This window comes from Chryseobacterium sp. FH2 (assembly GCF_001045455.1).
GTDB lineage: Bacteria > Bacteroidota > Bacteroidia > Flavobacteriales > Weeksellaceae > Chryseobacterium.
On record NZ_LFNE01000001.1, the window covers coordinates 1 to 57,671 of the forward strand.

General features: G+C 33.1%; 53 protein-coding genes, 2 tRNA genes and 1 riboswitch (1 of these 56 running past the window's edge). Of the genes, 22 read left to right on the forward strand and 33 right to left on the reverse strand.

Translation table 11 applies throughout. The annotated features are described in order from the left end of the window. Positions 1 to 136: 136 nt before the first annotated feature. A complete protein-coding gene (locus tag ACM39_RS00005; RefSeq protein WP_048508972.1) occupies positions 137 to 883 on the reverse strand; it encodes a PAAR-like protein in 747 nt (248 codons plus the stop codon). 4 nt (positions 884 to 887) lie between these two features. Next, positions 888 to 1,787, reverse strand: a complete 900-nt coding sequence (locus ACM39_RS00010) for a hypothetical protein (RefSeq protein ID WP_131701378.1) — start codon at positions 1,785 to 1,787, stop codon at positions 888 to 890. Positions 1,788 to 2,465: 678 nt separating this feature from the next. Here ACM39_RS00010 and ACM39_RS00015 point away from each other — a divergent pair. Further along, positions 2,466 to 4,178: a tetratricopeptide repeat protein gene (locus ACM39_RS00015; protein WP_048508974.1), complete on the forward strand. Its 1,713-nt coding sequence runs from the start codon at positions 2,466 to 2,468 to the stop codon at positions 4,176 to 4,178. Positions 4,179 to 4,471: 293 nt separating this feature from the next. On the opposite strand, the gene ACM39_RS00020 is transcribed toward ACM39_RS00015, so the two are convergent. The 3 genes from ACM39_RS00020 to ACM39_RS00030 all read right to left on the reverse strand — a co-directional run bounded on the left by ACM39_RS00020 (position 4,472) and on the right by ACM39_RS00030 (position 8,318). Further along, positions 4,472 to 4,963 (reverse strand): hypothetical protein, encoded by a 492-nt coding sequence (locus ACM39_RS00020; RefSeq protein WP_082140505.1) that lies wholly within the window; start codon positions 4,961 to 4,963, stop codon positions 4,472 to 4,474. Between the two features lies 1 nt (position 4,964). Further along, a complete protein-coding gene (locus ACM39_RS00025) occupies positions 4,965 to 7,337 on the reverse strand; it encodes a DUF4347 domain-containing protein (protein ID WP_082140495.1) in 2,373 nt (790 codons plus the stop codon). A gap of 804 nt (positions 7,338 to 8,141) precedes the next feature. Continuing rightward, the gene (locus ACM39_RS00030; protein WP_048508977.1) at positions 8,142 to 8,318 is read right to left on the reverse strand and encodes a histone H1; all 177 of its coding nucleotides are present in this window, start codon (positions 8,316 to 8,318) and stop codon (positions 8,142 to 8,144) included. Between the two features lie 623 nt (positions 8,319 to 8,941). Between ACM39_RS00030 and ACM39_RS00035 the strand changes: the two genes are divergently transcribed. Then, on the forward strand, positions 8,942 to 9,970 hold the full coding sequence (locus ACM39_RS00035) for a hypothetical protein (RefSeq protein ID WP_048508978.1): 1,029 nt from the start codon (positions 8,942 to 8,944) through the stop codon (positions 9,968 to 9,970). A 466-nt stretch (positions 9,971 to 10,436) separates the two neighbouring features. Here the strand turns inward: ACM39_RS00035 and ACM39_RS00040 are convergent. The 4 genes from ACM39_RS00040 to ACM39_RS00055 all read right to left on the reverse strand — a co-directional run bounded on the left by ACM39_RS00040 (position 10,437) and on the right by ACM39_RS00055 (position 13,898). Beyond that, positions 10,437 to 10,509: transfer RNA gene (locus ACM39_RS00040), tRNA-Phe, on the reverse strand. A gap of 116 nt (positions 10,510 to 10,625) precedes the next feature. Then, positions 10,626 to 10,698: transfer RNA gene (locus tag ACM39_RS00045), tRNA-Phe, on the reverse strand. A 97-nt stretch (positions 10,699 to 10,795) separates the two neighbouring features. Further along, a complete protein-coding gene (locus ACM39_RS00050; protein WP_048508979.1) occupies positions 10,796 to 12,637 on the reverse strand; it encodes a lysophospholipid acyltransferase family protein in 1,842 nt (613 codons plus the stop codon). Between the two features lie 22 nt (positions 12,638 to 12,659). Continuing rightward, on the reverse strand, positions 12,660 to 13,898 hold the full coding sequence (locus ACM39_RS00055) for an aspartate kinase (RefSeq protein WP_048508980.1): 1,239 nt from the start codon (positions 13,896 to 13,898) through the stop codon (positions 12,660 to 12,662). Positions 13,899 to 14,222: 324 nt separating this feature from the next. On the opposite strand from ACM39_RS00055, the gene fbp reads away from it, so the two are divergent. Then, a complete protein-coding gene (gene fbp / locus ACM39_RS00060; protein WP_048508981.1) occupies positions 14,223 to 15,239 on the forward strand; it encodes a class 1 fructose-bisphosphatase in 1,017 nt (338 codons plus the stop codon). Beyond that, positions 15,240 to 16,247: an o-succinylbenzoate synthase gene (locus ACM39_RS00065; RefSeq protein ID WP_048508982.1), complete on the forward strand. Its 1,008-nt coding sequence runs from the start codon at positions 15,240 to 15,242 to the stop codon at positions 16,245 to 16,247. A 239-nt stretch (positions 16,248 to 16,486) separates the two neighbouring features. On the opposite strand, the gene ACM39_RS00070 is transcribed toward ACM39_RS00065, so the two are convergent. Beyond that, entirely contained in the window at positions 16,487 to 17,614 is a 1,128-nt protein-coding gene (locus ACM39_RS00070; protein ID WP_048508983.1) for an alpha/beta hydrolase, read from the reverse strand. A 158-nt stretch (positions 17,615 to 17,772) separates the two neighbouring features. On the opposite strand from ACM39_RS00070, the gene ACM39_RS00075 reads away from it, so the two are divergent. Continuing rightward, positions 17,773 to 19,446, forward strand: a complete 1,674-nt coding sequence (locus ACM39_RS00075) for a glutamine--tRNA ligase/YqeY domain fusion protein (protein WP_048509487.1) — start codon at positions 17,773 to 17,775, stop codon at positions 19,444 to 19,446. 254 nt (positions 19,447 to 19,700) lie between these two features. Next, positions 19,701 to 20,882, forward strand: coding sequence for an MFS transporter (locus tag ACM39_RS00080; RefSeq protein ID WP_082140496.1), 1,182 nt, complete (start codon positions 19,701 to 19,703; stop codon positions 20,880 to 20,882). 26 nt (positions 20,883 to 20,908) lie between these two features. Here the strand turns inward: ACM39_RS00080 and ACM39_RS00085 are convergent, their stop codons facing one another. After that, complete coding sequence (locus tag ACM39_RS00085; protein WP_048508985.1) at positions 20,909 to 21,871, reverse strand: YpdA family putative bacillithiol disulfide reductase; 963 nt, start codon at positions 21,869 to 21,871, stop codon at positions 20,909 to 20,911. A 164-nt stretch (positions 21,872 to 22,035) separates the two neighbouring features. Here ACM39_RS00085 and ACM39_RS00090 point away from each other — a divergent pair, with 164 nt between their 5' ends. Then, entirely contained in the window at positions 22,036 to 22,680 is a 645-nt protein-coding gene (locus tag ACM39_RS00090) for a hypothetical protein (RefSeq protein ID WP_048508986.1), read from the forward strand. Here the strand turns inward: ACM39_RS00090 and ACM39_RS00095 are convergent. The 6 genes from ACM39_RS00095 to ACM39_RS00120 all read right to left on the reverse strand — a co-directional run bounded on the left by ACM39_RS00095 (position 22,677) and on the right by ACM39_RS00120 (position 29,205). Further along, positions 22,677 to 23,981 carry a glycosyl transferase family 1 gene (locus ACM39_RS00095; protein ID WP_048508987.1) on the reverse strand — a complete coding sequence of 435 codons (1,305 nt, stop codon included), beginning with the start codon at positions 23,979 to 23,981 and terminating at the stop codon, positions 22,677 to 22,679. The two genes, ACM39_RS00090 and ACM39_RS00095, sit on opposite strands and share 4 nt — an antisense overlap. A 19-nt stretch (positions 23,982 to 24,000) precedes the next feature. Beyond that, on the reverse strand, positions 24,001 to 26,535 hold the full coding sequence (locus ACM39_RS00100; protein WP_048508988.1) for a YfhO family protein: 2,535 nt from the start codon (positions 26,533 to 26,535) through the stop codon (positions 24,001 to 24,003). A 30-nt stretch (positions 26,536 to 26,565) separates the two neighbouring features. Further along, on the reverse strand, positions 26,566 to 26,799 hold the full coding sequence (locus ACM39_RS00105) for a hypothetical protein (RefSeq protein WP_048508989.1): 234 nt from the start codon (positions 26,797 to 26,799) through the stop codon (positions 26,566 to 26,568). 27 nt (positions 26,800 to 26,826) lie between these two features. Further along, the gene (locus tag ACM39_RS00110) at positions 26,827 to 27,876 is read right to left on the reverse strand and encodes a DUF6263 family protein (RefSeq protein ID WP_048508990.1); all 1,050 of its coding nucleotides are present in this window, start codon (positions 27,874 to 27,876) and stop codon (positions 26,827 to 26,829) included. Positions 27,877 to 27,980: 104 nt separating this feature from the next. After that, a complete protein-coding gene (gene rlmB / locus ACM39_RS00115) occupies positions 27,981 to 28,733 on the reverse strand; it encodes a 23S rRNA (guanosine(2251)-2'-O)-methyltransferase RlmB (protein ID WP_048508991.1) in 753 nt (250 codons plus the stop codon). A gap of 1 nt (position 28,734) precedes the next feature. After that, positions 28,735 to 29,205, reverse strand: coding sequence for a DinB family protein (locus tag ACM39_RS00120; protein WP_048508992.1), 471 nt, complete (start codon positions 29,203 to 29,205; stop codon positions 28,735 to 28,737). A 251-nt stretch (positions 29,206 to 29,456) separates the two neighbouring features. Here ACM39_RS00120 and ACM39_RS00125 point away from each other — a divergent pair, with 251 nt between their 5' ends. The 10 genes from ACM39_RS00125 (at position 29,457) to ACM39_RS00170 (ending at position 38,304) form a co-directional block, all read left to right on the forward strand. Then, positions 29,457 to 30,461 carry an AAA family ATPase gene (locus ACM39_RS00125; protein WP_048508993.1) on the forward strand — a complete coding sequence of 335 codons (1,005 nt, stop codon included), beginning with the start codon at positions 29,457 to 29,459 and terminating at the stop codon, positions 30,459 to 30,461. Further along, positions 30,461 to 30,916, forward strand: coding sequence for a GNAT family N-acetyltransferase (locus ACM39_RS00130; RefSeq protein WP_048508994.1), 456 nt, complete (start codon positions 30,461 to 30,463; stop codon positions 30,914 to 30,916). Before ACM39_RS00125 ends, ACM39_RS00130 begins: the two co-directional genes overlap by 1 nt. 75 nt (positions 30,917 to 30,991) lie before the next feature. Further along, complete coding sequence (locus ACM39_RS00135; RefSeq protein ID WP_048508995.1) at positions 30,992 to 31,855, forward strand: DUF58 domain-containing protein; 864 nt, start codon at positions 30,992 to 30,994, stop codon at positions 31,853 to 31,855. A gap of 133 nt (positions 31,856 to 31,988) precedes the next feature. Further along, entirely contained in the window at positions 31,989 to 32,885 is an 897-nt protein-coding gene (locus tag ACM39_RS00140; protein ID WP_410470235.1) for a BatD family protein, read from the forward strand. Beyond that, a complete protein-coding gene (locus tag ACM39_RS00145) occupies positions 32,878 to 33,870 on the forward strand; it encodes a VWA domain-containing protein (RefSeq protein ID WP_048508997.1) in 993 nt (330 codons plus the stop codon). The genes ACM39_RS00140 and ACM39_RS00145 overlap by 8 nt, the downstream gene beginning before the upstream one ends. Beyond that, entirely contained in the window at positions 33,870 to 34,877 is a 1,008-nt protein-coding gene (locus ACM39_RS00150; protein ID WP_048508998.1) for a vWA domain-containing protein, read from the forward strand. Before ACM39_RS00145 ends, ACM39_RS00150 begins: the two co-directional genes overlap by 1 nt. Before the next feature lie 100 nt (positions 34,878 to 34,977). Further along, positions 34,978 to 35,724: a tetratricopeptide repeat protein gene (locus ACM39_RS00155; RefSeq protein WP_048508999.1), complete on the forward strand. Its 747-nt coding sequence runs from the start codon at positions 34,978 to 34,980 to the stop codon at positions 35,722 to 35,724. Next, a complete protein-coding gene (locus ACM39_RS00160) occupies positions 35,724 to 37,457 on the forward strand; it encodes a BatD family protein (RefSeq protein WP_048509000.1) in 1,734 nt (577 codons plus the stop codon). Before ACM39_RS00155 ends, ACM39_RS00160 begins: the two co-directional genes overlap by 1 nt. Before the next feature lie 44 nt (positions 37,458 to 37,501). After that, complete coding sequence (locus ACM39_RS00165; RefSeq protein WP_048509001.1) at positions 37,502 to 38,104, forward strand: MarC family protein; 603 nt, start codon at positions 37,502 to 37,504, stop codon at positions 38,102 to 38,104. A gap of 5 nt (positions 38,105 to 38,109) precedes the next feature. After that, positions 38,110 to 38,304, forward strand: coding sequence for a hypothetical protein (locus tag ACM39_RS00170; protein ID WP_048509002.1), 195 nt, complete (start codon positions 38,110 to 38,112; stop codon positions 38,302 to 38,304). Between the two features lie 83 nt (positions 38,305 to 38,387). On the opposite strand, the gene ACM39_RS00175 is transcribed toward ACM39_RS00170, so the two are convergent. The 10 genes from ACM39_RS00175 to ACM39_RS00220 all read right to left on the reverse strand — a co-directional run bounded on the left by ACM39_RS00175 (position 38,388) and on the right by ACM39_RS00220 (position 48,307). Then, positions 38,388 to 38,966 carry a helix-turn-helix domain-containing protein gene (locus ACM39_RS00175; RefSeq protein ID WP_048509003.1) on the reverse strand — a complete coding sequence of 193 codons (579 nt, stop codon included), beginning with the start codon at positions 38,964 to 38,966 and terminating at the stop codon, positions 38,388 to 38,390. A 160-nt stretch (positions 38,967 to 39,126) separates the two neighbouring features. Further along, complete coding sequence (locus tag ACM39_RS00180) at positions 39,127 to 40,095, reverse strand: chorismate-binding protein (protein WP_048509004.1); 969 nt, start codon at positions 40,093 to 40,095, stop codon at positions 39,127 to 39,129. A 22-nt stretch (positions 40,096 to 40,117) separates the two neighbouring features. Next, positions 40,118 to 41,011, reverse strand: coding sequence for an outer membrane beta-barrel protein (locus ACM39_RS00185; protein WP_048509005.1), 894 nt, complete (start codon positions 41,009 to 41,011; stop codon positions 40,118 to 40,120). Positions 41,012 to 41,025: 14 nt separating this feature from the next. Continuing rightward, a complete protein-coding gene (locus tag ACM39_RS00190) occupies positions 41,026 to 42,144 on the reverse strand; it encodes an RNA polymerase sigma factor (protein ID WP_048509006.1) in 1,119 nt (372 codons plus the stop codon). A 4-nt stretch (positions 42,145 to 42,148) separates the two neighbouring features. After that, the gene (locus ACM39_RS00195) at positions 42,149 to 43,201 is read right to left on the reverse strand and encodes a hypothetical protein (protein WP_048509007.1); all 1,053 of its coding nucleotides are present in this window, start codon (positions 43,199 to 43,201) and stop codon (positions 42,149 to 42,151) included. A 113-nt stretch (positions 43,202 to 43,314) separates the two neighbouring features. After that, positions 43,315 to 43,752: a PaaI family thioesterase gene (locus ACM39_RS00200; RefSeq protein ID WP_048509008.1), complete on the reverse strand. Its 438-nt coding sequence runs from the start codon at positions 43,750 to 43,752 to the stop codon at positions 43,315 to 43,317. A gap of 26 nt (positions 43,753 to 43,778) precedes the next feature. After that, a complete protein-coding gene (locus tag ACM39_RS00205) occupies positions 43,779 to 44,378 on the reverse strand; it encodes a 1-acyl-sn-glycerol-3-phosphate acyltransferase (RefSeq protein ID WP_048509009.1) in 600 nt (199 codons plus the stop codon). A 313-nt stretch (positions 44,379 to 44,691) separates the two neighbouring features. Then, positions 44,692 to 46,413: a PspC domain-containing protein gene (locus ACM39_RS00210; RefSeq protein WP_048509010.1), complete on the reverse strand. Its 1,722-nt coding sequence runs from the start codon at positions 46,411 to 46,413 to the stop codon at positions 44,692 to 44,694. An 11-nt stretch (positions 46,414 to 46,424) separates the two neighbouring features. Beyond that, positions 46,425 to 46,754 carry a PadR family transcriptional regulator gene (locus tag ACM39_RS00215; RefSeq protein ID WP_048509011.1) on the reverse strand — a complete coding sequence of 110 codons (330 nt, stop codon included), beginning with the start codon at positions 46,752 to 46,754 and terminating at the stop codon, positions 46,425 to 46,427. A 212-nt stretch (positions 46,755 to 46,966) separates the two neighbouring features. Further along, positions 46,967 to 48,307, reverse strand: a complete 1,341-nt coding sequence (locus ACM39_RS00220; RefSeq protein ID WP_048509012.1) for a cytochrome P450 — start codon at positions 48,305 to 48,307, stop codon at positions 46,967 to 46,969. A gap of 126 nt (positions 48,308 to 48,433) precedes the next feature. Between ACM39_RS00220 and ACM39_RS00225 the strand changes: the two genes are divergently transcribed. Then, the gene (locus tag ACM39_RS00225; protein ID WP_048509013.1) at positions 48,434 to 49,120 is read left to right on the forward strand and encodes an XAC2610-related protein; all 687 of its coding nucleotides are present in this window, start codon (positions 48,434 to 48,436) and stop codon (positions 49,118 to 49,120) included. A gap of 5 nt (positions 49,121 to 49,125) precedes the next feature. Then, on the forward strand, positions 49,126 to 49,716 hold the full coding sequence (locus ACM39_RS00230) for an HD domain-containing protein (RefSeq protein ID WP_048509014.1): 591 nt from the start codon (positions 49,126 to 49,128) through the stop codon (positions 49,714 to 49,716). A gap of 98 nt (positions 49,717 to 49,814) precedes the next feature. Here ACM39_RS00230 and ACM39_RS00235 read toward each other — a convergent pair whose 3' ends face one another. The 4 genes from ACM39_RS00235 to ACM39_RS00250 form a co-directional block, all read right to left on the reverse strand. Beyond that, positions 49,815 to 50,198: an acyl-CoA thioesterase gene (locus ACM39_RS00235; RefSeq protein WP_048509015.1), complete on the reverse strand. Its 384-nt coding sequence runs from the start codon at positions 50,196 to 50,198 to the stop codon at positions 49,815 to 49,817. A gap of 115 nt (positions 50,199 to 50,313) precedes the next feature. Continuing rightward, positions 50,314 to 50,495: riboswitch (cobalamin riboswitch) on the reverse strand. 48 nt (positions 50,496 to 50,543) lie between these two features. Beyond that, positions 50,544 to 51,344, reverse strand: a complete 801-nt coding sequence (locus tag ACM39_RS00240) for a hypothetical protein (protein WP_048509016.1) — start codon at positions 51,342 to 51,344, stop codon at positions 50,544 to 50,546. 149 nt (positions 51,345 to 51,493) lie between these two features. Continuing rightward, positions 51,494 to 51,769 carry a YcxB family protein gene (locus ACM39_RS00245; protein WP_048509017.1) on the reverse strand — a complete coding sequence of 92 codons (276 nt, stop codon included), beginning with the start codon at positions 51,767 to 51,769 and terminating at the stop codon, positions 51,494 to 51,496. A 216-nt stretch (positions 51,770 to 51,985) separates the two neighbouring features. Continuing rightward, a complete protein-coding gene (locus ACM39_RS00250; protein ID WP_048509018.1) occupies positions 51,986 to 54,133 on the reverse strand; it encodes an endonuclease MutS2 in 2,148 nt (715 codons plus the stop codon). Between the two features lie 75 nt (positions 54,134 to 54,208). Between ACM39_RS00250 and ACM39_RS00255 the strand changes: the two genes are divergently transcribed. Both ACM39_RS00255 and ACM39_RS00260 read left to right on the forward strand, forming a co-directional pair. Further along, positions 54,209 to 54,712, forward strand: coding sequence for a GNAT family N-acetyltransferase (locus ACM39_RS00255; protein WP_048509019.1), 504 nt, complete (start codon positions 54,209 to 54,211; stop codon positions 54,710 to 54,712). A gap of 144 nt (positions 54,713 to 54,856) precedes the next feature. Continuing rightward, entirely contained in the window at positions 54,857 to 55,498 is a 642-nt protein-coding gene (locus ACM39_RS00260; protein ID WP_048509020.1) for a uracil-DNA glycosylase, read from the forward strand. Here the strand turns inward: ACM39_RS00260 and ACM39_RS00265 are convergent. Further along, positions 55,485 to 55,982, reverse strand: a complete 498-nt coding sequence (locus ACM39_RS00265) for a hypothetical protein (RefSeq protein WP_048509488.1) — start codon at positions 55,980 to 55,982, stop codon at positions 55,485 to 55,487. The two genes, ACM39_RS00260 and ACM39_RS00265, sit on opposite strands and share 14 nt — an antisense overlap. A gap of 10 nt (positions 55,983 to 55,992) precedes the next feature. Beyond that, positions 55,993 to 56,484 carry a DUF456 domain-containing protein gene (locus ACM39_RS00270; protein WP_048509021.1) on the reverse strand — a complete coding sequence of 164 codons (492 nt, stop codon included), beginning with the start codon at positions 56,482 to 56,484 and terminating at the stop codon, positions 55,993 to 55,995. A 132-nt stretch (positions 56,485 to 56,616) separates the two neighbouring features. Here ACM39_RS00270 and ACM39_RS00275 point away from each other — a divergent pair, with 132 nt between their 5' ends. Further along, positions 56,617 to 57,671, forward strand: the 5' portion of a protein-coding gene (locus ACM39_RS00275; RefSeq protein ID WP_048509022.1) for a mechanosensitive ion channel family protein. 208 nt of this gene lie beyond the right edge of the window; 1,055 of the gene's 1,263 nt are visible here — the first part of the coding sequence; the start codon lies at positions 56,617 to 56,619; its stop codon lies off the right edge, out of view.

Here is a 57,671-nt window from a genome sequence, read left to right on the forward strand (position 1 = left end):
TTGCCAAAGAATCTCATCTTCCTTTACAGATGCAACATCTGCATTTTCATTAAATATAACACCATATTTTTCTGGCTCATTATTGATAATCGGAAAACGTTCTCCTTTTATTCCACTTAAAATTTTCTCCATAACTTTAAGAGTAATATTGGTTTTCGTCAGACTCAGCCTGAAATTCCTGCAAATCCAACCCGGGAAGAATTTGGTTCATCAGTTCTGCATCAGCTCTTTGCAGGTTGCTGTTTCCGATTTTTACGCTTTGCCCGTGATGCTTTATGGTGATTTTTCCGCCAACGGAGCACATCAGATAAGAGGTTTCGAGAAGAACACTTTTCTCCATTACTTTTACTTTTTCGTATGGTTTTATCCACTTTCCGATAGGTGCAAAACTGCAGGGATTATTGTTTTTTACTTTGCAGCTTCCAAAACACGAAGCACCTTCTTTAAATTTCAAATCTTCCACAGTTGCTGCCCATTTGTCGGTATCTTTGCTGTTGAAAACAGTTTTGGTGTGCGAAGTTACTTTTAAGGTAGCAGGAATTGCTCCTTTGTCACACAAACATTTTGCACCATCTACCACAAAATATTTATTGTCCTGCTCGGTGCGTTTTGCTTCTTCTTCCTTTTGTTTTTGTTCTTCTCTCTGCTTTTTTTCTTCTTGATATTCTTCCTGTTTCTTTTGCCGTACTTCTTCTGGGGAAAGTTTTTCTTTTTCAACGGTTAATTTTTTACCTTCCCGAATATCATAGCCAATTTGGTCCCGGATGTCTTCGCACCAGTTATTATGGAAACGTCTTAATGTATCTACGGAAACCCCGAAATCTTTGGCAAGGCTTTCCAGCGTCTCACCCTTTTTTACAATGTATATAAATCCTTTTTTCATTATTTTATCTGTGTTTTGGGAGTTTATTGTCTTCAATTTCTTCTATAAAAAAACTTTTATTTTTTCTCAGTTTTTCCTGCTCTTCTTTTTCATCATATACAACATGTATGTTTATTTCTCTTTCTTTGATCTCTTTCTTCTCAAAGATGTGTATTTCAACTTTTTCCTTATAGGTTGAGAAATAAAAGTTGATTATAATTGCATGAATACTTCGGTCCTTATTCAATAGGAAATAGCCTGAAACAATATCACTTTCTAATAATCCGGATTTTCCGCTAACTAAGATTTTTATTTTTCCATTTTCTGTATACTCATTCAAAATTTCTAAATCCAATGAATATTTTATTTTCTGCCCCGAGATAAAAGAAAATTCATAATCGATAGTCAAAGCCCTACCTATTCCATAATCCCCGTAAACAGGAAAGAAAAACAGAGAAAGAAATAAATCATTTCTTATACTGGTAAATAAATTGTCAGGATTTTTATATATTCTTCCAATGCGGTTAAGAAGAACTATTGTTTTTCCTGCTTCATAATATGCTTTAAAACCGGGAATAAAACTTTTCCATCTTTCCAGAATTTCTGAATGATTACAAATACTTTTAGGATAGCCATAAGAGTTTACAGCTAATCTTAAAGGAAAAATTGCCTGTGAAGCATAATAGATCAAATTGCCAACAAGTGTTTCGTCTGGCTTTTCATCATTAATAAGCAAATTACTCCGATTAATTTTTACAATAGTCTTTTTAGGCTCTTCATCAGTTTGCCCGTTATGGATAAAAGTAAAATCAAAAGACAATGTCTTTTCCGCAATTATACTTTTTTTAAGATAATTATAATGATACTCCCTTTCTTGTGTTTGCATTGCAGGAAGATACAAGTGTGTAGGAACAATTGTTTTCATCAAATACATGTGCTTTTGTGTCAATACAAATTTAAAATATTTATTGAAACATCAAATAAAAATATTTTCGAGTTAATTTTTAAAAATTTATTGTATGGCGAAGATCAGTGAGAGCCTGAAAATAAGATCCACTTAATCCGTCTCATTGAGATGGATTTAAGTGGATCTTCCATAAAATATATTTTTTATTTCTTGTCGGCCTGCGGCTAAGTTTTTTTAATATTATGTAATCTGGGTTAAAAAAATATTTTTTTAATTTAATGAATTAAGCTAATTAATGCACTATTATTTAGTGTGCTGGTGATTTGTTAATTATAATTAAGTTTTGTAAGAAATAACAAAAAGTTCTATATATGTTTTAAGTAGAGATGCAGTATTGTGTATTTTACCTATAATTTTCCTTATACAGAGCTAAATTGCTTAATCCAGCTATATTATTTATCATATTAGCTCGAAATTATTGCTTATTTGACTTCACGTATGTGTTTTGGGTGTTAATTATTGTTAGTGTAAACTTTTTTTTATAATTAAAATATTAATAGAAATAAGGTAAGTACCTAAAAATGAACAGCTATATTTTGAAAAACATTAATATTGTATGTTTTAAATTACTGTTATTAAATTTGATTCTAATGATAATTATAATGTAATTTGTGAAAAGAAGATAAATAAAGCATTATGGAGAGAATTTTACTATTTTTAGTTATGGCATATATGTGCGTATGCTTCTCATGTACTCCTTCAAAAAGTGAACTTAATCAATATTTTTTTGATATTAATCGTGAAGTTTCGGTAGCTGTAGCCGGGCACGATATTGAAAAAATTAAAGACATATACAATCGGGAACTTAAAAAATATAAAGAATTTAATACAAAACAATACCTTATTAGCAGCAAATTTGTTGAGCTTTCTCTTTATCAGAATAGATATGATAAGGACAAACAATTATTGTTATATGAGCTTATCAAGATAAATGACGATCAGTATGATTATATTTCCATAGCCTGTAATTATTACCTCTCAATTCAGCTTGAAAATACTTCTCCTGAGCTTTCTTTAGAATTTCTGAAAAAAGCAATTGTTCTGGATGAAAAATCAGGTAAGAATTATTTTTTACCTCATTTGTATCATCAGCAAGGTAGATATTATTATCAACTAAAAAATTACAATAAAGCATTATTCTATTTTAATAAATGTTTAAAAACTCTTGATAAAAGCAGTATTATTTTTATAGCTTCTATGCATAATAATTTTGCATTATGTTATCACAAACTGGGCAAAACAAATCTCGCTATTGAAGAGACTAATAAAGCAATAAAATTACTGGAGGAAAAGAAAAATAAAGTAGTTGAAGATGAACTTTTTTTACATTACATACAGGGAAATCTGGGAGATTATTACGTAAAACTAAAAAACTATTCTAAAGCAAAAGAGCTCTATAAAAATGAATTTGATTTTGAAAAGAAGGGGGGCTTTATGAGGGAAATAACATCCTCAAGTAAAAGGCTGTTTTCATTATACAGCCTGACAAATGACCAAGAAGGGTTTGAAGAGCTCATTGAGTTTCTTTCCGGTAAACAGGATGCTCCTACAACACTTTCAGACAAAATACAGATAAACAGGATGCTCCAGAGTTATTATGGGGCTAATAATGATTTACAAAAATTAAAAATATTTTCTGCAAATGGCATAAAGCTAAATGAAGAGTACAATTCTCAATTGGTAAAAAATCAAATAGAAACATCTGATTTACTCAATTCTTATATTGTTAAGAATGCAAACCAAAAATATATTTACGAAAAAAAAAGGAATATTTCACTTATACTGATTATTACACTTTCAGTTATTCTTTCTATTGTTATCATTAATAATATTATTTCTCGTAATAAAAAAGAGCGTGAGTTGATAAAAAAGCAGAAAATAATTTTGGAAGACAGTAAAAAACTTCTTGAGCAGGATATTGAGATCCAGGAGCAAAAACTGAAGAATCTGTACTTGGGGTTTAATCTCAAAATAGAAATGGAAAAAGCTTTTCTAGATAGCCTAAAAAGTACAAAAAGAAATAAAGAACAAGATATTGAACAAGTTTTAAAAGATCTCTTGTTAAAATTAACCAATCTGATCCAGATTGATAAAAGAAATTATGATTTGAAAGCAGAAAGTTCTTTACAGAATGAACTATTTATTAAAAGGCTTTCAAAAAGATATTCCAATCTCACCAATCATGAATTAAAACTTTGTGTTTACTTTAGATTAGGCCTGTCATCTAAAGAGATTTCTTCATTCGAAAATACTACTCCCAATACCATAAGGGTTTACAAAACAAAAATAAAAACAAAAATAGGATTAGAGAGAGAATATGGATTAGATGATTTTTTGAAAAATATCTAATAGAATAAAAATAGAAGTCAGAGAATTTTATTATTAAAATTATTTTGGTCTCTTTTCGCAAGTGTTCAGATATAAACCGTGATTGAAGATTGGCAATATATACATTGATAAATGGTTAAATATTATTTGTTGAGTTTTCTTTTTTATTTTCCATGTTTATACCAGTTGTAGAGCACAGCTAATCTCATAGATAAATATCTCAGGCATTAATTGGCAGGTTTGGCTTAAATCAGATTCTTTTAATATTAAATAATCCTTAGGTGTGAATAAGGAGATTGGGGAATCTGTCTGATTTATTTCCAGAAAAACCATTCTGTACCATTGTAAACACAAATAAGTTTAGTAGTGGGGTCGTAGCAGATCATTCCGGCGGCAGGGGATTTTACATTGGTGACAGGGTCTGTTATTTTAGGAAGAATGAGTGCTTTGTCGGCAGATTCTAAAACCAATACTCCGCTTGCTGTGGAAGATGACGCTCCAATAATAACTCCACTGGTGGTAATATCGTTACCTGCAATAAGAGTTGGGCTGTTTCCTGTTTTGTCTGACAGATCCGTCCATGCCCCGTTGAAATATTTTACTCTGGATGTGGTTAGGTCAAAAACCATTGTTCCCGGCTCTGCAGTGGTCATAGTCTCACTATCCAGCACCCGTGGTAAGATAATACCGTTAGTAGTGCCTACAGGAAAATCTAAAATGCCACTGCCATCTACTTGTTCTTTTCCTATTGCTACTTGTGCGCTTGCTATAGAAGATAGAAATAATAAAAAAATTAGCTTTTTCATATTAATTACAGGTTTGTTGTATACAGTTCCAGGATGTTCCATTATAAAGCTTGATACAGTTTTCGTCTGTATCATAAACAATCATTCCTTCCACAGGTTGTGGAATTGCGGTTTCGGGATTACTGATTCTTGTAATGACAAAGCCTTTGCTGTTGCCTTCAAGAGCGATAAATCCATTATTTACATCATAAGGCCAGTTGTTTGAACTTCTTACATCTCTGATTGATATACCTACCTTGGTTCCGGAATTAGGAGTTCCTGTTGCCCCGGGTTTAGAGCATGGACATGTATCGCTTTTAATAAAATTAGAATTGATTGTACACCCGCCGGGCGTGGTTACGATGATGCTGTATTCAGCGGGAGATATATCTGTAACCGGGAGAGTATAGGTATTGCTGGTAGCTCCTGAAATCAGGACCCCGTCTTTGTACCACTGGTAAGTTCCTAATCCTGTTGCTACAGATAATGTAGACTGTCCGATGCAAGCTTGCGGATAAGGGGTATTTAATGAAATGGTTACGATCGGGCTGGTTCCAAAACCTGAAAAGTACCCTCCAAAACCGGCATTAGTGTCAGCTCCCAATAAATCAGCCTGAATTGTTCCTGTAGATGTTACTTTCACGTTTTTCACATTATTAACAGCATCTCCGATAAGATATTTATAGCTTACCCAATTGCTGTTTCCGTCTACAGCTCCGGCACTTTGAGTTGGAACTGCTGTATTTCCATTTATGGTTACGGTAGGAGTATTTCCTGCTGTGGTAAGAACAGACAAGGTTGTATTGGGATAACCGGTACTGCCTATTTTATGGGCATCGGGAATTAGATCAATATCATTTTGACCAAAACATGATAAAGGGGCTACAAGAACAATATTATTGGTAGCTCCTCCTGCGCTTCCATATATTTTGTGAAATACATATGAGGGTTTACTGGCTTTAAGATAGAGATTTCCGTTAGCATTAAAGTTTCCTGCTGCATTGATTACTGCGTAATCTCCGGCATTCACTAATGTTACTAGAGGAGTAGAAGAACCGTTTACAGTAACCTCTGTATTGTCTGCGGTTGCTACGACAATCAACCTTTCATTATTACCGCCTGCACCCTGCATGATAATGTATTCATTACCTATCTGATTTACAGGGATAAGCTGATCCATACCAAAATCTCTTGCAGTACCAGAAGCTCCCAGCATCATGAGTCCTCCCACTATGACACTTATGTTCTTATTTGAAATAATTTTTGATCCCAACCAACCTGTATCCTGTATTGTTGTTGCTCCTGTTTTTACGGGTGCATAAAGGATAAAGGTTTCCCCTTTCTGTAAGGTTCTATGAAATGATGTGCCGATAAGTGGCGTGGGATTACTGCCATTTAGGAACTCCATTCCGGGTTTAATGTTTGAGATTTCTATGTTTGTATTATCTTCCGTAGCCATGATTGATAATATATTACCTACATCTTCTGTTGTGGTGGAATTCTGTGTCGGGGCTCCTCCCCATCGGAATTCTTTTCCTAAAGCTGCTTCTCCTTTGGTGAGAACCGTGCCCGCATGATTGGTTTGCCGTCCTCGATAATTAACATAAAAATTACCTGTGGATGTAAATACAAGTCCCGCAGAATTACCGGAAATAATAGTTCCTGCACTTGTGGAAGGCAATGTTATAGGAGACTGCCCCGGAGTAATCACTGTATTTGATGGATTCACAAAGCTTATTCTTTTAGGTTGGGCATTATTTATTGTGATTAACCCATCAGTGATAATAGTAGATGTATTGTTATTAATATCTAAAACTGACATCCTTGGATTGCCGTTTCCGGAAGCATAATTCACAGATATGGTAATATCAGATACAGAAGGTGTGGAAAGGTAAATAAATTCCTGAGTGATATCGAGTGGGTAATTGGTGAAAATAATAGGATTAAGATAATGGATATTGTCCAGTTGCAGGTTTCCGTTGTAGGAAATCTTTAAGGTATTTGGGCTTTTGCCATATTCCAATATCCAATTGCCGTTTTTTCCGGTTATATCTTCAGACGCAGAAATTTTAACATGAAGATTCTTCTCAAGATATGTTACTGCTTCTTTCCCTTTTTCCCCTTTTGCAAATTCGCAACCATAGATAAGCAGTTCTTTTCTGTTTTTTATTTTATCTTTAAAAAAATCTAGTATCTCTTTTTTTTCCAGCCACTGTCCGTTAATAAAAAGTTCACCAGGTTTTCCGTGAGAGAAAATGTGAAAAGTTTTTTTCTCATCCTTAATTTTTAAGACAGGGAAATTTGATAATGCATGATCTATAAAAACAGAAGGAGAATTTTTGCCCATATAGAGTAGTGATACGAACAAAGAAATAAGAAATAAAAAATTTTTCATAGCTTAAATATTTAAATGATGCATGAGAATGGGAAAGATGTAATGTGGTGTAAGCTGTCATTATATTGTAAATTATCCGTTCTTGTCTTGGCGGATAATTGTTTTTAAGGTGATTGCAGTTTATGAGCTGTTATTCTAAATTCAAATTTTATTTAAGGATAAAGAAGGCTTTGATTTTGATAAAATTCTTGCACTTAATCATCATTTTTCATTGCATAGGTAAGCTAGCCGTCGGTAGCTGTTTTTTTATAGCTAATTTAATTTTTCTCCTAATAACCCGACACTCATTCCCTTCAATCTGGATTTCGAAATAAATAAAATGAATTGCATCAAATCACTAAATCAGTGGTAAAACCCGTAATATATAATGTTGTTTGAGGAACTGCGTTGTTTCTACCAATTTGGGCTGATAAGTATGAATATGTTAATGCAAAAATAACCGGGATGTAAAATTTTCTTTTCATATTAAGTTTTTTAGGAAAAATTAAATTATTTGATTATAAAAGGTCTAGAATTTTTTTAATGAGCTAGTAAGTAAACTGATCACCGGCTCAAGTAATTTGATTTGACTGTGTTTTTAGAATCGTTTAGTTCTAGTATTCAAAATATTTTCAAATAAAAGCCTCTTCTTAATTTTAGGTTTAGGGAATTTTCTCTCATCATCTGTTTGTTACATCTTTAAGAGGAAACTAAGAAGAGGAATTTAATAATATACTTAAGAAATGAGCGATAAAAATAATTTACATATTAAAAACGAGGAAATGTTAAATTCTTCCAAGCTTTTTATTTAAAATAACTTTTATATCATTTTTTCGAATGTTCAATTGAAGATTTTCTAAATTCTTTAAATAGTTTACCAAGTTCCAAAGCTGATTTGCGGGCTCTCATTCCTGCTGTCTTATTTCCTTTGTCTGATTGTAGATTTGAATTAATACTAAATGTTTCGAATTCAATGTTGATTTTTTCAATTAAGTTTTTCATGTTATTATTTAAATTTTTAAAGGTTTTTTTATTCTAAATCTTTTATTCTCAGGTCTAGAGTAAATTTAGTAATTAAGTAGTAATATGGTAATTGAAGATTATGGATAACTAATGATTTGAAGACGTAAGAATCATTTAAATGTTTATAAATCAGTATTTTGTATAGTTTGTTTGTTAATGTTTTATTTAAATAATATTAATTTTTTTATGTAAAAAAATATGCTTTTGTTCCTTTTTTTAGTGTAAATTTTAAATATTTTATTAGTCAGTAATGGAAAATGAAGAAAAAAGCCTCCTTTTTTATATTCATTACGGTTTGCTTTGTGGCTTTTCTTTGTTTAACCGGTTCAAGTGTAAAATCTATTAAAAATGGTATAGTAAAAATTTAATTTTTATTTTTTACCAGGTTAAATTTATTAATTACACACCACTTTTTTTTCTTTTTTCTTTTTAATAAGTATTTCTTTTTCAGTTGATTAATGTAATTGTAAAATGCCAAATTTTTAATAAATAGTATTAGCCTTGATACAGCAATATGAAAAATTAGAGCTATTTGTTCTAATTTTATTACGGAAGTGATTTAATCATATCTATGCAATAATATAAATATAAAATTTATTACAATGAGAAAGAAAATTATTCTTTTAGGTCTTTTGGTGATTGCGCCATTGGCATATTCTCAAGTTGGGATTAATACTTCTAATCCCCAAGGTATGTTACACATTGACGGGGCAAAAGATAATCCTGAAACAGGAGCCCCAAATGCCATACAGCAGGCCAACGATTTTACTGTGACTTCGGCAGGAAAAGTTGGAATCGGAACTATTATTCCTTCATCAAACCTTCACATAATAAATAGCGGAACAGCTACAGGTATTGGAAATGGTGAAGCTACAAATACCGGGCTGTTGGTAGAAAACCTTACAGCTAATAGTTCCATTCTATCTATTTTAAGGACAAGCGGAACTACAGGAATAAAACAAGTTGTAATGGGTATAAATCCAAATTTCAATGGAAATAACGGTGTATTTGCTATTTCTCGTGTTCCTGGTGGGGGCGATTTGTCAGTGGATTTAACTTTGGGAAATATAGGTGTTGCTACAAATACTCCTACAAATACTTTAGATGTTGCTGGTAGCACCAGAGTAAGAACTTTAGAGGTAGCGGCAGGAGCGACAATTATTACACCTGTTTATTCTAATACTGATGGTGTTTTAAATAAAGCAGTAAATAATACTTATGGAACTGTTTTGAATAATAGTATCACTAATATCGCACCTGGTGCAACAGCAGATTTAATTACAAATATTCCTAATGGTGGCAGCTACAAAGCTATTGTAATGACTGGTAATGGTTGTGGCCGGCGTGTTATTGCCGAGTATTATGTAACAAATACGGCCCTTAATAATGCTTTCTCCATTAAAGGTATTGATGGACTTCTTAATACTGATACAACCTCTAAAGGTCCTACATTTACAGAAGTGAATAGAAATACGACAACAGTTAATTGGCCTGGGACTATACCAACTTGTGCAGGAACACCTACACCTTTTAACTATACGCTGACCATGCCTGTAGCAGGGACAATAAGCATTACTAATAATGGAACTGCCAGCTTAGATTATACTATAATCCTAACAAGATTAATCTAATTAGTTAGCCATCATTCATAAGAAAATAGTATTGAAGTAAAAAGTGAACTGTTTAGCAGGGTAAAACCTCTCCATGTTTACCTGGTATTGAATTTTAACTTTAATGTTATGAAAAAAGTTAGGAAAATTACAATTTAGAAATCGAAGATTCGACGTACTCAACTTAACATCCAAACAGTTTTATTAAGTGAGCACAGTGTCTTGAATATTTTTAGTAGAAACATCGAAAGCGGGTGTAGAATACTGGTAAGTGCTATGGGGAATGGAAATCAATAGTCATAAGCATCTAAAAGCTTCAATATTTTTTTGAACATTTTTTGGTACAACTGAAAATCTTTTTAAACTGTCTTCAGGGACAAAAAAGGACTAAATTTGACGGACACTATTAACTAAAACAAAAATCCCTTCTAAACATTGTTTAAAAGGGATTTCTTGATTGATTAAGTTAAATTGTATTTAACTTCTGTGGTTTCTCCAGGAATCGAACCAGGGACACATGGATTTTCAATCCATTGCTCTACCAACTGAGCTAAGAAACCATTAGTTTGTACTTCGTTTTTGAAGTGGTGCAAAAATAATAATAAATATTAAATCTCGCAAATTTTATTTAAAACAAATTTGAAGAAAAAACCACCTTTTTACAGGTGGTTTTTTGTGGTTTCTCCAGGAATCGAACCAGGGACACATGGATTTTCAATCCATTGCTCTACCAACTGAGCTAAGAAACCATTCTTTTACTTCGTTGTTTTAAAGTGATGCAAAAGTAGTGAGTTTTACGATATGAAGCAAGTATTAACAATATTTTTTTAGATAAAAACTAAAAACCTACTGATTCTCAGCTGTATTATTTTCCTGTTCCTTTCTTATCTGCTCGCTCATTTCCTCTAATACAGGCTTTATCGTGCTTTCCGGAAGATCACTTATTCTAATATACATCAGTCCGTCAATCGCATCATTGAAGTTTGGATCTACATTAAAGGCAATTACTTTTGCATTTTGCTTGATATATTTTTTAATCAAAACAGGTAATCTCAATTCCGGCTCAAGGTCATCAATGATTTTATCTAATTTATTTAAATCAGATTCCATTTCCTCAAAGAAAATATTTTTATCTCTTTCACGAAGTTTTACCTTATATTCATTTCTTGGTGTAATGTATTGAGCTACAGCTGAATCATAATAATTAGAACGCATAAACTCAATCATCAGGGATTTTGAAAACTCGGAGAATTTGTTTGAAATACTTACACCTCCCATCAAAAATTTGTGATCAGGGTTCCTTAAGCAAACATGCACGATTCCTCTCCATAAAAGGAAAAGCGGAAGCGGTTTCTGCTGATATTCCTGACAAATATATGCCCGTCCCATTTCGATCACCTTTTTAAAGAAAGGGTGGATATCTTGCTCAAATTCAAACAATGAACTTGTATAAAAGCCTTTAATGCCTGATTTTTTCATGACTTCTTTACCCAAAGCCATTCTGTAAGCGCCCACCAATTTTTCTTCAGCATTATCCCAAAGAAAAAGATGATGATAATGTTTGTCATATTCATCCAAATCAAAAGGAAGGTTGCTTCCTTCACCCACCGCACGGAATGTAAGTTCCCTCTGACGCCCGATTTCCCTCATTATCGAAGGTATTTCTTCATACGCCGTAAAATAAACTTCATAATTCCCGTTACTGAAAAACATTTTATCAGTACCTCTCAGTTTGCTGATGTCTTTTAGAATATCTTCTTTTGGTGTTTCATCGATGATATTCTGAACGATATTTTCTTCTTTTAGCAAAGGGAACTTTAACGATAGATTCTGGAGATTAATAACCTGAGCAAGGGATTTTCTCTTTTCATAATAAGATTTCATCATATAAACCTTACGTTTCAAAAACTCACCCAGTTCTTCAATGTTTTCCATTTCATCCATCGCCTTTACCATGATAGGTTTTCCGATCCTTATTCTGATAGGTTTTTCCCTGTCATTCATCATTTCTGCCGGAAGCATCAATGTCTGTAAATTCGGATGAAGTTTTGCCACCTGATAAAAAAGGCGGCTGTTTTTCGCATGGAAATACATAGGAACTACCGGTACTTTTGCCATTTTTATCAGCTTAAGAGCGGGTTTTTCCCATTCTTTATCTAAAATTTCTCCGTAAGGATTGTTTTTGTTTGACACTTCTCCTGCAGGAAAAATACCTACACAGCCTCCGTTTTGTAAATGCTTCAGTGTTTCGCGCATTCCGGAAGAGCTGCTGTAAGCACCTTTTCTGTTTTCAAAAGGGTTTACAGAAATCACATACGGTTCCATAGGTTTTATTTTTTCCAAAAGAAAATTACCCATCACTTTGAAATCCGGACGTACTTCTGATAAGATTTTACACATCAAAATTCCGTCAATTGCCCCCAGTGGATGATTAGAAACCAAAATAAATGGTCCCGTTTTAGGAATTTTTGCCAAATCTTCCTCAAAAGCTATATAGCTTAAGTTTCTCTCTCTCACAAATGAGTCGAAAAAGTCTTTACCTTCCTTGTCTTTTAGTGTATCATACAGTCTGTTAACTTCATTTATTTTAGCAATGCTCATCACAGCAGATGCTACAGGATTCTTTAGAAACCCTATTTTACTTAAGCCGGAAGCTTGAATTAAATCGCTTTTCGAAATTAAACTCATATGTGTTTAGTCGCTATTAGTTTTATTGTGTTACCATTTGAAGTGTGTTTTTGGAAATTTGCTCCATTAATACACTTTTTTCCTGGTAAAATTTATCAATGTTCTCCATTTTTGCATTTCTTACAGTAAATAAAGATACATTTTTCACCACTTCCGTTTTAAATACTTTTTGAAGCTCGTCATTAAGCTCGTCAATGGTATTAAATTTATCTTCCAAACATAAAGCTAATGAAATTGCAGAATTCTGCATCAAAGAAACTTTGATTTTATATTTAGACAAATACCCGAAGATTAAGCTCATATGATCTTCTGCGATGAAAGAAAAGTCTCTTGTAGAGATTTTCAATAATGTTTGATTTTCTTTCAAAATATATGATTCTTCACTTTGATTTTTACCTGAAGCCCCTACTTTTGTTCCTTCTTTTGTAGGATCCACGAAAGATTTTACGTAGAAAGGAATATTTTTTTGTTGAAGTGGCTGCAAAGTTTTCGGATGAATGACACTTGCTCCGTAATATGCCATTTCGATTGCTTCTTCATAAGAGATATTTGAAAGAAGGGTGACATCTTTAAATTTTCTCGGATCACCTGTCATTACTCCCGGAACATCTTTCCAGATGGTCATCGCTTCAGCATTTAAACAATAGGCAAAAATGGCAGCAGAGTAATCAGAGCCTTCTCTTCCTAAAGTTACTGTGAAATTATTATCATCAGAACCGATGAAACCTTGTGTTACGTAGCAGATTTCAGGATTTAAATTGGAAATAAATTCCTCAGTTCTCGTCCAGTCTACTACACCTTCTCTGTAAGAATTATCCGTTTTTATATAATCTCTTGCATCAAGCCATTGATTGGTAAACTGAATTTCATTTAAATATTCACTTAAAATTTTAGTAGAAATCATTTCCCCACAGCTTACAACCTGATCATAAACAAAACTGTAGTTTGGAGATTTGTTTCTTCTTAAAAAAGAATCAATATCATCAAAAAAAAGATTAATTTCTGCAAAAACAGCATGGTTTTCAGGGAATAAGCCTTCTGCTATTTCTATGTGTTTTCGTTTTATTTTTTCAATTTCCGTTTGGTAATTATCTTTTTTGAAATAAAGCTCTACAACTTTTTCCAGCTCATTAGTGGTCTTGCCCATTGCTGAAATTACCAGCAAACATTTGGCAAATCCCTGGCTTTTTAAAACCATTGATACATTTTTTACACTTTCAGCATCCTTCACTGACGCTCCACCAAACTTGAAAATTTTCATTAAATTGTTAAAAATAAAATTGTTAGATAAAAATTACATGAGTTTTTTACGGGTGTCAAAATTATAAATTTACAACGAGATATGAAATAGCCTAGTGATACGATAGATTAAGATTTTATTAAAATCTGAAGTAAATAGGGATTTGTTGAAAATTAACTCACTTTGTAAGAGTAATTGGTGATTATTTTGAATGTTGAAATTTAGCGATAAGTGTTAAAATTGTCCTCTATTACTCTGAAAAACAATAGTTAATGTCTTTTGTCAGAAAAATTTACTTATTGTGATAAATTTTACGAAATTTGGAGAAAACGTAAAAAGAAAAATATGTCAGATCAACCATTACAGACTTTAGGAGAATTTCTTATTGATAAGCAGGATGATTTTCAGTATTCTACGGGTGAATTTTCACGTCTTCTAAGCGCAATAAGATTAGCTTCAAAAGTTGTAAACAGAGAAGTCAATAAAGCAGGAATTGCAGATATCATAGGAAAGGCAGGGAATGAAAATATTCAGGGAGAAGAGCAGCAAAAGCTTGATGTAATTGCCAATGAAATTTTTATCACGGCTTTATCACAAAGAGAGGTGGTTTGCGGTATTGCTTCTGAGGAAAATGATGATTTTATTGACATTAAATGTGGGGAAAACGGCCATTTAAGCAAATATGTAGTATTGATAGATCCTCTTGACGGCTCTTCAAATATTGATGTAAATGTCTCCGTAGGAACGATTTTCTCAATTTACAGGAGAGTTACCGAGCCAGGGACTCCTGTTCAGTTAGAAGACTTTTTACAAAAAGGTATCAATCAGATTGCAGCAGGATATGTTATTTACGGTTCGTCAACGATGATTGTTTATACTACCGGAAATGGGGTAAACGGATTTACATTAGACCCGTCTTTAGGGACATATTATCTTTCTCATCCGAATATGAAGTTTCCAAAAACGGGTAAAATTTATTCTATCAACGAAGGAAATTATATCAAATTTCCTCAAGGCGTTAAAAACTACCTTAAATATTGCCAGATGGAAGAGGGAGACAGGCCTTATACTTCAAGGTATATAGGTTCGTTAGTTGCTGATTTTCATAGAAATATGTTGAAAGGTGGAATTTACATTTATCCTTCCTATTCACAAGCTCCAAACGGGAAGTTGAGATTATTATATGAATGTAATCCTATGGCATTTTTAGCCGAACAAGCTGGCGGAAAGGCAACAGACGGCTTCAGAAGAATTTTGGAAGTCGAACCCACAGAGCTTCATCAAAGAATTCCGTTTTTCTGCGGAAGTATCGATATGGTGGAAAAAGCAGAAGAATTTATGCGAATCGATAGTGTAAAATAAATGAAAGCAGAATATTTTAGATACTTATTACAATTTAAACGCCCGAGTGGAACATCTCGCGGCGTTTTGCTTGATAAAGAAACTTTTATCCTTGAAATTTCAGAAAATGGAAAGAAAGGGATAGGAGAGTGTGCTGTTTTCAGAGGCTTAAGTGTTGATGACCGACCAGATTATGAAGAAAAACTGGAATGGCTTTGTGAAAATATTCAACATAGTCCTGAATTTTTAAAGGAAAGATTAAAAGAATTCCCATCGATTTGGTTTGGTTATGAGCAGGCTGTTCTGAATTTAAAATATGGTAAAAATCTATATTTCCCGAGTGAATTTACGGAAGGTAAAGCTCCGATTATTATCAATGGGTTAATTTGGATGGGCGGCATCAATTATATGGAAGAACAGATTCAGGAGAAACTGGAAAAAGGATTCCATTGTATTAAATTAAAAATAGGTGTCAACTGGAAATCTGAGCATGAAGTTCTTCAGAAATTAAGAGAGAAATATTCAAAGGATAAATTAGAACTTCGGGTTGATGCAAACGGAGGTTTTACCAAGGAAGAAGCTAAGATTGTTTTACAACAATTAGCAGACTTACATATTCACTCTATTGAGCAACCAATTAAAGCTGGAAATGGGAAGGATATGGCCGGTTTGTGTGCTGAAACCTCTACTCCGATTGCATTAGACGAGGAATTAATCGGGATTATTGATTTTAATGAAAAGAAAAACCTGCTGAATGCAATAAAACCGCAATATATTATATTGAAACCAGCTTTAATAGGAGGTTTTGCAGGTTCTGATGAATGGATTTCCCTTGCTGAAGAACGAAATATCGGTTGGTGGATTACTTCTGCTTTAGAAAGTAATATTGGATTGAATGCTATTGCTCAGTATACATTTACAAAGCATAGTAAAATGCCTCAAGGTCTTGGAACAGGAGGGCTTTTTACTAATAACTTTGAAGGCCAATTAGATCTTCGGGGAGAAAGGTTATTTTTTAATAGAGAATAATTTTAGGCTCAAATATTATGGTGTATTTTTTGTTAATACACAATTTAAATCACATCTTTTATAAAAATTGTTTTCTTAATATATTCTAATATGTAAGAAAATCTTTTTTTTAACTTTTTCATAATAAGGATTTGTTAGTATTTCTCTGATTAATGAAAAATTGCAATCATTATGCCATTGTTTGGTGAATTTTCAACTTTAACATATTACATTTTTAATGCCAAATTTTTAAATTAATGTTAAGAAATAATTGTGAAAATATTTTCGTTATTCTTTATTCTGTCAGTAATAAGATTTCTATCTACACCATACAAATTCTGGAAAATGTCATTCTGTGCCTGCGAACTGGAAAGATATCCCCAATGGTTTCCGATTTCAAATTTGAAAGAATCCAGAATATCATTTTCAATAAATGTACAGTCGATAATGGAAACAATGTCTTTAAATTGGTTAATATTACTTGGTCCATTTTTTCCTAACCTTGGGGTGAGGATATTTTTTGTGAATTGTGAAATTCCAAGAATGGTATCTTTTCTGTTCAGATAAATAGAAATCCTGTTTGCGAGCATGGGAAGTTTATTAAAGGAATCTTCAGATTCTTCAAAAATTTTATACGTTACGTCTGCATTTAATAATAATACCTGGTCGATTACTCTCAGAATATTTTCTCTTTTCAGGCTGTATAACATACTTTGGAGAACACGATTTCCCATTGAATGAGCGATAATATGAATTCTTTGGTTACACGGAGAAAGATCTCGGTTTGAAAATATGTCCTTTAAAAATTGAGTGTAAAAATAAAAAAGTCTCATCAGCGAAGCTCCGGAATTGATACTTGAGGCTTTATCATCAAAATAAGTCAACGGAATGATGCTGCTCGAAGCCGGCCAACTCACAAATAATATATGTTCGATGGGTGATGCTGCATTATCAATGAATATTTTTTTCAGGTCAATAATTGCTTTTAACTCATCATCAAAATCATAAGCATACCCATGAATAAATATCAAAACATCGCTTCTGTCTTTTGTAGAAGACATATTTTTATACAATTCATAAAACATTCTTTGGGTTCCTCCGAGATTATTGGCTGTTAAAGCTGATTTCTTTATGCCTTTTTCGTTTAATAAGACATCCAAGACATTCTGATATCCTTGTTTTTCAGGTTCGGAAAAAAGTTTATAGTTTAAAATATTTCGATTCGTATAGTCTTTTTTCTTTTTGGCTGCTGTCGGATCTTTATAATTATCAAAATCACATTTTGCTATTCTGAAATTAGGAATTGAGTATTCATCATTAGAAAATGAATCTGCTTTTTCGCCTTTATGACGAATAATTTTACGATTGCTTAGGATATAAACAGCCATATTCTGATTATTTTGAGAAACGGTTTTTAGTTCTTTCTAAATTAAACAAAAAATATTGAATTATTAAGAATTATACTTTAAATTATAATTTTCATAGACTCCTAAAATTTCCTAAATTTGCAAATTGTCGTATAATGCGGCATTTAAAGCGAAATTTAATGGAAGAAGAAAAAAAATCACTCAATTTTATTGAGCAAATTATCGAAGATGATTTGGCAAACGGTTTGAAAAAAGATCAAATTCGTTTCCGTTTTCCGCCTGAACCAAACGGTTATCTGCATGTAGGTCATACAAAAGCGATCTGCATCAACTTCGGTTTGGGTGAAAAATACAATGCTCCCGTAAACCTTCGTTTCGACGATACGAACCCTGAAAAAGAAGAGCAGGAATTCGTAGATTCTATCATGAAAGACGTTGAATGGCTAGGTTTTAAATGGGATAAAGTTTTGTACGCATCCGATTACTTCCAGCAGCTTTACGATTGGGCAGTTCAGTTGATCAAAGAAGGAAAAGCTTATGTAGATGAGCAACCTTCTGAGGTGATTACAGAGCAGAGAAAAAATCCTACAGAACCCGGAGTAGAATCTCCATTCAGAAACCGTCCTGTTGAAGAGTCTTTAGATTTATTTGAAAGGATGAAAAACGGAGAATTTGAGGAGGGCTCAATGTCTCTTCGCGCAAAAATTGACATGGCTTCACCAAACATGAATATGCGTGACCCTGTTATGTACAGAATTTTGAGAAGACCTCACCACAGAACAGGTACGGTATGGAAAATTTATCCAATGTATGACTGGGCTCATGGTGAATCTGATTATATTGAACAAATTTCGCATTCACTTTGTTCTTTAGAGTTTGAAAATCACAGACCACTTTACAACTGGTATCTAGATCAAGTCTATGAAGAAGGAAAGGTTAAAAATAAGCAAAGAGAATTTGCAAGGATGAACGTTTCTTATATGATCACCTCTAAACGAAAGCTACAAAGGCTTATTGCCGAAAATGTGGTGAACGGATGGGATGATCCTAGAATGCCTACGATTTCCGGAATGAGGAGAAAAGGATATACACCTGCTGCGATTAGGAATTTTATTGATAAAGTGGGAGTTGCGAAAAGAGAAAACTTAATTGAAATTCAGCTATTAGATTTCTGTGTTCGAGAAGATCTTAACAAGGTTGCTAAACGTGTGATGGCAGTGGTAGATCCTGTAAAATTGGTGATTGAAAACTATCCTGAAGATAAAGAAGAGTGGTTAGAAACTGAAAACAACCCTGAACAGGAGAATGCAGGAACAAGAGAAGTACCGTTCTCGAGAGAGTTATATATTGAGCGTGAAGACTTTAAAGAAGAAGCCAATAATAAATTCTTCAGACTAAAATTAGGTGGTGAAGTTCGTTTAAAATCTGCTTACATTATCAAAGCTGAAAGAGTGGAGAAGGATGAAAACGGAGAAATCACTACGATTTATGCTACTTATGATGAAAAATCTAAGTCAGGAAGCGGAACGGAAGAAAGCTTAAGAAAAGTAAAAGGTACATTACACTGGGTTTCTGCAAAACATGCAATTCCTGTGGAAGTAAGAATTTACGATAAATTATTCACTGTGGAACAGCCGGATGCTGAGAAAGATGTGGATTTCCTGAACTTTATTAATCCTAATTCTGTTTCTACGATTCAGGGATTTGCTGAACCCAGCTTAAAGGATGTAGTAGTAGGAGAACCTCTTCAGTTCCAGAGAATTGGGTATTTTACAAAAGATCAGGATTCTACAGATTCTCGTTTTGTGTTTAATCGTACGATGACACTAAAAGACTCTTATAAGCCGGAGTAAAAATTTATTGATATCAATATAAAATATAATATGAAACAGGGCTTAATTTTTAAGCTCTGTTTTTTATTTAAAACCTTATGTTGTGACTTCGTTAAATGTATGGCTGAGCTTTACAAAGTTAAAAACATAAAGAAAGAAAATATTTATTAAAACCCTAAATAGCAAATTACAAATTATTAAATTAAACTTGAGAAATTGTGAAATTAATAAATCTATATACAAATTCATTTAAAGGGCTGTCACAGGAAAGCTGGATGTTAGCACTTGTAATGCTCATCAATCGTGCCGGTTCTATGGTACTTCCATTTTTAGGAGTTTATATGACAGATCATTTGCATTTTAGTATTGAAAATACAGGAATCGTTCTGAGCTTTTTTGGAATTGGATCAGTCCTTGGTTCTTGGCTTGGAGGAATGATTACCGATAAAATAGGGGAATATAAAGTGCAGTATCTCAGTTTATTATTGAGTGTACCCCTATTTTGTTTGATTTCGGTTTTTAAAACCGAAGTTGGAGTAGCAGGTATCATTTTAACCCAAAGTATTGTAAGTGAGACATTTCGCCCTGCAAACTCGGTAGCAATTACAAAATATGCAAAGCCTGAAAATATCACCAGGGCATTTTCATTAAACCGTATGGCAGTCAATCTGGGATTTTCAATTGGTCCTGCTTTAGGTGGAGTCTTATCTGCTATTTCTTATGAATTTTTATTTTTCAGTAATGCTTTTGCAGCTTTATTGGCTGGTTTAATGTATATCGGATTTTTTTCGAAACGAAATAAACTGGCAAAAATTAAAGCTAAAAAAGTAAAAGAGGCCATCGTAATTAGGAAAGAAGATTCGCCGTATAGAGATAGTAAGTTCCTGGTGTATTGTGCCTTTTGTATGCTGTTTTCAATTTGTTTTTTCCAGTTATTCAGCACATTGACTATATTTTATAAAGATACTGCGAAGTTAAGTCAACAAAATATAGGGTATATTTTAGGATACAGCGGGTTCTTAATTGTTTTGCTCGAAATGGGATTTGTACAAATTGCAGAAAAGTATTTTAGCTTAGCTGTGACCATGCTTTTAGGAACTTTTATTTGTGGATTTTCTTACGCTATGATGGCTTTTGATTACAGTATGATTACTTTGGTTGTTTCCATGACATTGCTTTGTATTGGGGAAATCTGGACATTACCTTTTATGTCAACAATCACAGCTTTGCGATCAGGGGCAAACAATAAAGGAGCTTATATGGGCTTGAATGGAATTTCGTTTTCAATAGCATTTATCATTACTCCATATATCGGGACTATGCTTGCTCAAAAATTTGGGTTTAATGCTTTATGGATTGGAACCGGAATTTTAGCGACAATAATTGCGATTGCATTTTACTTTATTGTTCCCTGGATGTTGAAAGATAAAAGAGAAAATCTAGCAATTGAAAATTAGAATTTGATGGGAAAATGTAGTTTTTATTATTTTGAAAGAATATGTTGAACAATCATTTCTGCATGAATTCTTGAATTTTCAATAAACCAAAGATGTGTATCTTTTCCTCCGCAAACTACTCCTGCAAGGTAAAGGTTTTTCACATTGGTTTCCATGGTTTCAGGATTGTAAAGTGGATTTAAACAATCTCCTTGTAATTCAATCCCTGAATTGTTCAGGAAATCAAAATCCGGAATATAGCCGGTCATGGCTAAGACAAAATCATTGTCAATTTCATGAATTTGCCCATCTTCATTCTTAAAAATGACAGATTTTTCTTTAATTTCAATGATTTCGGAATTAAAATGAGCTTTGATATTTCCTTCTGCAATTCTGTTTTCAATGTCTGGTTTTACCCAATATTTTACACTTTTGGAAATCTCAGAATGACGAATAATCATTGTCACTTCAGCTCCTTTCCTATAAGTTTCCAAAGCAGCATCTACTGCGGAATTACTTGACCCTACGACAACAATTTTCTGTTTAGCATAAGGATAAGGCTCAGTATAATAATGTTTCACTTTTGGCAGATTTTCTCCGGGAATATTCATCAGATTTGGAATATCATAGAATCCTGTTGAGATGATTACGTTTTTTGCAAAATATTTTCCTTTTGAAGTTTCAATTACAAAAACATCATTTTCTTTTGAAACCTTTACAACCTTTTCATATAGATTAATGTTTAGATTTTGCTGTCTTGTAATACCCTGGTAATATTCTAAAGCTTCTTGTCTGCCTGGTTTAGGCGCAGTTGAAATAAATGGGATTCCCGCAATTTCCAGCTTCTCTGCAGTTGAGAAAAATTTCATATATAAAGGATAATTGTATAATGAATTGACAATGGTTCCTTTTTCGATAATTAAATAAGTAAGATTATTTTTCTGGGCTTCAAGAGCACAATTCAGACCGATTGGTCCACCTCCGATGATGAGAATATCTAGAATTTCCATAGAGCAAATGTACAAAAAAGCAGTCAGGAAAAGGCTTCAGGGTAAACGCAAAAAACTATAGATTCAATAACCAAACTCTATTTCATCTATTAAATAACTCTTTAATTCTCAAACTTAAATATGGCATCAGATTTGGTGAATTATTAGTCACAAACATTAAAAATATGAAAAAGTTATTCGTTTCATTGCTCGTTTTAAGTATAGTAGCCTGTACTAAGAACCCGGATAAATTTGTTGACAATACAACAGATTCAGTGGTACAGGTAAAAGTTGACAGTGCAAATACAAACCAAAATCAGCATACAGCCAATAAAGATCTTGCTTTAAAACAAATCAATGAGGAAGTTGTACAAATATTAAAGGATAGGAATTATAAGAAGTTCAGTGATTATATTCATCCTGAAAAAGGCGTGAGATTTTCAATGTATGCATTTGTAAATATGAAAGAAGATAAAAATTTTTCAAAAGCAGATTTTATAAAATATCAGCCGACAAAAACCATTTTTACTTGGGGAACGATGGATGGTTCAGGTGATTTGTATAAAGCAACCATTAATGATTATCTTACAAAATGGGTATATTCAAAAGATTTTGTAACAGGTCAGGTCTCGTTAAATGAATTTCAGGGAAAAGGAAATTCGTTAAATAATTTAAAGGAAATGTATCCAAAAGCAGATTTTACGGAAAACTTTATCAAAGGTTCGGAAGCTAATGCAGAAATGGATTGGAAATCGCTTCGTTTTGTATTTGAAGAGTTCCAGGGAAGGTATTATCTTGTTGGGGTTATCAATGATCAATGGACGATTTAATCTAAAATTTCAATCAATTTTTTAGTTAAGTTTCTTCTTGAGAATTGCTCAATATTTTGTGTGTTTTCAAGAAGATTTCTATTTTTCCAAAGCTCAAATTTTTCTAAAATAAAATCTTTAATCGTCTCAGAATCATTATAGCTGAAGTGTCTTCCTGCTTTTGTCTCGTCTAAAATTTTCGAAACATCTGCTTGATTGGGCCCAAACGAAATGATTTGCTTTCCTGTCGCTAAATACTCAAAAATTTTTCCGGGAATAATTCCCTTTGAAGATTCGTCAGGAAAGTTAGTTATCAATAAAAGCGATGATTTTGCCATTTCTTCGACAGCTTTATCATGAGACAGATATCCAAGATTGAGAATATGCTTTTTTAAACTTGAATTTTCAATTGAATTTAAAATTTTATCATCAATTCTTCCCACAAATTTCAGAGTAAAATTTTGTGCAAAATCAGTGTTTGTTTTCACCAAATAGTCGAGGGTTTTCCAAAGGTTTTCGGGATTTCTTAACTGTTCTAAAACGCCGATATAGCTTAACGTAAATTTTTGTTCGGGGGGGTGAGTGTGTGGTAATTTTTGAGTTTGAGTGATGGCATCTGTTTCATCAAACCCATTCGTAATACAAACTGCATTTGCCCCGTTTTTACGAAAATTTTCAGCATCTGTATAACTTGTAGCCAAAGTAATATCTGCATTTTTGAAAACAGAATTTTCTAACTGGCGGTGTTTTTGGTCTGAACTTTTTGTGAGTTTTAAATGTTTATAATAAGAAATTTCTGTCCAGGGATCACGAAAGTCTGCAATCCATTTTAAATTTGGAAACTTCTTTTTTAAGTTTAAACCAATTAAATGAAGAGAATGGGGCGGTCCCGAAGTTACCACAACATCTATTTTATTTTCTTTTAAATAGTGTTCTAAAAATTTTACGGAAGGTTTTACCCAAAAAACTCTTGCGTCAGGAATGAAAAAATTCCCTCTTATCCAGATTGAAAGCTTTGATTTCCAGCTTTGATTTTTACCGACATCAAATTGTCCGGCTTTGAATTTTTTATTACTTTTATTAAGTTTCTCGGCTAATTGGTAAGGTTCCCAGATTTTTGTTTTTACAGTTTCAATGTCTTCTGGGATATCTTTTACCAGGCTTTCATCCAACAATGGATAACTTGGATTTTCAGGAGTATAAATCACGGGTTTCCATCCAAATTCGGGCAAATATTTTGCAAACTTTAGCCATCTTTGAACACCAGGACCTCCCGCAGGAGGCCAGTAATAGGTGATGATCAATATTTTTTTTTGTTCCATTGAACTTTTATCTTAAACTTTAAACAGCTTCAGCTATTTTTTCTTTCTTCTTTTTATTAACCCAAAAAATTCCAAAACCGCTCAACGCAATGAATAACCCGAAGCAAAGAAGGGAAATCCATTTTCCTTTTTCAATAACTTCCGGCTCGAAAACCATTCTGATATTGTGACTTCCTGCAGGAACGTGAACTGCACGAAGCAAGTAATCTGCCTTGATGTAAGGAACTTCTTTTTCGTCCACAAACATTTTCCAGCCGTGAGGATAGTAAATTTCAGAGAAAACGGCTAATTGCGGAGTTTTAGACTGAGATTTGAACTCCAATTCATTAGGTTCATATTTAGTTAAATTAATAACAGCCGTAGAATCTGCCTGAAGAGGTTTATTATTAAAATAAGTTCTATCAGAAGTTGCGATTACCGCTGTTTTCTTATTGTCAATATCACCGATTGCCTTGATCTCCGCATTCGGAGTTTCAACAAATTTCACATCGCTTACGAACCATGCGTTTCCATTGGCTTTAGGGTTTGGTACAACCTGAGGCTGTTCCGGGCCTCCAAAAACCATGTATTTTGTATTTAATAAATTCAGAATTTTTGGAGTTTTTACACTGTCAATATTCGAGATATATTCATTAAGCAAATCATCATATCTTCTCAGTTTTACGGCATGATACCCTCCAATTGAAGCTTTAAAATATGATGTATTCGATTCACTTGTTACACCTAAAGTCTGATTGTAAATTCTATAATGTTTTTTATCTTTTTCAGCAATGGTTTCAAGTGTTTTGTTGATGTTTACGTTGGCTAAAATTGATTCTAAATTCGGGTTCCCCTGAACTTTATCTGCCAATAATTCTGAGCCTTCTGTCTGGAAAGGATTTTCAGCAAAGATTTTATCAACGTAGTTTTCATCGTTCAAATAACGCTTGTTTACTGACCATAAATCAAATAAACTTACTGCTCCGATGATGATTAACGCGATGTTTTGAGTCAGTTTTTGTTTTAAAACCATCAACAAAGCTGCCGCAGCAATTGCCACATAAATAAATGCTTTGATAGCATCAATTCTAAACAGTTTGAATCTCTCGTCAACTAAATATTCAAGTAGAAAAGGTGGGAAGTAAGTTTTTTCATTTTCTGTATGGAAGCCTAGTAAAGATTTACCAAAAACCAGAAGAATTAATATGAAACCTAAAGTTCCACCGCTTACATATAGAAGAATTTTCTGTTTATATTCCGTTGTCAATTTTTCGTCTGTGAAAAATCTGTAAAGACCGATCATTGCTATTAATGGAAATAATAATTCCACTACAACAAGGATGGAAGAAGGCGCCCTGAATTTGTTATAAAATGGCACAAAATCTATGAAAAAATCTGATAAAGGCATGAAATTGCTTCCCCAAGCCAATAAAACAGTTAAAATTGATGCTCCTAAAATCCAGTAACGGTATTTTTTCCAGGCAAAAAAGAATCCTAAGACAGCCAAGAAACAAACGATTGCTCCCTGATAAGCAGGTCCTGAAGTTCCCGGCTGATCGCCCCAATAGGTCACTCCGCTGAATCCTTTTGAGATTCTGTCCATTTCAGCCTGTGTAGAGATGTTTTCCTGAATCAGCTCCTGAACCCTGTTCATAATTTCTTTTCCTTCAGGCTCTTGGCTTCCGCCACCCATTAATCTTGGAATGAAAAGATTCAGAGTTTCCAGTCTTCCGTAGCTCCACATCAGCATACTTTCTTTATCCATCCCAGAATTTCCTCCGGTGTGGCTGTCGTTTGTTAAAATCTGTTTTCCACGAACGGTTTCCTTCACATATTCAGAATTTGCCATGATTCTTTGAGCATTCATCCCAACTCCGATTAAACAAGAAGCTGCAATAATTCCCGAAGAAATAAGAAAATGCCTCATCGGTGTTTTCTTCTGAATAGTTCTGATCAATTCAGATAAGAATAAAAACCCTAACGCAATAAACAGGTAATACGTCATCTGAGGATGGTTTGCCGCTATTTGAAGCCCCATAAAAAGGGTAGTGACTATGAATCCCCAAATGTAACTTTTCCTGATATAAACCAATAAAATTCCGGCTAAAAGTGGTGCGAAATATTCAATAGTATTTACTTTACCATTGTGTCCCGCCGCAATAATGATATAAAAATAGGTAGAAAGCCCGAAAAATGTGGCTCCCAAAAGGGCATATTTCCAGTTTCTGACTGCCACCATCCCTAAAAGGAAAAATCCTGAAAATAGCAAGAAAAGATAATTTACCGGTCTTGGAAGAAAATTCAGATAACTGTCGACCTGTTTGATAATATCACCCTCAAAACGGCTTCCCATCTGATAAGTAGGCATTCCTCCAAACATGGAATCACTCCAATAGGTTTCTTTTCCATAGCTTGCTCTATAGTCGAGAAGTTCCTTTGCTCCGCCTCTGTATTGGACGATGTCGTGCTGAAAAAGCTGTTTACCTGAAAAAACAGGAGTGGAGTATAAAAATGCTAAAACTATAAATACAACTAATGAAATTGCAATATAAATTAAGTTTTTATTCTTGGCCATGTTGGTTATTATCTTTTGTTTCCGGAAATTTTACCTTTTTTTGTCATTACTCTCTTTTACCTCTTCATAGTCCACAGTTTCTGCGTCCCATTTCAGGTTTTTACTGATATTCTTATTCGAGTTTATATCCTGCTGTTTATTATTGTTTTGATTATTATTGTTGAATCTGTAACTGTAGAACGTTTTAAAGAAAATTCTCTTTAAAATATTCCAGACAAAAAAAATAATAATAGCTGTAAATACTAACTCAAGAATGTACTTCATAATTTTTTTAATTTAAAATCTTCAACATTATTTTGCGGAAGGATTTACCATTACAGAAGAGTTTGAAACGCTTTTCATAGACTGAGATTGTTTTCCGTCCGAAATCGTTTCGATTTGGGTGGTTTTTACGCTGATATTCTGGTTGGTAATCCATCCTGTACTTTGATCAAACTTTATGGTACCGTTTTGTACAAGCTCGCTGCTTAAACTATGTGTGATTGGTCCCTGAGCTTTTTTCTCGGTTTTCTTAGGAATCCCTCCTGTTACAGAAATTTCTGCAATATTATTTCCTAAACTTTTCAATACATAATTTGAAGTTACTTTTACAGAACCGCTTGGATCTGCATTTTCAGAACTTGTCCATTTTTCACCAATTTTTACTCCTTTTTTAGGAATAATCGTAAGGTTTTTATTGAATTGATCTTTTAAAACCTTTTCATTAAAGCTTTCTTTAAGGCTTGCTACAACACTGGCTTTTTGATTGGCATCTTTCACAAGAGTACCTACAGCATTGGAAACTTTGGTATAAACGGCATCGAAACCTGTAATCGAAATTACATTTCCTTCCGTGTCCATTTTCATATTAAGCTTGTTGCCTGTAAGCGCTCTGTTGATATTCCAGATCATTTTAAGATCTTCTTCCTTAGGAATTGGCTGCTTTGTATCTACAATGATAGTTTTTCCCTGGGAAGTCTGAGAATTTCTTTTTCCGATAAGATTAAGAGTCATGTCATAAATATTTCCTTTAATATCATTTACTGTGAAAGACATCTCATCTGTAGATTCGCTTGTTCCGTTAAGAGTTTTTCCTTGAGGATCTGTCATTGTTTTTGTATCCCTTTGGTACGTTGTAAGAGGATATGTTTTTCCTTTTTCAAGTTTGAATGTATGCTTTATGATACCTGCAGAATCCTTAATTGCAGGATTTTCCTCTACTTTTGCAACAGAATCAGCAGGAACTTCTACTGTTACTGTTTTCCCTGTTTTCGGATCTACTTTTGTGATCGTTGCTGTTTCTTTTTTACAAGATACAAGAGCTATAGATGATATAAGCGCAAGCGCTGCGATATTCTTCATTTGAATTTTTTTAATTTTTATTTTTTACTACTATTCTTAATACACAGGAGTTTCTTTTTAACCAAGCTTATCGAGTTCAGTTATGCGATACTACCCTTCATCTGTTACGGATTTACAGCTATCTTCTGTCTTACTGCTTCGTACAAAATCGCTCCACAGGCTACAGAAACGTTTAGAGATTGGGTTTTACCTTCGATTGGTAGTTTTATCTTTTCATCTGCATGATGTAGGACCTCTTTAGAAATTCCTGTTTCCTCATTACCCATTACAATAGCGCAAGGTTCGTTGAAATTAACATCATAAATCAGTTTTTGAGCCTTTTCGCTTGCTGCAAAAACCGCAATTCCGCTTTGCTGAAGGAAATCTACAACATGAGCTAAATTGGGCTCTTTACATATTTTTACATTATAAAGTGCTCCGGCAGAAGTCTTTATTGCGTCAGAATTAATCGGTGCAGCTCCTTTTTCAGGAATAATGACAGCGTCTATTCCTACACATTCTGCTGTTCTGCAGATTGCTCCGAAATTTCTCACATCTGTCAATCTATCCAGTATCAATAAAAAAGGGGTTTTCCCATCTTCAAATAATTGAGGCACAATGTCTTCGACTTTATGAAAAGGCACATCTGAAATGAATGCTACAACACCCTGATGGTTTTTTCTTGTAAATCTGTTCAGTTTTTCAACCGGAACGTAGTTGGGACGGATTTTATTTTTAGCTAAAATTGTCTTTAATTCTGCATAAATATCTCCTTGCAGGGCATTTTGCACGAAGACTTTGTCAATCGTTTTTCCTGCTTCAATAGCTTCAATTACGGGACGAAGCCCGAAAATAAAATCGTCTTTTTTATCTGTCATTTTAATATTTTTCTCCTAAAATTGCTCTTTTCTGGGACATGATATAGCCATAATGAAGGCTTTCATGCATGTTGTTGAAAATAATGGCATCCTGAATACTCTTCAAATCCATCCCGAAACTTGTAGTGTAAGGTGTGTAATCTGAAAAGAAATCGCTGTCATAATCCTTCATCAAAATTTTAGAGGTTTCAGTTAATAAAAACTCTAAATCTTCCACTTCTGATTTTTGAACGTTTAAATTAGGTAAAGTTCCTTTTTTGTACGTTTCAATCCAATATTTATCAATTCTGAAAGGGTTTCCGCTTAAGTAATAATGCAAAAGCTGCTGTGTGGCAACGGTATGCGCGATATTCCAGTAAATATTATTGTTAAAACCATCCGGAATAAACAAAAGGTCTTCATGAGAAGTGTTTTGTAGAATATCCAAAAGGTTTCTTCTTACCTGTCTGTGGGCTTGAAAATGATAATTCATTTTGCAAAATTTTTAATCACCAAAAATAGTTTAATAAACTGGAAATGACAATTTTTGAATGGCAGATTAAAGCAAAATTTATATATTTTTATGAAAAAATTGAATAATGTTGTTGAGTTTTAAGGTTTCAACTATTCTCAATCTCGCATTATTGCTGGAATATTTAACAAACTTTAACTCAAATATGGCATTAATTGTGTTGATTAATGCAAGTATTTATTAGAAATTTACCAATTATTTTAAATTAACCTATGTCAGATACATATCAAGCAGAAGATATTCGTCAGTTGACGGAAAAAGTAAAGGAAAAAAATTACTTGTTTTCTCTTCTGAGGCAGGAAATCAACAAAGTTATTATTGGTCAGGAATATATGATAGACCGTCTTTTAGTAGGACTTCTGGGGAATGGTCATGTTCTTTTGGAAGGAGTTCCTGGCCTAGCGAAAACTTTGGCGATAAAGACGCTGGCAGAAGCTGTTCATGGTGACTTTTCAAGAATTCAGTTTACACCGGATTTGCTTCCTGCAGATGTGGTGGGAACAATGATTTATAATATCAAAGACAATGATTTTTCCATAAAGAGAGGTCCTGTTTTCGCCAATTTTGTACTTGCAGATGAGATCAATCGTGCTCCGGCAAAGGTTCAGTCTGCTCTTCTGGAAGTGATGCAGGAAAAACAGGTGACAATAGGAGATGAGACGATGAAGCTTCCAAAGCCGTTTTTGGTATTGGCTACTCAAAATCCAATTGATCAGGAAGGTACTTATCTTTTGCCGGAAGCACAAAGTGACCGTTTTATGCTGAAATGCACCATTGATTATCCGAAATTCGAAGATGAAAGAACGGTTATGAGAATGGTTTCTACTTCTCATCAGCCTGAAATCAAGCCTGTGATTTCCCTTCAGGATATTGTGGATGCGAAAGAATTGATTAATCAGATTTATCTTGACGAAAAGATTGAAAAATATATTCTGGATATGGTTTTTGCAACACGTTATCCTGAAAATTATGGTCTTTCAGAGCTTAAAAATTATATCGGTTTCGGAGCTTCTCCCAGAGCATCAATCAACCTGGCAATTGCATCCAGAGCATATGCATTCTTAAAAGGAAGGGCTTTTGTTATTCCTGAAGATGTAAAAGAATTGGCAAAAGATGTATTGAGGCATAGAATTGGCTTAACTTTCGAGGCAGAAGCAGAAGAAATTTCATCAGAAGAAATTATCAATAGAATTTTAGCGAAAATTCAGGCTCCGTAATGAGTGAAGTTGTGATTAGAAAAGCAATTCAGGAAGATTGTGCTCCGATGTTGGATCTGATTAAAGAATTGGCTGATTATGAAAAAGCTTTACATGAAGTTACTTTGACTTTAAAGCAATTTACTGAGGACGGATTCGGAAAATCGCCGGTCTGGGGAGCTTTTGTTGCTGAATTTAATGGAGCAATTGTTGGGATATCATTATACTACGACAGATATTCAACCTGGAAAGGAAGAAGATTATATTTGGAAGATTTAGTTGTGACAGAAAAATTGAGGGGAAAACAAATCGGGAAGAAATTATTTGATGCAACCTTAGAACACGGAAAGTCAAATCAGTACAGCGGAATGGTTTTTCAGGTGTTAAATTGGAACAAACCGGCAATTAATTTCTATCAAAAGTACAATCCGAAATTTGATGATGAATGGTTTAATGTTTCGATTGAATTCAAATAGACGAAAGAGGGGAAGATGCTGAAATTTTTTGAAAACGCTACAACACTTAAACTCTAATACACTCAAACTTAAGAGATGCAGATAAAAGATATTGTAAAAAAAGTAAAGCAGATAGAAATTCGTACTCGAAAGAAGACGGAGGCCTCTCTGATGGGACAATATCACAGTGCTTTTAAAGGTCAAGGGATGACTTTTTCAGAGGTTCGCCCGTACCAGTTTGGAGACGAAATCCGAAGAATTGACTGGAATAAGACGGCACGTTTCCGTGAACCCTTTGTAAAGGTGATGGAAGAGGAAAGGGAACTGACAATGATGCTGGTTGTAGATATTTCTGCTTCGATGGATTATGGTACAAAAACTCAGCTGAAAAGGGAATTTGTTGCTGAAATTGCTGCAAGTTTGGGCTTTTCTGCTGCCGGAAATAACGATAAGGTGGGACTGATTTTATTTGCTGATAAAGTCTATAAAGTAATTCCGCCACAAAAAGGAAGAAAACATATTCTTTCGATTATCAGTAATATTTTAACAGCTGATTATGTTCCCGCAGAGTCAAAAATAGACAAAGCGATGGAATATATGATGGGGATTTTTAAAAGAAAATCTTTAGTTTTCCTTTTTTCTGATTTTGAAGATGGATATGATTCTAAAATGCTGAGAGTGGCATCTAAAAAACATCAACTGTTGGGAATGAGGATTTATGATGAAAAAGACAATGAAATTCCTGATGTTGGTTATACCTTATTATGTGATGCAGAAACAGGAAAACAGGTTTGGGCGAATACTTCAAGTGCAAGGTGGAGATATACTTTTGCGGAAGCTCAGAAACAGAAATTGAAAGCTTTGGAAGAAGACTTTGCCAATAGTTCGGCCAGTTTTATGAATATTAATACCGGTGAGGATTATTCAAAATTATTGTATAATTATTTTCAAAAGAAATAAATGTTATGTGGTAAGTTTGTCATCTGAACGAGCGAATGCACGGCGAAGAATCTCTATAAACAGCCAAAAATGCTTAGACTTTCCCTGACTTCGAAATGACGAATTTACTTAATCATTAAACGTAATGATGAAATTGAGAAAACTATTATTTATATTTTGTTTTTTAATCTGTGCAAATGCTTTTTCACAGTTACTTTCTTCTACCATTGAGAAGAAAACTATTGCTTTAGGAGAAGTGAATCACTTTGTAGTAACGATCAATAATCTTAGGAATGAGCAGGTTTCTGCGGCTCCGCAAAATGAATTGCTACCTTTCCATTTTGAAGAAATAAAAGACAGTATTGCCCAAAATCCTGATATATATTATAGAAGAATTGACTTTGCGGTATATGAAGAAGGGAAATTTACCATTCCTGAACTTGAATTTAAAGTGGGAGGAAAAGTTTTAAAAACAATACCTTACGAAATAGATGTCATTAATACAGCTCAAAAAGGAGATCCCATTAATGATATTATGAAAAATAAGGAAGTAAAACTCGAAGCGGCTGATTATTGGGAGCTGTACAAATTTTATATTTTGGCAGCGATTGCTGTTGTTTGCCTGATTATAGCAATTATTATGTTTGTGAAATGGGGAAGGAAATCGAAGAGTTCACCTGTTGTTGCCACTAATCAGACTTTAAAGGAGCTTGATTCTCTCAGAAAGAAAAAGTATGTGGAAACAGGAAATTACCGTTCATTCTATGTTGAATTAATTGATATTTCAAGAAATTTTATCACCAAACAATATCACTTACCGGCTGATGTTTTATTGACGGATGATTTGGTTGATTTGATGAAAAAAAATAATACGATATCTCAGGAAAATGAAAGGGTAGTGGAAGATGTGTTTTTAAGAGGTGACTTGGTGAAATTTGCCAAAACATTTCCTGATAAAGAAACGATGGAAAAAGATCTTGCAGATATCAGCGATTTTGTGAGAAGATCTTCAAAAGATTTAGAATTTGAAAACTTGAGAAAGGATGTTTAATTTTGAATTTTATAGCCCTTGGTTTTTAATCCTTTTTCTATTGTTTATACCTCTGCTTTTCAGAGATATAAGTAAACGAAAAAGAAAAGGTATTAAAGTTCCAACGGTTAAAAATATGAACGCCGGCGGGGGGATTTTGCCTGTACTTTTTTTACTTAAAATATCAAAGTACATCATACTTTCTGCATTGATTATTGCGATGGCAAGACCTCGTACTTTTACTATTTCTCAAGACCGGGATGATACAAAAGGAATAGATATCATGCTTTCTGTAGATGTTTCTTTGAGTATGTTGGCGAAAGATTTAACACCTGACCGTTTGACAGCCCTTAGAGATATTGCCATAAAATTCGTAGATAAACGTCCAAACGACAGATTAGGTTTAGTGACTTATTCAGGAGAGGCTTTTACAAAAGTCCCGGTAACTTCCGATCATCAGGTTGTTATTGATGAGCTGAAAAATCTTAATCCTCTGGAACTTCAGCCCGGAACTGCGATCGGAGAAGGGCTATCTGTCGCGGTAAATCATCTTAAAAATAGTAAGGCAAAAAGTAAAATCATTATTTTAATGACGGATGGTGTGAATACTATTGAAAATGCAATGCCTGCACAAGTAGCCGCAGAATTGGCAAAAAACAATAATATTAAAGTATATGCAATCGGAATTGGGACAAATGGTTATGCCCTGATGCCAACTCAGACTGATATTTTTGGAGATTTAGTTTTTACTGAAACTGAAGTGAAAATTGATGAGCCGGTTTTGAAAGAAATTGCTCAGATGACTGGTGGAAAGTACTTTAGAGCTACTTCAAACAATAGTCTGGAGGAAGTTTATGATGAAATTAATCAATTGGAAAAATCTGATGTAAAGGTTTCCAAACTATATAATTACGCGGAATATTTTAAATTTTTTCTTTGGATAGCGTTGGGAATGCTAGTGTTTGATGCGTTGCTAAGATGGGTTTTATATAAATTTTTAAGCTGATGGATTGGTATTTAGGAAATTATTGGTATTTATTGTTGCTGTTGCTTTTGCCGCTGTTAGCCGTCTTTTTGATTCGTTATTTAAAATGGAAAAAGAAGAAAAGAGAAGTTTTTGCAGAAAGTAAGTTCCATGATGATTTATTTGAAAAAAAATCTGGTTTTACGAAATTTTTTCCTGTTTTATACCTTTTGGGGACATTATTCCTGATTTTTTCAATTATTGATTTATTAAACGGGGCAGAAGAAGTTAAAACAAATCAGAGGATGAATAATGTAATTTTTATGCTGGATGTTTCCAACTCAATGAATGCAGAAGATATTGAGCCAAGTCGTTTGACCGAAGCAAAAAATCTGATGATAAATACAATGCAGAAATTGAAAAGTGATAAAGTTGGGATTGTGATTTTTGCGGGAGAAGCGACATCTATTATGCCTTTAACAACAGATTATAATTCTGCCGAAACTTATATCAATGCTGTTGAAACAAATTCAATGCAGATTCAGGGGACTGATTTTTTAAAAGCAATGCAGGCAGCAGCTAATAAGTTTAAAAACGTAAATAAAGATTCAAGAAAAATTGTTTTGTTGAGTGACGGTGAAGATAATGAAGGAAATGACAATGCAGCTATAAAACTGGCGAATAAAGAAGGGATAATGGTTACTTCAGTTGGAATCGGAACTGACGAAGGAGCTCCTGTTCCTGAATATGTTTTTGGACAATTAATGGGTTATAAATCAGATGTAAGCGGACAGACCGTGATTTCCAAAAGACAAACTGAAGCCTTGAAGAAAATGGCAGAGGGAACGGGTGGAAGCTATATTGATGGAAACAATATTAACGAAGCTCCGGACAGAATTATTGATGCTTTAAACAAAAAGCAGTCATCCTCACTAACCACGGTAAAATCTCAAAATGCTAATCACTATTACCAATATTTTTTAGCAGTATCAATATTCTTTTTCTTTTTAATCTACCTTATTAACCCAAAACGAGACTTTAATGTTTGATTTTTACGCTTGTTTATCAGGGTTTTAATTGGATATTTTAACCGAATTTTAACAAATAAAACGCTGTTTCTTAACATATAAAGGAATAATTTTGCATTGTATGAATACTAAAATCATATTTTTATCGTTAATATTTGCTTTTGCATTCTCAAACTTTGCGTTTGGGCAAGAAAGTTACAGGACTTTGGTATTTGAAGGCAATCAGAAATTTAACGGTAAAGATTATGACGGAGCGTCTGCTAAATACTTTGAAGCGGTAAAATCTAACAGAAAAGAATTTACTGCTCATTACAATTTGGCAAATGCATTGTATAAAAGCAAAAAGTATGAGGAGGCTAAAACAGAATTTGAAAGAGCACAGAAATTGGCTCAGACACTTCCTGATAAAGCAGCGGCTCTTCATAATATGGGCAACACTTATATGCAGATGAATCAGCCTGAGCAGGCTGCAAATTTTTATAAGCAGGCTCTGAAACAAGATCCTTACAACGAGGCAACAAGAAAGAATTATGAGATTGCCAAGTTAAAAGAAAAAGAAAATCAACAGAAGAAAAACCAGCAAAATAACTCAGGTAAAGGAGGCGGTGGCAAAGACCAAAAACAGAATGATGATCAAAAAGGAGATCCTAAAGATAAAAACCAGGACAAAGGAAGCGGAAAGCAAAATCAGGGTGATAGTCAACAGGGAAAAGATCCTAATCAGAATCAAAATAATGAAGGCAAAATGCCTAAAGATCTCGAAGACGCAATTTTAAATAAAGTAAGCGATAAAGAAAGAGAAACCGCCAGAAGAATTTTGAATAAAAATTCTTATTCGATGCCTGAGAGCAACGAGAAAGATTGGTGATGCAATATAGACTGATTTACATATTATTCCTTTTATCTTCCGTAATTTCTTACGGACAGGTGAATATTTCTATAGACCCGGATAAGAATGATTATTCGGGCAAAGATGTTGTAAATCTTACGATTGTTTTGGAAATGAACGGTAGCGAATATAATCAGCAAACACCTATTCGCTTACCTGACTTATCGAAATTTAACATTATCGGAAGCGGATCTGTCAACAATACCTACATTGATCCTGCAACCAATACTGTAATTACACAGCGGGTTTCACAAATCGCTCTTGAACCGAAGCAAAAAGGTAAAATCAAAATTGGTTCGGTACTTGTCACGGTTAACAATAAAATTTATAAAACAGAACCATTCGACATTAATATCAGAGATGTTGAAAAGAAATCTGTTGCCAATAATTCTAATGATCTCTATCTGAATATGGAGATTGAAGATCGTGACGTTTATCAGGACCAGCCTACAATCGCTGTCTTAAAAGCATATTCTAAAAACATGGATAATTTCAGGAAAGTGAAAAATATTCATCTTCCTAAACAAAATAATATCAATGTTTATCCTGTAAGTTTCACAAAATCGGATATTGATCCTTCAGCACCAGGAAGTATGTCTTCCCAGATTCTGGCTGTGTTTATGATATTTCCAAATGAAGCGGGCTATGTAGAAGTTCCTTCCGTTTCTGCTTCTGTGAGCTCTTATTCTAATAAAAATAAAGTTTTATCAAATAAAGTAAAACTTAATGTAAAAAAGCTTCCGGAGGGTTCTCCTGAATATTTTAAAAATGCAGTTGGGAATTTTAATGTAAGTGTGTACAGCGCCTCGAAAGAGAAGGCTGAGGTTAAAAAACCAATCAATGTAGTAGTGAAAGTGACAGGAGAAGGAAATTTATCGAATATGCAGCTGCCAACGCTTGAAGTGTCTCCGGATTATGATTTTTTTGCTCCGAAAATCACTTCTAATGTTGCACCGGGCACAACAGGAATTAAAGGTGAGATTCTTGCCAATTATATAGTTATTCCTAAAAAGGCTGGTGAAATTGCTATAAAAACAGAGCAGTTTGCTTTCTTTAATCCTGCGAGTAAGGAGTATGTAGATTTGGGACAGAAAATTTTAGCTTTAAATACATTCTCTCATGATCAAATCATGGAATCCCGTACAACCGTTGAAAAGGTTAATGAATATACAAATAGTTTTTTGGAAACGGTAAATACACCTGTTTTAAAAACAACCTCGTTTAAAGTTAAGGAAAAAAGTAAATTTAATTGGAATGTTTTACTTACCAATGTAGGGATTCTTTTAGGTTTATTTATCGCTTATCTTGTATTTAAAAGTTGGCAAAAAAAACGTACTTTAGTTAAAGAAACTGTATCTGAAAAATCTTTAGGCTCAGTCGCAGAGGCAGAAAACGAAATCAGAGAAAGATTAAAAACAGATATCTCTGATTACTTCAGCTATCTCGAAAATTTAAAAGATAATGCAGACTATAATAAGTTTTTTGCCACCATTGATGAGCTGGATTCTGAGGTGAGAAATCAGTATTTTCAAAGTTCTGACGAAGATTTTAAGGCTTTCTTAGAAAACTATAAAGGAGCTTCTGTTGCTGAGGAATATAGAAATCTTTTTCAAAGGATTCAGATAGAAAAGTTTGCTCCGGTAAAATCCCCTGAAGGAATTAATGAACTTTTGCATGCTATTGTTAATTTGTATTCTAAAATTAGCAAATAATCAATTTATTTTCATATTTTTGCGAAATTTTTAATTACAAAGAGATGGAAGTTTTCAACGATTTTTCTATAAAAGAGATTGTTACCTGTTTTATGGTTCTTTTTGCTGTCATTGATATTATTGGGTCTGTTCCGATTGTCGTAAGTTTACAGCAGAAATTTGGACAAATTGAAGCTGGAAGAGCTTCTGTAACTGCAGGAATTATTATGATTGTTTTCCTGTTTGTAGGGAATAAAATTCTTAAATTAATAGGAGTTGATGTAAATTCTTTTGCCATTGCAGGTGCATTTGTGATTTTTATCATAGCATTGGAAATGATTTTAGGAATTGAAATCAATAAAAATTCTGAAGCAAAGTCTGCATCCATTGTCCCTATTGCTTTTCCTTTAGTTGCGGGGGCAGGAACCTTGACCACTACACTATCACTCAGAGCTGAATTTCATGACATTAATATTATTTTTGGAATCATTCTCAACACAATTTTCGTATATTTGGTGCTGAAATCAGCGAAATGGCTGGAGAGAAAAATGGGAGAGGCTACATTGTCAATCTTACAGAAAGTTTTCGGAATCATCCTTTTAGCAATTTCAATCAAGTTATTCACCGCAAATTTTGCACAATTGGTGCAGAATTATATTAATTTTTAAGAATTATGCAGAAGTTTTATAAAGTATTTCTAGTACTGTTTATCGTTTTCATCGCAATCAATCTTTATGCTTTAGACTGGCAATCAGAAATTCTATCTGAAGATAATTTGAAGTTTGTATTTTCAATTGCCTCGGCAGTGATAGGTCTTATTTTACTTTTCGTTTTAGAGACGTGGAGTAGAATTGGTGTAAAGAAATAATCTTAATTACAATTAAAAATATAAAAAACTTCTTTCATATCGAAAGAGGTTTTTTTATATAAAATTGACAAGTTTTTGTGATATTAAGAATCAAGTTTTACTTTTTCAGATTCTTCCTTCAAATAAACAGAAAGGCTGCTTCCTGTTCTCTTTTTGAAGGCTGTTGAGAATGCCTGTTCGTTATTATATCCTAATTCTTCAGCAATTACAGACAATTTGTAATAACGAAATTTTTTATCGTCAGAAAATCTATGAATAGCATAATCTATTCGTAAATCATTCAGATAAGTTGCGAAATTTTTCCCTTTATAAATATTGATAACTTCTGATAAATAAGCTGTATTCGTATTAAGCTTTTTAGAAAGATTGGCCAATGTGATACCTTTAGAAAGATAAGTATTTTCATTTTCAAAGGTTTCCAAATCACTCAGAATTTTACTTACGACATCTTTAGAAATGGTGCAGAAGGTTTTTGTCTTTAAACTTTCTCTTTGTTGGTTTTCAACAAATTGTTTTTGGAGCTCAAGTTTAAAAGTATTATAATTTTTATGATTTGGCTGAGCAAATTTAGGAATATTTGCAGCATACTGTTTCTGGAAATTCAAGAACAATATATAAATAACTAATAAAAGTAAAAGTGTCAATAATAAAACGGTATACATGGCTGAGATTTTTCTTAATAGATACGGAATATCAAATTTCGTGCTAGAGATTATAAGTTTGATAAGTTTTTAAATACTTAAATAGTTTTTTTGATAGCTAAATGGTATTTTTATGAATATTAAATATTAATTTAAGTTAAAATATGTTTGGGTAAATATATTAAATTATCTTCAAATTCTTTAAAACGGCTTCAGATTTCAATTCCGTTTCATGCCACTCTTTTTCCGGATTGCTTTGTACTGTGATTCCTCCGCCCACAAACAGGTGAACAGAATTTTTATAAAGTTTGGCACAACGTAGGTTAACAAAATATTGAATGGTTTCTTCCGTTTCTATTTTGATATAGCCAGCATATAATTCACGGGGAAATTTTTCAAGCTGCTGAATATTTTCTTTACAAAAATCTTTCGGAATACCGCACACAGCCGGAGTAGGATGTAAATCGTGAATAATTTTATCTAAATCTTCAGAATTTATTTTTGTTTTAAAATCTGTTCTTAAATGTTTAATATTTCCTGAAATATGATCATAAGTTTCAGATTCGTTAATGTTTTCTGAATAATTATTTAAAATATTTCTGATATAAGATGATACGGGCTTTTGCTCTTCAATTTCTTTTTCAGACCAGTTTTCTGAGACAGGAAGAGTTCCCGCAAGGCTCATCGTTTCAAATTCATGCGTGGTTTTGTTGAATTTTCCTAAAACTTCCGAAAAAGCCCCCATCCAAGAATTTTCGCCATCGATAAAAATATATCTGAAAGCATTTGGGTAAGATGTACTTATATTTTTAAAGCTTTCCTTTAAATCAATTTCATTAAAGTCTGTGAAAATTTTTCTTCTGGAATAGACAATTTTTGGGAGATTATTTTCTTTGATTACCTGAATTACTTTTTCAAGCTGCTGTAAATATTCTTCTTTTGTTTCAGCAACAAAACCATTTTTATCTTTGCTTAAAAAGCTGTTTGTAAGATTATTTTTTTCAAATTTTTCAGGATTTATTTCAATGATATTTCCACTAAAACTAGTTTGCCTGATCCCATCGAATGAATGAAAATTGACATATTTTTGTTCGCTTTTTTCGTCTGTGGAATAAAGTTTTTCGTCGAATGGAAATTTGAAATAAATCATTATTGAATGGTTTTAGAAAATCTTATTTGGAAATAACGTAAGAAATTCCAAGGTTGATTTTTCTTTCTGCAAAGGTATTATTAGTCTTAAAAATGTCAAAATCAAATGAACTGTTTTTTACCGAAACATTGTTTAAATTGTACTGCTGATAGTCGAAACTGATTAAAACTTTTCTAAGAACTCTATATTGGAACCCAAAAGAGAATCCAAAATTAATTTGAGTGGTTTTGAAATCTTCCAGCTTGTTCAAAATTTTATTTTCAGGAACAAGAAACTGCATTTTATAATCCGTTCTATTAGCTAGAAAACCGACAAACGGACGAATATTTTTCCAATCGTAGAAAAATTTTAGCTGTAAAGCATATTCAACGTGTTTATTATTAAATCTTTGAAATAATAACGGCTGGTTATCTTTAGTGAAATAATAGCCGTTAAGGTAGGTTTCTTCTTGCGTTCCATCTAAATCAAAAGTTGAATTCCAATGATAAACATTTGCAGATAACATTAATGAAAATCGAGGATCGGCAATATTTCTTGAAACCCAGATTCCAATATTTTCACCAAATTGCTGTTTGTCGGAAGAAAGTTCTCTTGCCCAATTACTGTTTTTCAAACCCAATCCTGCTTCAATTCCATATTCCAGCCTATTAGCGAGCTGTTTTCTGATTTTTTGATTGAATCTTTTATTTTTTAGTTTTTCTTTAAGGACATCCTTAATTTCTTTTTCCTGAACACTAAGCAGGGTTAAATAAATATCTTTAAATTTTGATTTAAAAGGTTTTTCTAAATAAATGGTATCATAAACGACTACTTTTTCGTAGACATATATTGTATCTGTTTTTTTCTTTCTTTTTTGTGCAAATGAAAAATTTACGACAACAATTAATAAAAAGAAAATAATTTTTTTAAAAAACATGAGATGGTTATTAATTATCTTTCTATAAATATTGTATCTCTCTGGATAACTTTTTTTACAACAATTACTTTTTGCCGTGATTCTTTTGCAGAATCTTTGCGAATTGTTTTCTTTGAATTTTTAGTACTTTTTTCGTTTAAATTTATTTTAGTTTCAGAAATATTTTCCTGGATATTTTTATTTTCAATGGAATTTATTATGCTTGAGTTTTCTCTAACAATATTTCCATTTGAAGTTGTCTTTACATCTGAATTTTGTTCTTGAGAAGAATTTTCAGATGTTGATGTATCTTTTGATTTTATATCGTCAGAAATAACCGGGTTATTATTTATAGAAAGATAATTTTTCGGGCTTAATAAAAAAACAGAAGCAGCGATAATTATTAAAACTGTTGAACCAATCACTATTTTTTTCTTCCAAGCTTTATTTGATGTTGAAAAAGAAATGGAATGGTTAAATTTAATATTATCAGGAAGCTCTAAACTTTTTGAAGGTTTGATTTTAAAATCAGAGAATTTATTTTGAAATGTTTGTGCCCATAACAAACCTCCAAGCCCGAAAATAACCAACAACTGAGCCAGTTTTTTTTTGTTTTTAGGTGTGCTTTGAGTTACTACGTTATTCATCAAATAATTCTGAATAAACTTTTTGGCTCTCATTAAGTGTGATTTCGAAGTATTGACAGAAATTCCCAAAGCACTTGAAATTTCGGCATGAGAATAATTTTCAATAAAGTGTAGATTGAAAACAGATTTGTGGTGAGAAGGCAGATTATCGATAGATGACAAAAGTTCTTCTCTCGTGAAATCGTATATAAAAATGTGTTTTTTTTCGTCTAAAGAAGGGTGATTCATCTCTGAAAATGTATCTGGTATTTCTGATGGTTCGGTGTCTACAAAAACGTTTTTACTGTTTTTTCGCAGGTATTGCAAAGCATTGTTTACTACAATTTTTTTTAGCCATCCAAAAAGTGCATTTTCATCTCTGAGCTGATGATTGTTTTGTATGGCCACAATGAAACTGTCCTGAAGAATATCCTCTGCAGTATGGATATCGTGTATATATCGGCGGCAAATCCCCAAAAGTTTTGGGGAGTGATTTTCATATATCTTTTGCCAGTTTAATTTTGTCATTCAATTAATTGGGTGTAACTGTAAGACTAAGGAATTCTGTATTAGTAGTATTGCCTGAATTTGCTGTTGCCTGTACTACGACATCATTTACAAAAACTTTATAATCTACTCCTGCATTATCCTTGTGTATAATCTTATATATATTATTATTTAAAACTTTGAAATCGTCCAAATATTTAAAATCACTTCCGGGAATGTAAGAATTATATTGTACATTGTTTTTAAAATAGTAAGGAGTACCTACATAATATTTATTGTTCCCATCATTTATTATCCATTTGATATCATTTTGTGCTATAATAATTGGAAGTGGAGTTATTACTCCTGTGTCAAGATTTTTATAGTATTTAGTATTATTAAAATAATCATCAATCTGCATTAATACATTTCCGTTTTCTTCAATAATTCTTACGCAGTTAGACAAGTTATTCACAAAATGATAAACTCCATTTTTATAATATCCTAGATCCCAGTTCGTTGCGGGAATATTTACAATATTCTTTTGCAAAGGTACATAAACATCATTTCCTATAATATAAATCGATGCGGAAGTCTGATATTCCTGTTGGGAAAAAACTACTGTTTTTACGCCATTTATCCAATAGCAGTATTGATACAAATCTTGAGTTGAAGTAGGTGCTGGATTTTTTATAAGCCCTGCAATATATATATTCCCATCTTTTATAAAAAAGTTACTCATGCTAAAATTTTCATTATCTGGAGTATTGTTAGGGATTCCGAAAGACTGAGCAATATCGTATTTTACGTTGTTTTTCCAATAATAATAATTAACTTCATAAGTCGAAGGGTTTTGATAAGATGCTAAAACATATATATCATTATTGTTAACAGATATTTGATAAGGTTTGTAGCTGGTTCCGCCTGATAAAACTGTTTTTACTGTATTCTTCCAATAACAAGCCTGATTATTTTCTGTTCCGGCAACATAAACATCGTATGAAGCAACGTTTTTGTCTAAAGTTTCTGCATCATCAACTTGAGTACAAGACACAAAACATATCAGTAAAATTAAAAAAGGTAAAATTAAAGTTTTCATGGTTGTTTGCTTTTGTTTATAATAAGATGCAGAAAAACAAAAAGGTTGCAGAAAAATATAAAAAAAAGACTCAAAAAAAGCTTGAGTCTTACAAAGTGTTGTTTATCAGGTTTTTATTTATTAATGATGGTATTTGTCATAGTGGTATGATTGATCAATTGACCTTTTTCATCCCGAATTTCTATTTCGGAAACATGCATTGTTTTTCCTTTTCGGATAAATCTCGCAATTGCCGTTACAATTCCGTCTTTCTTGCTTCTTAGATGATTGGAATTAATATTCGTTCCCACGCCATAATATTTGTCACCATCAATGAAAATATTAGAAAGGCTGGAGCCCATAGTTTCTGCCAAAACACAGCTTGCTCCGCCATGCAAAATCCCAAAAGGCTGATGAACCTTGGGCTGAACAGGCATTGTTGCAGTCATTGTTTCGTTTTCCAAATCTATATCGATGAATTTTATCTCTAAATTTTTAGCTAAAGTTACTTCTCCACCCCAGCTGTTTAAAAAATCTAATATTTCCTGTTTTGTCTTACCTGTAGTGTACATGCGTAATAAGTAATTTTATTAATCTTTTAACCTCTAACTTCTTCTGAATCACTTCCCATAATATTTGGATTCCAGTTTTCAGGAATTTTCGGAACGATATCATTTTTCACATAATAATCCTGAATTTCCTTCATGATTTCTGCAAAAGGAACAGACGCAATTCTTTCATAAGGAATGGTATAGCCCAAATAAACGATTTTTCTTTTGAAATCTCCTGCCGCCAAAACAATAGGGACTTTCGCTGCTAAAGCCATATGATAAAAACCTTTTCTCCATTTCGGAACCCAGCTTCTAGTGCCTTCGGGAGTGATTACTAAACTAAAATCTTCTTTTGCAAACTGATTAGCAACAAAATTTACGAGATCATTTTTCTGGCTTCTGTCGATTCCTATTCCTCCCAATCCTCTTACAAGACTGCCATACCAAGCTTTTGTATGTGCATCTTTGATAATTACTTTAATAGGTTTTTCTAAAGACCAGTAGGCAAGATTTCCCAAGATGTATTCCATATTGTGAGTGTGTGGTGCCACTACAAGAATGCATCTGTCCAGACTATTTGGTTCGCCCTGTAGAACGACTTTCCAGCCTAATAATTTTAACATTGCCTTGCCGATTAGTTTTTTCATAAATTTCGTATTAAAACAAAAAAAAGTATAACCAATTTGGTTATACTTTACAAATATATTGAAATATTATCGCTCTTAAAACAAACCGCTGATTAAATCTACGATTTTGATTACAATTTCTAGGGCTACCTGTACCATGATTTGATTATTTTTTTGAGGATTTGGTTATTAAAATTTTCTATACAAAAGTATATATTTTTTTTCACATATTAACTAAAATAATGATGAATTTTTGATTGTAGTGAGAGAAGAAGAGTGTGAATTTCAAACAATTGGCTTTCCATTCACACCTTCTGCCACTCTCTGCAGTTTATTATTTAGTTTTTATGGAAATTTCGTTTTTACCTTCGTTTACTTTGATGTCTACGTTACCGCCTTTCATTTTCTTTATGCTTGATTTCATAGAGTCAATTACCTGGTCTGCCTGATTGCTCGGAACTTTTTTTCCATTAATGATAATACTGTCTTCATCATTAGAATTATATTCAATTGTAGAACCGTTTACGGTAATTTTATTCTTTTCAATTTTAATATTTCCGTGATCATCTTTTTCTTGATCATTATCATTGATGCCGTCTGCGTTTAAATCTCCGTCAAAATTAATTCCGTCTTGCTTTACAGGGATTACCACAGTTTTCTGAGGAACGACCAGTTCATAATCTATATTGTAATCTCTGAACCTGTGTTCATAAGGATATTTAATATAATTAGGAAGAATAATTTTATTGTCAATAATTTCTACCGGAACATTTACATTCAACGGAATATTATATCCTTTAGCTTCTTTTTTGATGATTAGATAAGGAGTTTTAATGTCTGCTTTTCTTGTTACATCCACGTGAATCCAATCTCTTTCAAAAACTGATACTTTATCAGAATAAAGATCATCGTCATATCCTGTAAAATTCTGTGGAATTGCAATTTGCTTTGAATCAACATATAAACTGTCAGATTTTGTATTGATGGCAACCTCTTCTGTATCTTCTTTATGTCCTTTAAGGAACATTTCTTTTTGTGCCATATTAATTCCGAAATATGCTGTTACAGCGATTAACGCAAGAAATAATGCTCCGATAACCCAACCTGTATTTCTTAGTTTTGTTTTTGGTGAAATCAATTTGATGCTTAATAATGCAAATAACATTGCAGGAATTAAACTCGCCAATACAATCATTGCCATTATCACATACTTCATCCCGTCATTGTCGAAATAGAAATTCATCTGGTTGATTGGCGGAAAATCATTATTTCCCATAAATCCGAATGCTACAAATGAACCTGTAAGACATCCAAATGCCATGAATGCAAAGATTCCTCCCAAAATATAACGAATCACATTCCAAAGTCCGCTGCTTGCGTTATTAATATAAGGTTTAGTTTCGTTATACATTTCTCCGACCCTCTGAGTAGATTCGTTGGCAAATTGTACCAATTTATTAGACTCATTCTTAAGATTGTCGAAGTTCATAGGCTTTCCCTGCATTTTCAGGAAATCTGCTGCTGTTTCTGCCTTTGGAAGTACCGCCCAAAGGATAACATAAAGTAAGAAAATTAAAGAAGAAGAAATAGCTTGTGTGAAAATTCCAAGGATGAAAATTCCCAGCCAGATAGCCCTCATTGCTGTAATATCCATTCCGATATAATGAGCTAATCCTGCACAGACACCTGCTATTTTTTGTTTTTCAGGATCACGGAACAGCTGTTTTTTATCTGTATATCCTGTATTTGAATTATTGTTAGATGTTTTAGTATTTTTTTCAGAATAATAAGCTTCTTCTTGTTCCTCGATTTTTTCAGGCGTTCCAATTTGGGCAATTACTTTTTCTACATCTGAATCATTGATTACTTCACGTTTTCCTAAAGAATCTCTGAAGATTTCAACCATTCTTATTTCTATGTCGTGCATTACCTCATCTGCTTCAGAAGCATCCAGCGAGCTTCTTAGTGCATTCAGGTAATCGCTAAGCTTTATATATGCGTGTTCCTCTATCGTGAAAGAAAAACCAGCGAGTCCTATTGAGAGTGTTTTGTTCATAGCTTTGTTTTTTAATTTTTTTGAGTGATTTGATTTACAGAATCTGTTAATTCTTTCCAGGTATTTTGAAGTTCATCTAAAAATAACTTGCCTTTTTCTGTTATCTGGTAGTATTTTCTTGGTGGCCCTCCTGTAGATTCTTCCCATCTGTACGAAAGAAACTCACCATTTTTCAATCTTGTTAGAAGAGGATAAAGTGTGCCTTCCACTACATCCAGTTTTCCTTTTTTTAGTTCATCTATTAAGTCGGAAACATACATTTCACGATGATTGATGAGACTTAAAATACAGAATTCCAGAATTCCTTTTCGCATCTGCGCTTTGGTATTTTCAGTATTCATCTTTAATAAGTTTTGTTAATTAGTTATATCCAATCAGAATAAAATTCCTAGCTAGATGAACCTATTCCGATTTTACATTACAAAGATATGTAATTAAAATGGTATTATGCAATACAAAGTAGTGAAAAAATATAAAAATAATATATAACTATTTGTAAATCAGATTTATTATTTTATTTTTTTGAATTGTGAGAATGAAAGGTTTAGAAAAATTAGGTTAAATTGTTATTAATTTTCCCTTTTAAGCTGATTGGCCTTAAAGTAACAAGAGCTTTTTTATCTAATTTTTTTTGATATGATATAAAAGTGAAGTCTTTGTAGAATTTACGTACAATGAGAGCCATTTCCATCATTGCAAAATGCTCACCGATGCAAAGCCTAGGACCGGCTCCGAAAGGGTAGTAGGCAAAATTTTTGGCATTTTCATCATCAAAACGTTCAGGGATAAATGAGTCGGGGCGCTCCCAATACTTAGGATTTCTATGAAGACCACTAATGTAAAGTATAATCATAGTCCCTTTGGGCCAGGAATATTCTTGGAAACTGTCATCTTCCAACGCTTCACGGTCTATTGCCCAAGCTGGGGAATGAAGTCGCATTGCCTCTTTTATGATATTTATTGTAAAAGATTTTTTCATCAAATTTTCAGAGGTAAAAACCATTTCAGCTTCATCCTCTATTTCTTTTTTCAATTTTTCCTCAGCTTTAGGATTCTGACTGATTTCGAAGAAAATAAAACTGAGGGCATTGGCGGTTGTTTCATGACCGGCGATAAAAAGAATCAGCATTTCATCCACCAGCTGTTGGTCTGACATAGGGAGTTGTGTATCTTCATATCTCGTCTGAATAAGCATATCCAGTAAATCATTTTTGGATTCTCCCGAATTTCTCCGCTTATCCAAAATTCCTTGGATAATAGCTTTTGATCTTTTACTTTTTTTAATATTTTTATCAATAATACCGAAAATATTTAATATTTTAGAGTAAAAAGGTAAACGGACTTCTTTGGTAGAAACTTCCTGAACTTCTGTGATGATTTTACTTAATTCATTGACGGTATTCTCGTCGACATCCGAACTGAAAAGGGTTTTGGCAACAATATTAAAGGCAAGTTTGTGAAAAAAATGGTATAAATCAATTTCCTTCCCAGGTTTGAATGACTGAAAGGCTTTATCAATTTCCTCCTTCATGATGGAAACAAGATTTACAATTTTAGTTTTATTAAAACCGGGTTGTATCAATCTTCTTTGTTTCAGCCAGTCTTTTCCGTTATTTGTTAATAATCCTTTTCCGAGATATTTTCCTAAAGTAATAGACTGTATCTCGGATTTGTAATAATTTTTATGATTTTGCTTTAAAATATATTCTATGAATTCTTTATCCTGGGAAAAAATAAAATTTTTGTTGGTGAAACTTGCTTTTATATAATAGTTGTCACCCACAGATTGATGATTTCCGCTGATTACTTCCAACGGATGGTTTAAACCTTTTAATAAAGAATATATTTTTCTTCTTCCCTTGATTTCAGGTGGGTAATTAAATGGAGTATTCATAATTTATGTTTCTACTAAAATTACAATTAATCTTTTATATAAAACAGGTTTACAATCAAAACTCTTATTTTTGCAATAAGAGTTCGCTGAAAACTCAATTAAGATATCTTTGATTAAAATACATGTATGGTAAATTCCAGATTTTTATTACCGTTTGTCATTTTGGGAACTGTTGCTTTTGGGCAAAATCATTTTGAGCTGAAAGATGCTTCGGAAAATTATGATATTAAGATAAACGTTCAGAACTGTGACAAAGAAGAATGCCGTGGAAAAGCAACTATTGAGTTTTTTAGTAAAAATACATCTAGAAAGTTTCAAACACTGGTTTCTGACGATTTGAATTTTTATTTAAACGATGATCAAAAACCAACAGCAAATATTATTCAGTTGTATGATGAGCAAAGCCCGTTGATTTTTGATGATTTCAATTTTGATGGTACAGAAGATGTTGCTGTACGAAATGGGAATCAGAGTGGTTATGGCGGTCCTTCATATGATGTCTACGTTTTTAATATTACAAAAAAGCTATTTGTAAAAAGCGAAGAACTGACAAGCCTTGCTTACGAAAACCTGGGAATGTTCCAGACAGATTCTGAGCGGAAAAGATTGATTACGTTCTCAAAATCCGGTTGCTGTTGGCATCTTACGACAGAATATACCGTAATTCCGCATAGGGGACTGGTGAAAGTTTATGAAGTGGAAGAAGATGCAACAGGTGGGGAAAAAGTAAAAGTGACAACTAAAGAATTTATAGATGATAAATGGATAACAAATATTAAAACATATCCTACCGATGAATATTACAAGCAATAATTAAGATGAAGATACAGAAGGAAATAGATTTTATTTTAGCAGTTGATGCTTTAAAAAACGTGCAAAGAAGAAATTATAACGCTGACGACTCGCGAAGAGAAAACACGGCGGAACATTCCTGGCAAATTATTATTTTAGCTCAAATTCTTTTCCCTTATGCGAAAAACAGGGCGGATATTGATTTGCTAAGGGTTATCAGAATGCTTTCTATTCATGATTTGGTGGAAATTGAAGCAGGAGATACTTTCCTTTTTGATGAGGTTGCAATGGCAGGTAAATTTGAACGGGAAAAAGTTTCTGCACAAAAGATTTTCGGAATTTTAGATGAGCCCCTACGTTCGGAATTTTTTAATCTTTGGCTAGAATTTGAAGAAGAGCAAACTCCCGATGCTATTTTTGCCTGTGCAATTGACCGGATTATGCCCTTTATTCTAAACTCACATACTTCAGGAAAAAGCTGGACGGAAGCAGGAGTTACAGAAAAGCAAATCCGAAATATGCTTGAAAATGCAATTGTAAGAGCTTCTGACGAAATGGGAGAGGCTTTTCAAATGTTATTAATTAAAAGTTTAGATACTGAGAAAGTCTTGAAATAAATAAAGTTTCGGCGGGCAAAGCCCGCCGAAAACAGCTTTAAAAAAAACATTTTTGAAAATAAAATTCCGGCGACCGAAGGTCGCCGGAATCTTTTCGTTTATAGTATTTGGATTGGCTTCTTGAACTCATCAATTGCTACAAAAGTAAAGTCACCTACAATTGCTCTTTCTCTTTCGTAAGAATACATTTGTTCGGTATAAATTTCAACATTTACTTTCATACTCGTTTTCCCTACGTGAGAAACTTTCCCGATTAATTCAACGATAGTTCCGGCAGGAATAGGCTTTTTAAAATCAATTTTATCACTGCTTACGGTTACGACTCTTTTTCTTGCAAATCGGGTAGCGGTAATGAATGCCACTTCGTCCATCAGCTGCATTGCTGTACCTCCGAAAAGGGTATCATAATGATTGGTTGTGTTTGGGAAAACTGCTTTGAAAATTCTGGTTTCGGATGTGTCAATTCTTTCTTCTGTAGTCATATTTCATTATTAATTAATGCAAAATGAAATAATATTAAAACAACAGAACAATGACAGGAACTTTAGAAATCCCTGAAACATCTATTAGATCAATAAAACTTCAAATCGCGAAAGTTTTTTTGTTTAAGAAAAAGGCAGGTCTCCTGACTCGTAACATCATTTATCTCCTTCCCGTGCCTCGCACAGTGGATTTTTGATAAAGACTTTTAGTTACTTACAGTTGCGCGACAGTTCGTGATTTCCACACGATTCCCTTTTAATCTGCAGTTAAGCAGGACCAATTTCTGAAAAAGCTATTTACTTTTCTGAGTACAAAAATAAGAATAAAATAGAAGAAACAGTGAGTTATTCAGGATTATTGTAAATAATTTGGCTGATAACTCTGCCTTTGTTGATAGTCCAAAGTGTTGTATACCTGTTTTCGCCACTACCATTAGTCATATAAAGGAAAATATGATCTGCATCAAGAGAAGTTACCCCGATATTTTCAAAATCCATAGTCGGTTGGAACATATTTTTAATGGCTTCTCTCACAAAAACAGAACCTCGTCCGGGCTGTTGTACTCTGATAGATTTTATTTCCGTCATGCCTTCAGGTATTTCGTTGCCTACTCCCCAAGGTTTTACTTTATCTACCGTCAAAATTTTCCCGTTAGCATCTTTTTCCTGTCTTTTGATATTTGCATACGAAGGATAGATGTCAATAATAACCTTAGTTCTTTGATTGGTTGGAATTTTTGGATTGGTATTATCTGTAAAAATCAAAGATTTTCCATTTTTAGATTTTGAAGGTGTGAATTGCGGTAATTGATCAATAAAAGCAACACGCCCTTTATTTACCATACCCTCTTTATTCAGGCTGTCATATCTTACGAAAGGCTTTTCAGAATCTTGTTTTTCAGGATATTTGATCCAAATCCATTCTGTTTCTCCCGGAGCCGGCTTTACATAAACAAAAACATCTCCTGTTTTCATACGGATTTTATCAATGATTTTTCTGTAATCATCTTTGTGAACGCGTACCATTGCATAACCTTCCTCAGCTTTTACCACTCCGAAAGGAACTTTATTTTGCCCCTTTGCAAAAGCTAAAGAAAACAAACTGAAAACTGATAGATAAAATGCTTTGTTTACGGAAATCATCATGAAATTTTTTTGACAGCTCAAATATATAAATTAAATGCTTTTCGGAAGTATTGCAATTCTTTAAAATCTTTAATTTATTTAAAATGGATTGGGAATATTAAATAAAAACGAAAGAGAATGTAAAAAAAGCACTCTCTTTTTATTTTAAATTAATCGTTTCTTAATTTTGACTTTACCTTATTATTTTTAATAATATTTCGAAGTTCCAGGATCTGATTTTTTGTGAAAAATTTTTTAGGAATCATGTTCATAATTTGAGCATTCTGATAGATTAAGAACCAATCTGTATTTTCCTTTACTTTATAAACCGTATTCCAATGAAACTCTCCCTCGAAAGTTTCTCCTTTTGTATGAATAGTTTCATTTGTAAATGTATAAAAAATACATTCTTGAATGTTTTTATTGGAATAGAAAACTTTTTTCACACTGAAATAAGTACGGATTATGATAAATACAAATAAAATCAATAACCAAATTGATGCTGATTTCAGAAATTCCTTATTATCATTTTCAGCATTATAGAAATTTATTGCAAAAAAAAATTATGGCTATTAACGAAAATATAATAATTCGGACTAATGAGTTTTTTAAATGAAATGTCAAAAAATCCCTGAATATAATTCGTGTTTTAACAACCATAATTAAATCCTTTCCAATTCTTCCGAATCAATCGTTGTCTTAAACGTTCCGTAATTTACAATCACCTTATTTCTGGAAATTTTTTCAATCGTTCCCACACTTGTACTTCCGGTGATGCGGACTCGTTGCCCTACTTTCATCCAGACTGCACGGTCGGTTTTACGTTTTTCCTCCAGTTTTTCGTTGGTTTCGGAGATTTTTTCAATAACTTCTTCTCTTTTAAGCTGTTGAGTTATTTTTCGTTTTACTACTTGAAGTCGCTTGGTTTCATCTTTGTCGGCGCCAATTTTCCTGAACTTTTCCTGTTCCAAAATTTTTACGAAATCCTTTACAACATCCTTCCTGGATTTTCCTTTTACATAACTGTCGATAAATGTTTCAATCTTATTCCCGAACTGAAGCTTTCGATGCTCCTCTTCATACAGTTTCTGGAAATTAAACAGTTTTTGCTGAAGCTGCTCGTTCAGTTTCTGTAAATTATCACGCTTGTCTTCTACGGATTCTTTTCTTTCGGCAAGGTCGGTTTTCAATTTTTCAACCTCGTACTTTTCCTGCTGAAGTTTTACAATTGTTTTATCAAGATTTACAATATCATGTTCTACTTTTTTCTTTGCAGAATGAATGATAAATCTCGGAATTTTATTCTTTTCCGCCACCTCAAATGTGAATGAACTTCCGGCTTGTCCTACTTCCAGTTTATACATCGGTTCCAAAGTCTCTTCATTAAACAGCATTGCTGCATTTTGAGCATTTGGAAGCTGTTCTACAACCAATTTTATGTTGGTATAGTGAGTTGTAATAATGGCAAAACTTTTTTTATCATAGAAAAACTCAAGGAAACTTTCTGCCAAAGCTCCACCGAGTTCAGGATCTGAGCCCGTTCCAAATTCATCAATTAACAAAAGCGTTTCTGCATCAGCCTCTCGGATGATTCCCGACATCTTCTTCAATCTTGATGAATACGTAGAAAGATGGTTTTCAATAGATTGGTTATCACCGATATCCGTCATGATTTTGTCAAAGAAAAACATTTCAGACTTCGGGTGAGCCGGAACCAAAATTCCGCTTTGAATCATCAGTTGAAGCAAACCGACAGTTTTCAGCGTGATTGATTTCCCTCCAGCGTTCGGCCCTGAAATACAGATAATTCTGTTATGATCCGTTAATGTTAAAGTCTGGGAATAAATGGTTTTATTTTCAGCCTTATTTCTTAAAAATAGCAAAGGATGAAAAGCTTCTCTTAATCTTAACGTCTTGTGACGGTTGATTTTCGGTAAAACTCCATTGATTAATTCTGCAAATTTAGCCTTGGCTCTGGTCAAATCAAGATCAAAAATATACATCTGATACCTCCAAAGCTGAGGTTGAAATTCTGCCAGCTCTGCGGTCAGTTTTCTCAGAATTTTATCGATTTCCTTTTTCTCTTCTTCTTCACTTTCTTTTAGTTTGAAGTAATGTTTTACAACACTGTCCGGCTGCATATAGGTGATAGAGCCTGTTTTTGAAAGTCCTAAAACTCTTCCCGCTACTCTTTTTTTGTAGGCAGATTTTACGGCTAAAACCCTTTGGTCATCAATAATTGTTTCGCGGATATCATCCAAAAAATCACTTTGCCCGTAATTGAATAAAGCCCGGTTGAAGTTTTCCTGAATTGCTTTTTTCGCAACCTGAATTTCGGCTCTTAACGTTTTCAGAATTGGAGAAGCTTCACTTTTCACTTCACCAAAACGGTTAAAAACTTTATCTACTTTATCAATAATTTCCTTTTTGAATTCTAAAACAGAAACGTCTTGTATCAAAGTAGGAAAGGTTTCTGGCATGGTCGGGAAAAACTTCTGAAGTTTTCCTATCTGTTCCGTGATGGTTTTGATTCTGATGAAAGCACTGTTTTCAAGACGATAATTCTCAATCAGCATGAGTTTCAACTCACTTTCAATATCTTCATATTCATCAAACGGAATCGCATTTGAACTTTCAAAACTCGACAAATACTCGGAAGTTTTTTTCAATGAAAGTTCTGCCTCGTCAATTTCCATCGGACGAAGTTGAAGAATTTTTTCCCTCGTTTTCGGAGAATACGCAAAAGGAGAAATTTCCGCGAGCAATTGCGGAAACTCTAATTCGTTTAAATCTTCTTTATTTATATACACACTGCAAATTTAGTGAGAAAATGTGAATGTTAATTTGAAAATAACTATATAATCAAGTTTTGCTAAATTTGAAACATGAAACTGGAAACCGAACGATTAATCTTAAAAGACATTAACGAAACCCATGCGGAAGATATTTTGAGAATCCGAAGCAATGAGTTTATCAACAAATTTGTTCAAAGAAAATCACCAAAAACAAATTATGATGCACTTCAATTTATCTTAACGATTAAAGAGAGGACTAAAAATAACCAAACATTTTATTGGGGAATTTCTTTAAAAGAAAAACCGGGTATTATCGGTACAATTTGCCTTTGGAATTTTTCTGAAGACAGGAAAACTGCAGAAGTAGGTTACGAATTGCTGCCGGATTATCACCGAAAAGGAATCATGTCGGAAGCATTGACAGCTGTTTTAAATTTTGGTTTTAATGAATTACATTTGCAGGAAATTTTAGCAATCACCAATAAGTTGAATGAAAACTCGAAAGGCCTTCTTTTAAAACATGATTTTATGTTGGAGGAGGGAAGAGAAGATAAAGGCTTTCCGGAGAATTTGGTTTTTAGTTTAAAGAAATAAGGACTTACATATTTTTAATATTTTGTATATTTGAATTAATGATATCTTTACTCCATATAGAGTTGATAAAAATAATGCAGTTACAATTCCTAAGTTCAACAACAGTAAATAAGTGAAGAAGATTTACCATTTTAATAATTTACCATGACCTGGACAGATATTTTAGCCCCTATAAAAAACACGGAATATTTTAAAAAACTTTGGGAAAAAGTAAAGCAAGAGTATGCAACAACAAAAGTTTTTCCACCTAAAAATCAGATTTTCAGAGCATTGGAAATCACACCTTTCGATGATATTGCAGTTGTGATTATAGGTCAGGATCCTTATCATAATGATTTTCAGGCAAATGGTTTGTGCTTTTCAGTTTCCGAACAGGTGGCAGCACCACCTTCGCTCAAAAATATTTTTATTGAATTAAAAGATGATTTAGGAGTGGTAAGAACTTCAAAAGAATTAGACGATTGGGGAAAACAAGGTGTTTTATTATTAAATGCCACTTTAACGGTTCGTGCGCATTCTCCAAATTCACATAAAGATTTGGGTTGGGAGAAGTTTACAGATTTTATTATTAAAGAAATTTCAGATAAAAAAGAAAATGTGGTTTTTGTGTTATGGGGAGCTTTTGCACAAAAAAAAGCCGAACTCATAGATTCTACCAAGCATTTTATTATAAAATCGGCGCATCCGTCACCGTTTTCTGTTCACAGAGGTTTTTTTGGAAGCAAACCTTTCTCAAAAATCAACGAATATCTGGTGTCAAAAGGAAAGAAGCCTATTTCATGGTAGATTTTTCTTCTGCCTTTTTGATAGTGATTCCTATTCTGTATTTTCCTGCCAAAGCTTTTACTCCCTCTTTTGAATTCGGATAAGGAGTAACTTCGACCAATGAAATGGTGTATCCGTTAAACTCGGCAGTTTTAAAATAATTTCTTCCTGCATTATCCGTTGTGGCCAGGTTCAGCATTGCGGGTCTTGTTGCCAATCCCATTACTTCAACATTAGCAACAGCTACTCCGGCCCAAACACAATTTACATCGGTAGGGCAACGGCTGTCTTCAGAAATACCTTTGAAAGTGAGATTCATTTCCGCCTCTTTTAAAAATTTATTTTCCCCTTCCGTAAAATAAATAACTTCTCCTTCTTTATTCATAGATTTTGTTTCTTTTATTTCAGTAACAGAAGTTTTTGTGGAGGTGTTCATTTCTTTTTGAGCACTGCAGTTTGATAATGTCAATACTCCCAAACTGAATATGATGGCTTTGTGTAACATTGTTTTGATTTTAAATAACATTAAGCATGTTTAATAATACTACCAAAAACATTGCCACACCCACTACAAAACTGAAACCCGTTCCGTAAATAAATCCTACAAAAGCTCCTTTTGTTGATTTCCAGGCTTTATTCATGTCTTTGCTGTCATGAAGTAATTCTCCAATGAAAACCCCTGCGAACATTCCAACTAAAAATCCTAAAGGAATAGGTAAAAATATTCCGACAATAGTTCCCACTACCGAACCAATGCTTCCCCAGCGGGTTCCGCCATATTTTTTGGTTGTTTTTGCGGGGATTACATAACTTAAAACAACGGAAAGAGCTGTTAAAAGTCCAAATGCCCAGACATAAAGCATTGATAAATCCGCATCTGTTCCAAATTTATAGATTAGCAATCCGCAAAGGCTTAATAATAATCCGGGTAAAACAGGTAAGAAGGTTCCTAATATTCCTACAAATAATAATACAAGACAAAAAATGTTAATTAATGTAGTATCCATTTTTTAAATTTATAATGCAAGATATAAAAAAAGAAAATTTTATGTAAGGATAAATATTTTTGGGATGATAATTGATGATGAATATTAAATTACGAATACAAAATCAGTCCTAAATTTGTTAAATTTGCTTTAATGAAAGACGAAATACAAGACACTAAAGATTTTCTACAGAATATAAGTGACCAGATTCACTATTTTGTAAGAGATAATGTACATTCTGATTTGGTGCTTACCCTTCAGATCGTATTGAAATTTATATTTTTAGCAGGTCTTATTTTTCTTTTAGATTTTCTTTTAAAGCTTATTGTTAATACGGTCATTAAGTTCTTTTTTGACAAAGAAAAATATCCGGTTTTAAAATCGATTTATGATTCCAGAATTACCAATTCGTTAGTCCATTTAGGCGCTTTGAATTTTGCAGGCCATGCATTGCTTTCTGTTTTTTACAGACATCCGAAAAGTTTTGCTTTATTAGGGTTAATCGTAGATGTAGCAACTATTTTTGTGATTGCAGGAATGTTGTTCAGAGCATTGACCGCTTTTAGGAATTACTTTGTTATCAAACAGGATTATTACAAAATAATGGCTCTTAATGCCATTTCTGAAACAGTGAAAATTTTTGGAATTTTTGTGCTTTCTGTGATTGGGATCTGTATCATTTTTGGGATTAAAGGCGGTACTATTTTAGGGAGTTTAGGAGCAATTACGGCGGTTCTGGTTTTGGTATTCAGAGATACAATTTTAGGATTTGTGACTGGCCTTCATGTAGCCACTTCAAAAAGTATGAAAGTCGGAGACTGGATAAGTATTCCGAAATACAGTATTGAAGGAAATATTATGGATATCAGTCTTTTAACAACAAAAATAAGCAATTTTGATAAGACGGTTTCTACAATTCCGACATATGATTTATTGACAACAGAGATTAAAAACCTTCAGATAATGTCTGAATCTAATACAAGAAGAATTAAAAAATCTATTTATTTTAATATCAATTCCTTTAAATTTTTAACTGATGAAGATATTGAGCGGCTGAAGGAAATCAACCTTATTTCAGATTATCTTGAAGGTAAAATGACCGAATTGAAAAAGGAAAAAGAAAATCTGAAGCATAAAGACAAAATTGTCAACGGAAGGCAGCTTACCAATATTGGTGTTTTTAGATATTATGCTCAAAAGTATATTGA

Coding starts and splice junctions, on each gene's coding strand:
- ACM39_RS00005 (WP_048508972.1), bottom strand. CDS start 883: ATGAAAAAAGGATTTATATACATTGTAAAAAAGGGTGAGACGCTGGAA.
- ACM39_RS00220 (WP_048509012.1), bottom strand. CDS start 48,307: ATGAATACTCCATTTAATTACCCACCTGAAATCAAGGGAAGAAGAAAA.
- ACM39_RS00110 (WP_048508990.1), bottom strand. CDS start 27,876: ATGAAGAATATCGCAGCGCTTGCGCTTATATCATCTATAGCTCTTGTA.
- ACM39_RS00270 (WP_048509021.1), bottom strand. CDS start 56,484: ATGGATACTACATTAATTAACATTTTTTGTCTTGTATTATTATTTGTA.
- ACM39_RS00150 (WP_048508998.1), top strand. CDS start 33,870: ATGGATTGGTATTTAGGAAATTATTGGTATTTATTGTTGCTGTTGCTT.
- ACM39_RS00010 (WP_131701378.1), bottom strand. CDS start 1,787: ATGAAAACAATTGTTCCTACACACTTGTATCTTCCTGCAATGCAAACA.
- ACM39_RS00090 (WP_048508986.1), top strand. CDS start 22,036: ATGAAAAAGTTATTCGTTTCATTGCTCGTTTTAAGTATAGTAGCCTGT.
- ACM39_RS00170 (WP_048509002.1), top strand. CDS start 38,110: ATGCAGAAGTTTTATAAAGTATTTCTAGTACTGTTTATCGTTTTCATC.
- ACM39_RS00165 (WP_048509001.1), top strand. CDS start 37,502: ATGGAAGTTTTCAACGATTTTTCTATAAAAGAGATTGTTACCTGTTTT.
- ACM39_RS00035 (WP_048508978.1), top strand. CDS start 8,942: ATGAGAAAGAAAATTATTCTTTTAGGTCTTTTGGTGATTGCGCCATTG.
- ACM39_RS00030 (WP_048508977.1), bottom strand. CDS start 8,318: ATGAAAAACTTAATTGAAAAAATCAACATTGAATTCGAAACATTTAGT.
- ACM39_RS00050 (WP_048508979.1), bottom strand. CDS start 12,637: ATGAGTTTAATTTCGAAAAGCGATTTAATTCAAGCTTCCGGCTTAAGT.
- ACM39_RS00190 (WP_048509006.1), bottom strand. CDS start 42,144: ATGACAAAATTAAACTGGCAAAAGATATATGAAAATCACTCCCCAAAA.
- ACM39_RS00020 (WP_082140505.1), bottom strand. CDS start 4,963: ATGAAAAAGCTAATTTTTTTATTATTTCTATCTTCTATAGCAAGCGCA.
- ACM39_RS00120 (WP_048508992.1), bottom strand. CDS start 29,205: ATGAATTATCATTTTCAAGCCCACAGACAGGTAAGAAGAAACCTTTTG.
- ACM39_RS00200 (WP_048509008.1), bottom strand. CDS start 43,752: ATGTACACTACAGGTAAGACAAAACAGGAAATATTAGATTTTTTAAAC.
- ACM39_RS00145 (WP_048508997.1), top strand. CDS start 32,878: ATGTTTAATTTTGAATTTTATAGCCCTTGGTTTTTAATCCTTTTTCTA.
- ACM39_RS00100 (WP_048508988.1), bottom strand. CDS start 26,535: ATGGCCAAGAATAAAAACTTAATTTATATTGCAATTTCATTAGTTGTA.
- ACM39_RS00095 (WP_048508987.1), bottom strand. CDS start 23,981: ATGGAACAAAAAAAAATATTGATCATCACCTATTACTGGCCTCCTGCG.
- ACM39_RS00075 (WP_048509487.1), top strand. CDS start 17,773: ATGGAAGAAGAAAAAAAATCACTCAATTTTATTGAGCAAATTATCGAA.
- ACM39_RS00160 (WP_048509000.1), top strand. CDS start 35,724: ATGCAATATAGACTGATTTACATATTATTCCTTTTATCTTCCGTAATT.
- ACM39_RS00155 (WP_048508999.1), top strand. CDS start 34,978: ATGAATACTAAAATCATATTTTTATCGTTAATATTTGCTTTTGCATTC.
- ACM39_RS00265 (WP_048509488.1), bottom strand. CDS start 55,982: ATGTTACACAAAGCCATCATATTCAGTTTGGGAGTATTGACATTATCA.
- ACM39_RS00185 (WP_048509005.1), bottom strand. CDS start 41,011: ATGTTTTTTAAAAAAATTATTTTCTTTTTATTAATTGTTGTCGTAAAT.
- ACM39_RS00230 (WP_048509014.1), top strand. CDS start 49,126: ATGAAGATACAGAAGGAAATAGATTTTATTTTAGCAGTTGATGCTTTA.
- ACM39_RS00105 (WP_048508989.1), bottom strand. CDS start 26,799: ATGAAGTACATTCTTGAGTTAGTATTTACAGCTATTATTATTTTTTTT.
- ACM39_RS00065 (WP_048508982.1), top strand. CDS start 15,240: ATGAAAGCAGAATATTTTAGATACTTATTACAATTTAAACGCCCGAGT.
- ACM39_RS00085 (WP_048508985.1), bottom strand. CDS start 21,871: ATGGAAATTCTAGATATTCTCATCATCGGAGGTGGACCAATCGGTCTG.
- ACM39_RS00080 (WP_082140496.1), top strand. CDS start 19,701: ATGTTAGCACTTGTAATGCTCATCAATCGTGCCGGTTCTATGGTACTT.
- ACM39_RS00240 (WP_048509016.1), bottom strand. CDS start 51,344: ATGATGATTTCCGTAAACAAAGCATTTTATCTATCAGTTTTCAGTTTG.
- ACM39_RS00130 (WP_048508994.1), top strand. CDS start 30,461: ATGAGTGAAGTTGTGATTAGAAAAGCAATTCAGGAAGATTGTGCTCCG.
- ACM39_RS00205 (WP_048509009.1), bottom strand. CDS start 44,378: ATGAAAAAACTAATCGGCAAGGCAATGTTAAAATTATTAGGCTGGAAA.
- ACM39_RS00135 (WP_048508995.1), top strand. CDS start 30,992: ATGCAGATAAAAGATATTGTAAAAAAAGTAAAGCAGATAGAAATTCGT.
- ACM39_RS00015 (WP_048508974.1), top strand. CDS start 2,466: ATGGAGAGAATTTTACTATTTTTAGTTATGGCATATATGTGCGTATGC.
- rlmB (WP_048508991.1), bottom strand. CDS start 28,733: ATGACAGATAAAAAAGACGATTTTATTTTCGGGCTTCGTCCCGTAATT.
- ACM39_RS00260 (WP_048509020.1), top strand. CDS start 54,857: ATGACCTGGACAGATATTTTAGCCCCTATAAAAAACACGGAATATTTT.
- ACM39_RS00255 (WP_048509019.1), top strand. CDS start 54,209: ATGAAACTGGAAACCGAACGATTAATCTTAAAAGACATTAACGAAACC.
- fbp (WP_048508981.1), top strand. CDS start 14,223: ATGTCAGATCAACCATTACAGACTTTAGGAGAATTTCTTATTGATAAG.
- ACM39_RS00175 (WP_048509003.1), bottom strand. CDS start 38,966: ATGTATACCGTTTTATTATTGACACTTTTACTTTTATTAGTTATTTAT.
- ACM39_RS00025 (WP_082140495.1), bottom strand. CDS start 7,337: ATGAAAAATTTTTTATTTCTTATTTCTTTGTTCGTATCACTACTCTAT.
- ACM39_RS00070 (WP_048508983.1), bottom strand. CDS start 17,614: ATGGCTGTTTATATCCTAAGCAATCGTAAAATTATTCGTCATAAAGGC.
- ACM39_RS00125 (WP_048508993.1), top strand. CDS start 29,457: ATGTCAGATACATATCAAGCAGAAGATATTCGTCAGTTGACGGAAAAA.
- ACM39_RS00215 (WP_048509011.1), bottom strand. CDS start 46,754: ATGAATACTGAAAATACCAAAGCGCAGATGCGAAAAGGAATTCTGGAA.
- ACM39_RS00055 (WP_048508980.1), bottom strand. CDS start 13,898: ATGAAAATTTTCAAGTTTGGTGGAGCGTCAGTGAAGGATGCTGAAAGT.
- ACM39_RS00225 (WP_048509013.1), top strand. CDS start 48,434: ATGGTAAATTCCAGATTTTTATTACCGTTTGTCATTTTGGGAACTGTT.
- ACM39_RS00180 (WP_048509004.1), bottom strand. CDS start 40,095: ATGATTTATTTCAAATTTCCATTCGACGAAAAACTTTATTCCACAGAC.
- ACM39_RS00210 (WP_048509010.1), bottom strand. CDS start 46,413: ATGAACAAAACACTCTCAATAGGACTCGCTGGTTTTTCTTTCACGATA.
- ACM39_RS00235 (WP_048509015.1), bottom strand. CDS start 50,198: ATGACTACAGAAGAAAGAATTGACACATCCGAAACCAGAATTTTCAAA.
- ACM39_RS00195 (WP_048509007.1), bottom strand. CDS start 43,201: ATGAAAACTTTAATTTTACCTTTTTTAATTTTACTGATATGTTTTGTG.